A 57671-nucleotide genomic window follows, 5' to 3' on the forward strand; every position below is an offset into this window, starting at 1 on the left:
AGACACCTCCGCCGCGCGGCGGCCCTCACAACGGCCGCCGCAGCGGCCCTGGGCATGCTCGCCGCGCCGCCCGCGATCGGCACCGCCGAGGCCGCGCCGCAGTTCAACTACGCCGAGGCGCTCCAGAAGTCGATGTTCTTCTACGAGGCCCAGCGATCGGGCGCCCTGCCCGCCGACAACCGCGTCTCCTGGCGCGGCGACTCCGCCCTGGAGGACGGCTCCGACGTCGGCCTGGACCTCACCGGCGGCTGGTACGACGCGGGCGACCACGTCAAGTTCGGCCTGCCCATGGCCTTCAGCGCCACCATGCTGGCCTGGGGCGCGGTGGAGAGCCCGGAGGGCTACACCGCCTCGGGGCAGATGCCCTACCTCAAGGACAACCTGCGCTGGGTCAACGACTACTTCATCAAGGCCCACCCCGAGCCCAACGTGTTCTACGCCCAGGTGGGCGACGGCGACGCCGACCACAAGTGGTGGGGCCCTGCCGAGGTCATGCCGATGGAGCGCCCGGCCTACCGGGTGGACGCCTCGTGCCCGGGCAGCGACGTGGCGGGCGAGACGGCGGCGGCCATGGCGGCGTCGTCGCTGGTGTTCGCCGAGGACGACCCGGCCTACGCCGCCACCCTGGTCCGCCACGCCGAACAGCTCTACGACTTCGCCGACACCTACCGGGGCCGCTACTCCGACTGCGTCCCGGCCGGGAACTTCTACCGGTCGTGGTCGGGCTACCAGGACGAACTGGTGTGGGGCGCCTACTGGCTCTACCGCGCCACCGGCGACGACGCCTACCTGGCCAAGGCCGAGGCCGAGTACGACCACCTGTCCACCGAGCAGCAGACCGACACCCGCAGCTACCGCTGGACGGTGGCCTGGGACGACAAGTCCTACGGCGCCTACGCCCTGCTGGCCATGGAGACCGGCGAGCAGCGCTACATCACCGACGCCAACCGGTGGCTGGACTACTGGACCACCGGCGTCAACGGCCGGCGCGTGCCCACCTCGCCCGGCGGCCAGGCCGTCCTCGACACGTGGGGGTCGCTGCGCTACGCCGCCAACACGGCGTTCGTGGCGCTGGTGTACTCCGACTGGCTGGACGACCCGGTGCGCAAGCAGCGGTACCACGACTTCGGCGTGCGGCAGATCGACTACGCGCTCGGCGACAACCCGCGCGACTCCAGCTACGTGGTGGGCTTCGGCCAGAACCCGCCGGTGAACCCGCACCACCGCACGGCCCACGGGTCGTGGCTGGACAACATCCAGAGCCCGCAGGACAACCGGCACGTGCTCTACGGCGCGCTGGTGGGCGGCCCGGACGGCCCGGACGACGCCTACACCGACAACCGGCAGGACTACGTGGCCAACGAGGTCGCCACCGACTACAACGCCGGGTTCTCCAGCGCGCTGGCCGCCCTGGTCGCCGACTACGGCGGCACGCCGCTGGCCGACTTCCCGCAGGCCGAGGAGCCCGACGGGCCGCAGATGTACGTGGAGGCGGCCATCAACCAGTCCAACTCCACCTTCACCGAGATCAAGGCGATGGTGCGCAACAAGTCGGCGTTCCCCGCGCGGATGCTGGACGAGGGGACGTTCCGCTACTGGTTCACCCTGGACCCGGGCGTGGAGCCCGGCGAGGTGCAGGTGTCCAGCGCCTACAACCAGTGCGCGGCGCCCTCCGCCGCCCGGCAGGTCCAGGGCGATCTGTACTACGTGGAGATCGACTGCACCGGGCAGGAGATCTTCCCGGGCGGGCAGTCGCAGTGGCGGCGCGAGGTGCAGTTCCGGATCACCGGCGGCGCCGGGTGGAACCCCGCCAACGACTGGTCCTACCAGGGCATCGGTACCGAACTGGCTCCGGCGGAGAACATCGTGCTCTACGACGCGGGCGAGCCGGTGTGGGGCTCCGCGCCCGAGGGCGCGGAGTGAGCGGAGCCAGCGGTGTGAGAGGAGTGAACGGAGTGAGCCGAGCGGCGTGAGCCGCCGGTGAACGCCGGGTCCGTCCTTCGGGGCGGACCCGGCCACCAGGTCGCCGACCGCGCGGAGCCGCACCGGCGCGCGCCGCCCCAGGTAGGAGCCCTCTTGGCCCGGAGGCCATGACGCCGACCCGCCGCCGGACTAGCGTCCATGCCGACACCCCTGCACCTGGAGGTCACCATGGGCGACCACGGCAATCCCGACAAACCCCAAGACACCCATCCCGGGTCCGACCGCGACGGCCAGAAACCGCCCCGCCACGGCACCGGGGAACCCATCCCCGACCAGGGCGGCGACGGCCAGCGGCCGGGTCAGTGACCGCCCCGCCGCCGGGGCTCGCGCTGGCCCGCCTCCTCGCCGCCAAGGGCGCCGTCCAGGACCCCGCCTGGCACCGCGCCGTCCTCGCCGTGGACCGGCTCGCGTTCATCCCCGACACGGTGTGGGTCCCCGACCCCGACAACCCCGGTTGGGACGTCCCCGTCACCTCCGACGACCCCGACTACCACCGCTGGGCCGCCGACGACTACGCGCTGGTGACCCAAGTGGACGACGGCCACCCCACGGGGTCTGAGGGCCGGGGGCGGGTCCCCTCCTCCAGCATCTCCCAGCCCTCCCTCGTCATGGCGATGCTCCAGGCCATGGACGTCCGCGACGGCGACACCGTGCTGGAGATCGGCACCGGCACCGGCTACAGCACCGCCCTGCTGTGCGAGCGGCTGGGCAACGAGAACGTCGTCTCCGTCGAGGTGGACCCCGGCGTGGCCGAGCGCGCCCGCGCGACCCTGCACGGGTTCGGCTACAAGCCCCGGCTGGTCGTGGGCGACGGCGCCCACCCGCCCGAGGGGGTGTACGACCGGGTGATCGCCACGGTCGCCGCCCGGCGCGTCCCGGGGGCGTGGATCGCCCAGACCCGGCCCGGCGGCACGGTCGTGATCCCGTGGGGGCCGGGGTTCACCTCCGCCGGGCTGCTGCGCCTGGCGGTCGGCGACGGCATGGCGCAGGGCCGGATGATCGCCGACGCCGCGTTCATGTGGCTGCGCGACCAGCGGCGCTCCGCCGACCCCTGGCACACCTTCGTGGACGAGCACGACCCCGCCACCGTGGCCGGGCACACCCGCCTGAACCCGCGCGTGGTGGCCGACCGCGACCCCGGCTGGGGGGTGGTTTTGGGCTGGCGGGTGCCCGGCCTGGCCTACGCCTCGTTCGAGGCCGACCCCGACAACCACGCGGCGGCGGGCGAGGCCACCGTCTACGTCTACGACCGCGACGGCTCCTGGGCGCTGGGCGAGTACGTGCCCGCCGGAGAACCCTACGAGACCCTGCGGGCCGGGCCGCGCGACCTGTGGGCCGAGATCGCCGCCGCCCGTGAGGTGTGGCGCGCGGCCGGGGCGCCCGGCCGCGACCGGCTGGGGCTGACCGTGACGGCTGAGGGGGAGCACACGCTGTGGGTGGACACCCCCGGGCACGTGATCGAACCGGGCCCGCTCGGCGGCGGCTGAGGTCCGCGACCCGCCCCGAGGTAGCCCTCGGTGCCCCGTCGCCTCCACCGCCCTAACGGGTGCTGCGGCGCATCAGCCACAGGAAGAACGGCGCTCCGCACAGCGCGGTGAGGATTCCCACGGGGATCTCCTCGGGCCGGGCCAGGGTGCGGGCCGCCAGGTCGGCCAGGATCATGAAGGACGCGCCGATCAGGACCGCCACCGGCAGGGTGCGCCGGTGGTCGGGACCCACGAGCATGCGGGCGATGTGGGGCGTCATCAGCCCGACGAACCCCACCGGGCCGCTGACCGCCACCAGCACGCCCGTGGCCAGCGAGGTCACCACGAACATGGCGGCGCGGAACCCGTTGACCCCCAGCCCCACCCCGGTGGCGGTCTCCTCGCCCAGGGCGAACACGTTGAGCGCCGGGGTCTGCGCCGCGATGACCAGGGTGCAGACCGCCACGGCCGCCGCCGGTGCGGGCAGGGTGGCCCACGTGGTGCCGCCCAGCCCGCCCAGGGTCCAGCGCTGCACGAGGGTGGCGGCGTGGGGGTCGCCCGAGGTCATGATGGCCAGCGCGGCGGCGGCCGCCAGCACCTCGGCCATGACCACCCCCGAGAGGATGAGCCGCAGCGTGCTGATCCGGCCGCCGGTGCGGGCCAGCACGTAGACCGCGACCAGGGCGGCCAGCGCGCCCACGAACGCGGTGACCGGCAGGGACGCGCCGCCGAACAGGCGCACGCCGAACACCGCGACCACCACCGCGCCCAGGGTCGCGCCCGATGACACCCCCAGCAGCAGCGGGTCGGCCAGCGGGTTGCGCACCAGGGTCTGGAGCACCAGCCCCACCCCGGCCAGGCCCGCGCCCACCAGCGCGGCCAGCAGCACGCGGGGCAGGCGCGCCGTCACGACGATGGCCTCGGTGGCGGGCGGCCAGGTGGGCGTGACCAGGCCGGGCGCCGCCTGGTGGAGGAGGATGCGCCAGGTGTCGGCGGCCGAGACGCCGACCGAGCCGACGCCCACACCCAGCGTCGCGGCGAGGGGCAGCGCGGCCAGCAGCAGCGCCAGCGCCACCGGCAGCGGGACCCGGCCGCGCCGACGGCGGGACGCGGGCGGGCGCTCCCGGCGGTCCGGGCGGTCCTGGGCGCCCGCCGCGTCGGGCGGGGCGGGTGCGGCGCGCGGTGCGGCGCGGGTCTCAGGAGTGTCGTCGGAGGTCTCGGAGGTCTCGGCCATCCCGTCAGAACGCCTCGGGGTGCAACTGCTCGGCGATGCGCGTCACCGCGTCGCCCACCCGGATCCCCACCACGGTGGAGGACAGCGGCAGCTCGGCGAACCGCTCCTCGCGGACGGCGGGCGCGTGGGCCAGGGCGGGCTGCCCCAGCACCGCGCGGCGCTTGTCCTCGACGGTGGTGGAGCCGTAGTCGTAGAACAGGATCGCCTCGGGGTCGCGGGCGGCGGCCTGCTCGATGGAGACGTCGGCGAACACGTCGTCCACGTCGGAGAACACGTTGCGCCCTCCGGCGGAGCGGATCATGTCGTCGGCGATCCCGGCGCCGCCGGAGGTGAAGACGGTGGCGTCGAGGGAGTCCACCACCAGCACGTCCACCGGCTCGACGCCCGCCAGCCGCTCCTCGACCGAGGCGACGTCGGCCTCGATTCCGGCGATCAGCTCCTCGGCGCGCTCCTCCACGCCGAAGACGCGGCCGATGTTGCGGATCTCGGTGCCGACCGTGTCCATGTCCACGTCGGCGGCGCACTGCTCGATGGAGGCGTAGGTGGTCATCCCGGCCGCCTCCAGCGCGTCTCGGCCCCGACCCTCGGCGGGGTCGAAGGCGCTGGCGGCGAACCCGGCGTAGACGAAGTCGGGTTCGGCGGCCAGCAGCGCCTCGTAGGAGGGGTACCGCTCGGCGAGCACGGGAACGGAGTCGTAGGCGTCGCGCAACTCCGGCACGATCGCGTCGTCCAGGAAGGCGGTGCCCACCATGCGGTCGGCCAGGCCCAGGGCGAGCATGATCTCGGCGACGTGCTGGTTCATGGCCACCGCCCGCTGCGGCGGCGCGGTGACGGTGACCTCGCGCCCGCACTCGCGCACGGTCACGGGGTAGCCCTCGGCCGGCGCCGCCTCGGCGGGTCCGCCGCCGGGGGCGCCGCAGGCGGCCAGGGCGAGGACGGTTCCGGCCACGGCGGCCGACCTGGCCACCCGGCCGGGGCGGGCGGGACCTGTGGAGCGGGGGAATCGAGGGGATGGGCGCACGTCTGGTCCTTCCGCGAGGCCGGGCGCGGCCACGGCGCGGCCCGCGGGCGGGGGCTGGGGGCCGCCGGCGCGCTCCGCCTCCGGGGTCCGCGCCCCTGGGTGACGAGTCGCGACGGGTCAGTGTCCTGACTCCCGGATCAGCGCCTGGCCCGGCCTTCCAGCGCACGCGGCGCCGTGGCCGTGAGCGGGTTCGGCTCCCCGGTCACAGTGGCGGGACCGTGCCGGAGTCCCACCGGCTTCCTGTCGTCCCGTCGCCGTCCCAGGCTAGCGAGCGGCCCATGGCGGCGCGGGCGCGGGGCAGGGGGCGGCGCCCGCGCCGCTTGACCTCAAGTTAGGTCGAGGATTTATCGTCCGTTCTGTCGCAGGGAGGCGATAGGAACGGCCGTGCGGCGCCGGACGACGACGGGATGGGTGGAGCCGATGAGCATGGAGGTCAGCGCGTGGACATCGATGTACAACGCGATGCACGCGCAGGAGGACCGGCGGCCGTTCTCCTGGACGACACTGCGCCGCATCGGCCGGTTCGCCCGCCCGCACCGGCGCACGCTGGGCTGGTTCGTGCTGCTGAGCAGCGTGGTGGCGGCGCTGGCGGTGGCCACTCCCCTGCTGGCCGGGCGCATCGTCGACGCGATCGTCCACGGTGAGCCCTTCGACGTGGTCGTGGGCCTGGCCGCGCTGATCGCGGGCATCGCCGTGGCCGAGGCCGGGCTGGGCCTGCTCCAGCGGTGGCTGTCGGCGGGCATCGGCGAGGGCCTGATCCTGGACCTGCGCTCGGCCGTCTACGACCACGTGCAGCGCATGCCGATCGCCTTCTTCACCCGCACCCGCACCGGCGCGCTGGTCAGCCGGCTGAACAACGACGTGATCGGCGCCCAGCGCGCCTTCAGCGACACCCTGTCGGGCGTGGTGGGCAACCTGGTCACCCTTGTGCTGACGCTGGCCGCCATGCTGGCGCTGTCGTGGCAGATCACGCTGATCTCGCTGCTGCTGCTCCCGGTGTTCGTGGTGCCCGCGCGGCGCATGGGCAGCCGCCTGGCGCGGCTGGAGCGCGAGGCGGCGGCGCACAACGCCGCCATGGGCACCCAGATGACCGAGCGGTTCTCGGCGGGCGGGGCCACCCTGGTGAAGCTGTTCGGCCGCCCCGACCGGGAGTCGGCGGAGTTCCGCGCGCGGGCGCGGCGGGTGCGTGACATCGGCGTGCGCACCGCCATGGTGCAGACGGTGTTCATGACCGCGCTGACCCTGGTGTCGGCGCTGGCCCTGGCGCTGGTCTACGGCCTGGGCGGGTTCATGGCGCTGCGCGACCAGTTGGCGGCCGGGGCCGTGGTGTCGCTGGCGATGCTGCTGACCCGGCTGTACGCCCCCCTGACCGAGCTGGCCGGGGCGCGGGTGGAGGTCATGAGCGCGCTGGTGAGCTTCGAGCGGGTCTTCGAGGTGCTGGACCTCCCGCCGATGATCACCGAGCGGCCCGGCGCGCGGGCGGTGCCCGACGGCCCGGTGTCGGTGGAGTTCGACCGGGTGGGGTTCGCCTACCCCGCCGCCGACAAGGTGTCGCTGGCGTCGCTGGAGGAGGTCGCCGTGCTCGACACGCGCGGCGGCGACCAGGTGCTGCACGACATCACCTTCCGCGCCGAACCCGGGCAGACCGTGGCGCTGGTGGGGTCCTCGGGCGCGGGCAAGTCCACCATCGCCTCGCTGCTGCCGCGCCTCTACGACGTCGACACCGGCGCGGTGCGGCTGGCCGGGGTGGACGTCCGCGACCTGACGGCGGAGTCGCTGCGCGGGGTGCTGGGCATGGTGACCCAGGACGGCCACCTCTTCCACGACACCGTGCGGGCCAACCTGCTGCTGGCCCGGCCCGAGGCCGACGACGACGAACTGTGGGAGGCCCTGCGCCGGGCGCGGCTGGACACTTTGGTGGCCGAACTCCCCGACGGCCTGGACACGGTGGTGGGCGAACGCGGCTACCGGTTCTCCGGTGGCGAGCGGCAGCGGCTGACCATCGCGCGGCTGCTGCTGGCCCGCCCCCGGGTGGTCATCCTCGACGAGGCCACCGCGCACCTGGACGCCACCTCCGAGGCGGCGGTGCAGGAGGCGCTGGCCGAGGCGCTGGCGGGCCGCACGGCCGTGGTGATCGCGCACCGGCTGTCCACCGTGCGGGCGGCCGACCAGATCCTGGTGGTCGAGAAGGGCCGGATCGTGGAGCGCGGCACCCACGACGAACTCCTGGCGGCGGGCGGGCGCTACGAACTGCTGTACCGCACCCAGTTCGCCCCGGCCGAGGGCTCCGGCGAGCCGACGGCGGCCCCGGCCGACCGCCCCGTCGAACCGGCGGCGCGCTGAGGCGGGCGGGGGTGTCCGCCGGCGCGGTGCGCACCGGCGGGCGCCCCCGCCTCGCGGGGTCTCAGGCGCCGGTCTCGGGCGTGCCCGCACCGGTGTAGAACGCGGTGGTGCGGTCGGCGGCGGCCTTGGCGGCGGCCTCGTCGGTGCCGGCCTCCACGCTGGCCTGGCGCCAGCGGTCGCTGCTCAGCTCCACGAATCTGCGGCCCTCCTCGGAGGTGCTCCACGCCTCGACCTCGGCGGGGTCCACGGCGGCGCCGGAGGCCAGGTGCTCCGACAGCCCCAGGAGCGCCATGTCCCAGCCCACACCGGTGGCGCCGGGGCCGAACTGCGCCCACAGGTCGTCGTCGATGTGGGCGATGTGCACCAGCTCCACGCGGGTGCCGGTGGGCTCGGCGCCCAGGGTGACCTCGATCCAGCTCACGTTGTCGCCGTACTCCCAGGTGGCGGTGAAGGCGGTGGGCGGGTCGCAGGAGGTGATGGTGCCGCCGGCGTTGCCTTCGAGCTGGTAGTGGCCGCCCTCGCGCAGGTCGCCCGTGACGGGCAGGAACCACCGGGGGATCCGCTCGGGGTTGGTGCAGGCGTCCCAGACGTCCTCCAGCGGGGCGTCGTAGGTCTGGCTGATGGTCGAGACGCGCGCCTCGCCCGCCTCCAGCATGCGCGTGCCCAGTCGGCGGCGCACGGCGCTGATCTGGTGGGTCACGTCGATCACGGTGGTCTCCTCTGCCTCGGATGGGTCCTCAGCCCGGGGCGTCGGGCGCGCCGGGCTCCCCGGCCGCGCCGCCGCCCCGCTCGGCGGGGAGCCGGCGCTCGCGCCGGCCCCGGGCCAGTTCGGTGGCCAGCGCCTCCAGCGGCGGTGTCCAAAAGCGCCGGAAGCGGTCGAGCCACTGGTCGATGTCGCGGAGGGGTGCGGGGTTGACCGCGTAGAGCCGGCGCGCGCCCACGGGGCGCACGGTGGCGAAGCCGCTGTCGCGCAGGACCTTGAGGTGCTGTGAGACGGCGGGCTGGCTGATCCCGAACTCCTCCCGGATGACCGCGCTCACCGCCCCGGAGGTGGCCTCGCCCTCCGCGAGGAGTTCGAGGATCCGGCGGCGGACCGGGTCGCCGAGGACGTCGAACGCGTTCATCGTACGAATGTACAGCCGCGACTAATATAAGCCAAGACTAAAACTCCCAGGTGGATCCGACACACGAGGGGGCTACCCGGACTCGGGCGCGGCACGCGCCGCCCCGTGCGGGGTCCGCCCAACCACGTACTACAGTCTGTCGTATGCGCGGTCTCCCAGCTCCGGCGCCTGCTGCGGCGCCCGAACTCGAACTCCTCTCCCAGCCCCTGTGGGTGTGGCAAATCGCCTTCGCGGTCGTGGGCGTCCTGGTCCTGGCGGGCCTGGCCCGCACCGTGTGGCAGCCCACCACGGCGGCCCTGCGGTGGTGGGGGCTGGGCAACGTCGTGGTCAACGCCGGGATCGCCGTCACCGGTGCCACGGTGCGGGTGACCTCCTCGGGCCTGGGCTGCTCGGAGTGGCCGCGCTGCACCGAGGAGAGCTTCGTCCCGGTGGGCACCGGGCACAGCCCGCTCAACGCCGCGATCGAGTTCGGCAACCGGACGCTGACCTTCCTGGTCCTGGCGGTCGGCGTCATCGTGTTCATCGCCACCCTGCGCAGCCGGCCCCGCCGCCGCGACCTCGTCACGCTGGCCACGATCATCCCGCTGGGCGTGCTGGGCCAGGCCGTGGTCGGCGGCATCACCGTCTGGAGCGACCTGCACCCGGCCTCGGTCGCCGCGCACTTCCTGCTCTCCACGATCGTGGTGGTCCCGTGCGTGGCCTACTACGTGCGCTGCCGCGAGCCGCAGGGGCCGCTGCGCGTCACCGCGCCGCGCTGGGTGCGCCCGCTGGCCACCGCCCTGCTGCCGGTGGGGTTCGCGCTGCTGGTGGCCGGGACCGTGGTCACCGGCACCGGCCCGCACGGCGGCGACCCCGGCGCGCCGCGCTGGGACTTCGACATGGTGACCGTGGCGCGGGTGCACTCGGCGCTGGCGTGGCTGGTGCTGCTGGGCGCGGCCGCGCTGGTGGTGCTGACCCTGCGGCGCGGGCCGCGCGTCCTGCGCACCTCGGCCCTGCTGCTCCTGGTGTCGGTGCTCGCCCAGGGCGCGCTGGGCTACACCCAGTACCTGCTGGGCCTGCCCGAGTGGCTGGTGGTGCTGCACGTCCTGGGCTCGGCCGTGGTGTGGATCGCGATCCTGCGGACCTACTTCGCCACGGCCGAGCGCACGGCGGCTACCAGCCCTGCGGCGGCTGGGGCGGGTACGGCGGCCGCTGCGGCGGGTACGGCGGCTGCCCCCCGCTAGGCGGGGTGCCCGGTCCGGGCTGATGCGGCGGGCGGCCCTGCTGGGCGGCGTCGCGGCGGGCCTGGGCCTGGGCGATGACGTGGGCGAAGTCGGCCCGCTGGAGGAAGCCGGAGTCGGTGGCCTTGGGCGCCCACGCCGGGGCCACCGGCTGCTGCACGTGGCCCAGGAACGCCACGCGGGCGGCGTGCATCAGCGCCAGGAAGCTGTCGCGGCGCTCCTCCCAGTGCGGGCGGGTGACCCCGCGCGCCAGCCGCTGGTGCAGCAGCGCCAGCTCGGTGGCGGCCAACTGGTAGTCGCGCATGGCGTCGCGCCCGCGCTTGCCGGCGTTGCGCTGCGCCCAGGAGCGCGCGCCCCGGCGGCCCGGGATGGAGCTGAGCATGCGGATGTCGGCCGGGGTGACCAGCCCGGTCGGGGTGTAGGGCGGCAGGAACTGCGCGATGGCCGCCACCTGGCGGCGGCGGTCCTGCACGGCCAGCACGATGATCGACAGCAGCACGAAGAACAGCACCACGTAGGCGATGCCGAGCCCCAACCAGCCGAAGACGGTGGAGCCGTTCCACAGGCCGTGCAGGATGACGGCGCCCACCCAGCCCAGGAACGGCGCGAAGAGGCGGCCACCGCCCCGGTTGATGGCGGCGTAGGCCACGCCGATGCCGATCATCGCGGTGTAGAGCGGGTGGCCGAACGGCGCGATGAGCCCGCGCAGCACGAAGGTGAACCCGAGGCCGAACATGCCCTGGTCCAGGAACGAGCTGAGGAAGTAGAGGATGTTCTCGGTGAAGGCGAACCCGGTGGCGACCATGGCGGCGTAGGTCACACCGTCGGTCATGGAGTCGATCTCGTAGCGGCGCCGCCACAGCAGGATGAGCAGCACCATGCCCTTGGCGCTCTCCTCGACCAGGGGCGCGCCCACGGCGGTGGACACGAACTCGCCCAGGTCCGGGCCGAAGGCGGGCACCGCGAGGAGTTCCATGCCGGCGGTGTTGAGGATGAAGGAGACCACGACGGCCACGCCCGCACCCCACAGGAACGCGAACAGCAGCATGGTGCCGGGTTCGGGTTCCAGGCGGTCCAGGAGCAGGATCAGGGGGACCAGGATCGCCACCGGGATGACGGCGGCGAAGAGGCTGAGGAAGAACCCGACGACGCCGGCCACACCGCCGCCCGCCACGCCCGACCACAGCAGGTAGACCAGCATCAGCAGCATGCAGAACACGCTGACGGCGATGCCTATGGTGAGGCCGATGGAGCGGCGACCGGGCTTGCGCCCCTCCAGGATGGCTTTAGCGTCAAGTGCGGGCATGGCCCCAGATCGTAGTGCGTCAACGCCCCCGTCCTAAATCACAGGTACCGCCCGAGCAGGCCGATCACCGGCCGGGACGGGCGTTGCCGCTCCCCCGCGCCCGGCGCGGCCACTACCGGCCACGCGGCCGCCTCCGTCTCATCGGGTGGGAGTGAAAACCCGGTGTCGGTTCGGACGCGCGGTGCCAAGCTGAGCCGATGCGCATGCACGCCGACCAGATCACGGTGGCAGAGCCGACGGCCGCCGCCCTCGTCGCCGCCCAGTTCCCGCAGTGGGCCTCTCTGCCGCTCTCCCCCGTTGTGCCCGGCGGCACGGTGCACACCGTGTACCGGATGGGCGAGCGGTTGGCGCTCCGGTTCCCGCTGACCCCCGGCGATCCCGCCGCTGTCCACCGGCGCCTGGCGGCCGAGGCCGCGGCCGCGCGGGAGATCGCCGGGCACAGCCCGGTGGCCACGCCCCGGCCGGTGGCGATCGGCGGGCCCGGCGAGGGGTACCCCCTGCCGTGGGCGGTGTGGACGTGGCTGCCCGGGACACCGGCCGACCAGGTCGCCGGCATCGGGGAAAGCACCGCCCTGGCCCTGGACGTCGCCGACCTCATCCGGCGCCTGCGGGCCATGGACGTCCGCGGCCGCGTGTTCGCCGGGTCCGGTCGCGGCGGCCGCCTGGCCGACCACGACGCCTGGGTGCGCACCTGCCTGGAGCGCAGCGAGGGGCTGGTGGAGGTCGCGGCCCTGCGGCGCCTCTGGGAGCGGATGCGGGACCTGCCCCGGGGGCCGCGGCCCGACGTGATGAGCCACACCGACCTGATACCGGGCAACCTCCTGGTGCGCCAAGGGCGCCTCACCGGACTGCTCGACGTGGGCGGGCTGGGACCGGCCGACCCCGCTCTCGACCTCGTGAGCGCCTGGCACCTGCTGGAGAAGCGGCCGCGGGACCTTGTGCGCGAGGCGCTGGACTGCGACGGCGCGGAGTGGGAGCGGGGCCGCGCCTGGGCCTTCGAGCAGGCGATCGGCCTGGTCTGGTACTACCTGCACAGCAACCCGCCCATAAGCCGCATGGGGCTGCGGACGCTGCGGCGTATCACCGAGGACGCGGAGTCCGCGGCCTAGCGCGGCCGCGCGTCGGGTGCCTCCACCACCGGAAAGCGGTCGGCGGCCCCCAGGGGCCACCGACCGCTTGCGCCTGTCCCGCCGGCCGCTCTAGGCCAGCACGCCCGCCAGCAGCGGGTCGACCGTGACCGCGCAGAACAGCAGGGCCAGGTAGGCGTTGGACAGGTGGAAGAACCCCATGGTGCGCAACTGGGTGCCCGTGGCGCCGGCGCGGACCCGGGCCAGCAGGCGGTGGGCCTGGACCAGCAGCACGCCGCCCAGCACCGCCGCCACCACCGGGTAGAGCAGGGTGGTGCCGGCCACCGGCCACAGCAGCAGCGAAGTGGCGACCGTGGCCCAACTGTAGAGGACGCACTCCAGCAGCACGCGGCGCTCGCCGGCCACCACGGGCAGCATGGGCACCTTGGCGGCGGCGTAGTCCTCGCGGTAGCGCATGGCCAGCGCCCAGGTGTGCGGCGGGGTCCAGAAGAACACCACGAGGAACAGCACGAACGGCGCCCAGTCGAGCCGGTTGGTGACCGCGCTCCAGCCGATGAGCACCGGCATGCAGCCGGCGATCCCGCCCCAGACCACGTTCTGGGCGGTGCGCCGCTTGAGCAGCAGGGTGTAGACGAAGATGTAGAAGAGGATCGCGAACAGCGACAGCGCCGCCGACAGCAGGTTCACCAGCAGGGCGAACCCGACCGTGGAGCCCACCGCCAGGACCAGCCCGTAGACGATGGTGCCGCGCGGGGTCACCTGCGCCATGGCCACCGGGCGGCGGCGGGTGCGCCGCATCTCCTGGTCGATGTCGCGGTCGATGTAGCAGTTGATCGCGTTGGCGCTGGCCGCCGACATCGTGCCGAAGACCAGGGTGGCCACCGCCGTCCACAGCGGGGGCACGCCCTGGGCGGCCACGAACATCACCGGGATGGTGGTGATCAGCAGCAACTCGATGACGCGCGGCTTGGACAGCGCCACGTAGGCGCGCACGTGCGCGCCGAAGGCGGAGCGCCGGGTGCGGGGACCGGCGCCGGGTTCGGGGGTCTCGGGCGCGGGGCTGCCGGCCCCGCCGCCGGAGGCCGCGCGGTTCGCGAGGGCCATCAGCGCCGCCGCGCGTTCGGCTCGGCGCCGGGCGCCGAGGAATCGGGGGTCATCCGCACTCCGGACACTGACACGCGCAACCTCAAAAGGAACTCAGGGGTGTTCTGCTCGCCGTCGCGGGGTCCGCATTCCGGCGCCACGCCGGATCCCGCGACAACCCCGTCAACGACATACTGTAGTACTTGCCCGCGAGCGGGCTTGACCGGGGCGGTTTCGGCACCGCGCGGCCCGCTGACCCCCGGCGACGCGGGGCGCGGCGGGGGCCGGCGCCCGGCCGGGCGCGGCGCGGGGCACGCTGGCAGGGTCGCACACCCCGCTCCCGCGCGCACGCCCGCCACGCCCCCGCTCCCCCCGCCGCTCCTCGGCGCCGCCGGGGCCGACCTGGCCGCCCGGTGCGCGCCCGCGCCGTGAGCGGCGGCGATCCGGAGGCGCGGCGGGCCGCGGCGCGAGGGCTGTGTGAGACGTGTCGAACATCCCTGGGTCGGCATTGGGACGATAGGCTCGCAGATGGTCGAACCTGTCGTGTTCGGCGGGCGACGGGGCCGGGTTCGGGCCCGCGTCCGGGCGTCGGCCGAGCGGCTCGGCGGCCACCGTGCGGCGGTAGTCCCCGTGGACGGCTGCCTTCGGCAGGCACGCGACCTCGGACAACTCATTACATTCGCGACCCGGCCGAAACTATCGGCCGGGAGTCGCCGGATGCCCGAAAGGAGCCCTGAGCCCGCGTGAAAAGCGACACCTCCCAAGCCCTTGAGTGGTCGGATCTCGACCGGCGTGCGGTCGACACGGTGCGCGCCCTCGCGATGGACGCGGTTGAGGAGGCGGGTTCAGGTCACCCCGGCACCGCGATGAGCCTGGCGCCGGCGGCCTACCTGCTGTTCCAGAAGATCATGCGGCACGACCCCTCCGAGCCCGCCTGGGTGGGCCGCGACCGGTTCGTGCTGTCGTGCGGCCACTCCAGCCTCACCCTCTATATCCAGCTCTACCTCGCCGGGTACGGCCTGACGCTCGACGACCTCAAGCGGCTGCGGCAGTGGGACAGCCTCACCCCCGGCCACCCCGAGGTGCACCACACCCCCGGGGTCGAGACCACCACCGGTCCGCTGGGCCAGGGCATCGGCAACGCGGTGGGCATGGCCATGGCCGCCCGCCGCGAGCGCGGCCTGTTCGACCCGGAGTCGGCGCCCGGCGAGAGCCCGTTCGACCACTTCGTCTACGCGATCTGCTCCGACGGCGACGTGCAGGAGGGCATCAGCCACGAGGCCAGCGCCCTGGCCGGCACCCAGAAGCTCGGCAACCTGGTGCTGATCTACGACGACAACCACATCTCCATCGAGGACGACACCCAGATCGCGTTCTCCGAGGACGTCGCCGCCCGCTACCGCGCCTACGGCTGGCACGTGCAGGAGGTCGACTGGACCGCCGGCGGGTCCTACTCCGAGGACGTCGAGGAGCTGCACCGCGCCGTGCTGGCGGCCCAGGCCGAGACCGAGCGGCCGTCGTTCATCCGGCTGCGCACGATCATCGGGTGGCCCTCGCCCAACAAGCAGAACACCGGCGCGATCCACGGCGCGGCCATGGGCGCCGAGGAGGTCGCGGCCACCAAGGAGGCCATGGGCCTGGACCCGGCCCACTCCTTCGAGGTGGCCGAGGACGTGATCGAGCACACCCGCGGCGCGGTGGAGCGCGGCCGCAGCGCCCGCTCCGCGTGGGAGCGGGAGTTCGCCGCCTGGCGCGAGAACGCCGGCGAGCGCGCCGAACTGTTCGACCGGCTGCACTCCGGGCGGCTCCCCCAGGACTGGGAGAAGTCGCTGCCGGTGTTCGAGGCCAGCGCCAAGGGCATGGCCACCCGCAAGGCCAGCGGCGAGGTGCTGAGCGCGATCGCGCCGGTGCTGCCCGAGCTGTGGGGCGGGTCGGCCGACCTGGCGGGCTCCAACAACACCACGCCCAAGGGCGAGCCGTCGTTCATCCCCGAGGAGTACTCCACCAAGGCGTTCTCGGGCAACCGGTTCGGCCGGGTGCTGCACTTCGGGATCCGCGAGCACGGCATGGGCGCGATCCTCAACGGGATGGCGCTGCACGGCCCCACCCGCCCCTACGGCGGCACGTTCCTGGTGTTCAGCGACTACATGCGCCCGGCGGTGCGGCTGGCCGCGCTCATGGGCCTGCCCGTGACCTATGTGTGGACCCACGACTCCATCGGCCTGGGCGAGGACGGCCCCACCCACCAGCCGGTGGAGCACCTGTGGTCGCTGCGCGCGATCCCGGGCCTGGACGTGGTGCGCCCCGCCGACGCCAACGAGACGGCGGTGGCCTGGCGGACGATCCTGCGCCAGCGGGAGCGCCCGGCGGCGCTGGCGCTGACCCGGCAGAACGTGCCCACGCTGGACCGCACCGAGCTGGCCTCGGCCGACAACACCGCCAAGGGCGGCTACATCCTGGCCGAGGCGGGCAACGGCCAGCCCCAGGCGCTGATCATCGCGACCGGCAGCGAGGTGGCGATCGCCCTGGAGGCGCGCGCCCGCCTGGAGGAGTCGGGCACCCCCACCCGGGTGGTGTCGATGCCCAGCGTGGAGTGGTTCCGCGCGCAGGACTCCGCCTACCGCAACAGCGTGCTGCCCTCGGCGGTGCGCGCGCGGGTGTCGGTGGAGGCCGGTGTGGCGCTGGGCTGGCACGAGTTCATCGGCGAGGCCGGCGTGGCGGTCGGCCTGGAGCACTTCGGCGCGTCGGCGCCCTACACCACCCTCTACGAGCAGTTCGGGCTGACGCCGGACCGGGTAGTCGCGGCGGTGCACGCCAGCCTCGCCAAGCTCGGCGGCGAGCAGGGTTCGACCACCGGGAATTGATCGGGTTCGGGGGGCCTTTCGAGGGTGAGGAACCTTAGGGAGGGCCCCCCGCCGCGCCGGGGCGGGCGCGCGCAGCGCCCGTCCGGGCCGCGGCCGGGAGCCACAGCGACGAGGAAGAGCGAGGTCATGACGAATCCGTTGCAGACACTGTCCGGCGAGGGCGTCGCCGTCTGGCTGGACGACATCAGCCGGGAGCGGCTGCGCTCGGGCAACCTCAAGAAGCTGATCGACGAACGCAGCGTGGTGGGGGTGACCTCCAACCCGACGATCTTCGACAAGGCCCTCAAGGAGGGCGACGCCTACGACGACCAACTGCGCGACCTCGCGGTGCGCGGGGTGTCGGTCGACGAGGCCGTGCGGGCGATCACCGCCTACGACATCCGCTGGGCGGCCGACGTCCTGCGCGACACCTACGAGGCCACCGGCCGGCTCGACGGCCGGGTGTCGCTGGAGGTCGACCCGCGGCTGGCCCGCGACACCGAGCGCACCGCCGCCGAGGCGCGCGCCCTGTGGTGGCTGGTGGACCGGCCCAACCTGTTCATCAAGATCCCCGCCACCGCCGAGGGCCTGCCGGCGATCACCCAGGCGCTGTCGGAGGGGATCAACGTGAACGTCACGCTGATCTTCTCGCTGGAGCGCTACCGGGGTGTCATGGACGCGTTTCTGTCGGGTCTGGAGAAGGCGCGCGAGAACGGCCTGGACGTCTCGCAGATCCAGTCGGTGGCGTCGTTCTTCGTCAGCCGGGTGGACACCGAGATCGACAAGCGGCTGGAGAAGATCGGCACCGACGAGGCCGCGGAGCTGCGCGGTCGCGCCGCGATCGCCAACGCCCGCCTGGCCTACCAGGCGTATGAGGAGGTGTTCTCCTCGGAGCGGTGGAAGGCCCTGGCCGCGGCCGGCGCCGCGCCGCAGCGCCCCCTGTGGGCGTCGACCGGGGTGAAGGACCCCTCCTACGACGACACCCGCTATGTGACCCAACTGGTGGCGCCTGGCACGGTCAACACCATGCCCGAGGCGACCCTGGAGGCCACCGCCGACCACGCCGAGATCACCGGCGACACCGTGCGCGGCACCTACGCCCAGGCGCAGGCCGACCTGGACGCGCTGGCGGCGCTGGGGATCGACTACGAGGACGTGGTCAAGGCCCTGGAGGACGAAGGCGTGGACAAGTTCGCGAAGTCCTGGGAAGGGCTGCTGGCGCGCGTGACCGAGCAGCTCAACCGGCAGGTCTGAGCGGCCCCGCGCCCGGCGGGCGCCGGAGCGCCTCGCGCGGCGGGGCGGGCCGGCGCGCCGGGCGGAGCCCCCGGGCGGGCGCCCGCGCGCGCCCGCCGGGGCCGCCGGGTTCTCCCGGGCGACCGGGACCTCCCGGGATGCCGGGACCATCCGGGGCACCGGATCCCGGGATATCGGGACCTCCCGGGGTACGAAATCCCGGGGTGCAAGGAGAAGTGGCGGGGTGAAGACAGGGGCGACCGAGCGCCGCCGGCCCGGCCCCGCAGGACAGCGGCGCGCGCCCACCCGCCGCCACGGCGGACAGCCACAACACCGACACGGGAGTCGACGTTGAAAGAACCGGTGATGCCGGGAGCGATTCCGAACCCGTTGCGCAGCGAACTGGACCGCCGGCTGCCCCGCATCGCAGGCCCCAGTGTGCTCGTTCTGTTCGGAGTCACGGGCGATCTCGCCCGCAAGAAGCTGCTCCCCGCGATCTATGACCTGGCCAACCGCGGGCTGCTGCCACCGGGTTTCGGCCTGGTGGGGTTCGCCCGCCGCGACTGGGAGGACCAGGACTTCGCGGCCCAGGCGCACGAGGCGGTGCGCGAGCACGCGCGCACGCCGTTCCGCGAGGACGTGTGGCGCCAGCTCAGCGAGGGCGTGCGGTTCGTCTCGGGTGAGCTGAACGACGACGCGGCGTTCGACGAGCTGGCGCGCACGGTGCGCGCCCTGGACGCCGACCGCGGCACCGGCGGCAACTACGCGTTCTACCTGTCGCTGCCGCCCAAGCTGTTCCCGACCGTGGTCAAGCAGCTCAAGCGGTCGAACCTGGCGGAGTCGGAGGACGGCGCCTGGCGGCGGGTGATCATCGAGAAGCCGTTCGGCCACGACCTGGAGAGCGCCCGCGAGCTGAACGCGGTGGTGGACGACGTGTTCCCGCCGCAGTCGGTGTTCCGGATCGACCACTACCTGGGCAAGGAGACGGTCCAGAACATCATGGCGCTGCGGTTCGCCAACACGCTCTTCGAGCCGCTGTGGAACCGCAACTACGTCGACCACGTGCAGATCACCATGGCCGAGGACATCGGCGTGGGCGGCCGGGCGGGCTACTACGACGGGATCGGCGCCGCCCGCGACGTGATCCAGAACCACCTGCTGCAACTGCTGGCGCTGGTGGCCATGGAGGAGCCGGTGACGTTCAGCGCCGACAGCATCCGCACCGAGAAGCAGAAGGTGCTGGAGGCGGTGGAGCTGCCCGAGGACCTGGCCACCGGCACGGCGCGCGGGCAGTACGCCGCCGGCTGGCAGGGCGGGATGTATGTGCCGGGCTACCTGGAGGAGGAGGGGATCCCCGCCAACTCCATCACCGAGACCTACGCCGCGCTGAAACTGGGGGTGAACAGCCGCCGGTGGGCGGGGGTGCCGTTCTACCTGCGCACGGGCAAGCGCCTGGGCCGCCGGGTGACCGAGGTGGCGCTGGTGTTCCAGCGGGCGCCCCACCAGGTGTTCAGCTCGGTGGACGTGGAGGACCTGGGGCAGAACTCGCTGGTGCTGCGGATCCAGCCCGACGAGGGTGTGACGCTGCGGTTCGGGTCGAAGGTGCCCGGGGCGTCGATGGAGGTCCGCGACGTCACCATGGACTTCGCCTACGGGCAGTCGTTCACTGAGGCCAGCCCCGAAGCCTACGAGCGGCTGATCCTGGACGTGCTGATCGGCGACCCGCCGCTGTTCCCCCGCCAGGAGGAGGTGGAGCTGTCGTGGCAGATCCTGGACCCGATCGAGGAGTACTGGGCCAAGGAGGGCCGCCCCGAGCAGTACGAGGCGGGCACGTGGGGTCCGCAGTCGGGCCACGAGCTGCTGGCCCGCGACGGCCGCCAGTGGCGGCGCCCATGACCGCCCGGCGCGCGCTGGCGGGCGCGCGCCCGGCTGCCGGGGGCGAGGCCGGGGCCGGCCGCCCGCGCGCAGCGGGTGCCGGGACCGGCGGGGGTGGCAGGGGCGGCGGAGGAGTCCGGTGTCCATGGACCCACCGTGGCACCCGGGCGGCGCGCCCCGCCAACGCACTTCGCGGGCCTGTGGAAAACCGGCCCGGCCCTGCCCGTCAGACGTCCTTCGGGAGGCGACACCCATGACGCTGTACCTGCCGCGCACCACGACCTCGCAGATCTCCGAGGCGCTGACCGCCGAGCGGCACAGCGTCGGCGGCGGTGCGCTCAACATGGTCCTCACCCTGATCGTGGTGACCGACGAGGCCGACCACTACGACGCGGTGCGCGCCGCCACCGAGGCCGGCCGCGAGCACCCCTCGCGCATCCTCGCGCTGATCCGGCGCGACCCCGACGCCGAGCCCGCCATCGACGCCGAGATCCGCCGCCCCGGCACCGCCGGACCGGGCGAGGCGCTGCTGCTGCGCCTCTACGGCCCGCTGGGCGACCACCCCGGCTCGGTCGTCACCCCGCTGCTGGTGCCCGACGCCCCGGTGGTGGCGTGGTGGCCGGGCATCGGCCCGGCCAACCCCAGCGCCGACCCCGTGGGCCGGCTGGCGCACCGCCGCATCACCGACGCGCTGCGCGCCGCCGACCCCGTGGCCGACCTGCTCAACCGCATCCGCAACTACCAGCCCGGCGACACCGACCTCACCTGGACCCGGCTCACCCCCTGGCGGTCGCTGCTGGCCAGCACCATGGACCAGCCCTGCGGGTGGGTCAACGGCGCCGAGGTCACCGCCGAGCCGCGCTATCCCAGCGCCGACCTGCTCGTGGCCTGGCTGGCCGACCAACTGGAGGTGCGGGTGGAGCGCACCACCTCCAACGGCCCGGGTATCACCGGGGCACGCCTGGTGACCGAGCAGGGCGACATCAACCTCCAGCGCTACGACGGCCGCGTGGCGACCCTGACCCGGCCCAACCAGCCCGACCAGACGGTGGCGCTGGCCCGCCGCCGCCCGGCCGAGGCGCTGGCCGAGGAGCTGCGCCGCCTCGACGCCGACGAGATCTACGAGCGCACGGCCAAGTTCATGGCGGCCATGCTCGACCGCACCGAGGAGCCCGTGTGAGCCGCCCCGGCGCGATCGTCCACCCCGACTCCTCGCTGCTGGCCAAGGCCACGGCGGCGCGCATCGTGACGCGGCTGGTCGACGCCCAGACCGCGCAGGGCTCGGCCTCGATCGTGCTCACCGGCGGCGGCATCGGCATCGCCGTGCTGACCGAGCTGGCCGCCGCCCCGGCGCGCGACGCGGTGGACTGGCGGCGGCTGGACGTGTGGTGGGGCGACGAGCGGTTTCTGCCCACGGGCGACCCCGAGCGCAACGAGACCCAGGCGCGGGCGGCGCTGCTGGACCACGTCGGGGTGGACCCGGACCGGGTTCACCCGATGCCCGCGCCCGACGGCCCCGACGGGGACGACCCCGAGCGGGCGGCCGAGCGCTACGCGGCCGGACTGGCGCGCGCGGCGCGGCACGAGGACCACTCCCCCGTGCCCGCGTTCGACGTGTGCATGCTGGGGATCGGCCCCGACTCCCATGTGGCGTCGCTGTTCCCCGAGCAGCCCGCGCTGTATGAGGAGGAGCGCCCGGTGGTGGCCGTGCGCGGCGCGCCCAAGCCCCCGCCCACCCGGATCTCGCTGACGTTCCCGGCGATCCGCTCGGCCCGGGAGGTGTGGGTGATCGCCTCGGGCGAGGGCAAGGCCGACGCCGTGCGGCTGGCCCTCAGCGGCGCGGGCCCCACCCAGGTCCCTGCGGCGGGGGCGTGGGGCCGCTCGCGCACCCTGTTCCTGCTCGACCGCGCGGCGGCCTCCCGCCTGCCCGAGGAACTGGCCCCGCACGGGGTGATGTGACGCGGAGGAGCAGCCGAAGCGTAGCGGCGCGACGGCACAGCGGCCGGGACCCCATGTTCACGGGGTGCCCGGCCGCTTCGCGTGGTCACCGCCGGGACCAAGCGAACCGAACGGACTGTGGAGACCAAAGAGGTTAAACGCGGCTGTGCCAGAAGCACCGCTCCTCGTCCTCCGCGACCCCCGCGCGGCCCTTCCTCCGCCCCTCCTCGATGGCGAGGTCCAGCAGGCCCGGGAAGCGCCGGTCGAGTTCGGCTCGGCGGAGGTCGTTGCGGCGGCGCGTGCCCTCGTCCCACTGGCGCAGCAGGCCGGCCTCGCGCAGGACGCGGAAGTGGCGGCTGGCCGCCGACTTGCCCACGGGCAGGGCGAAGCGTCCGCACGGCAGGCCGGGGTGGTCGGCCAGGGTGGCGACGATGCCGAGGCGCACGGGATCGCTCAGCGCCGCCATGACGCGGGCGAACTCCAACTCGCGCTCCTCGGGGTGGTCGAGCGGGGTCGAGGTGCGGCTGGGCATCCCTCGATTATGGCACCGCCCTATGGCGCGCGCCATGTTCACATCCTCACGAACATGGAGTAGCTTCGCCTCCAGACGGCAGCGGAGCTACGACCGATGTGAGGATGCCGATGAGCCAGCAGCAGACGCCCCCGCAGACCGACCCGGCCGCCCTCAAGGAGCGGATCGGCCCCTACGGGGTGTGGCTGGGGTCCACCCTCTTCGCCGCGCCCGCCGCCACCCTGCGGCGCGCGGCGGCCGAGATCGAGGACCTGGGCCTGGGCGCCCTGTGGTTCGGCGGCGACTACCCCGGCGGCACCGAGGCGCTGTCGAAGGCGGCGGTGCTGCTGTCGGCCACCCGGCGCCTCACCGTGGCCACCGGGATCGCCAGCATCTGGTCGCGCGACGCCATCCTCGCCACCACGGCCGCCGACACCCTGGCCGACGCCTGGCCCGACCGGTTCGTGCTCGGCCTGGGCGTCAGCCACGCGCCCCTGGTGGCCGCGCGGGGCCGCACCTACGCCAAGCCGCTGACCGCCGTGCGCGAGTACCTCGACGCCATGGACGCCGCCGCCTCCTACGCCGCCCCGCTGCACGCGCCCGTGCCCCGGGTGCTGGCCGCCCTGCGGCCCCGCATGCTGGAACTGGCCCGCGACCGCGCCCAGGGCGCCCACCCCTACTTCACCACCCCCGAGCACACCGCCAAGGCGCGCGCGGTGCTCGGCCCCGACCCGCTGCTGGCGCCCGAGCAGGCGGTCGTGCTCACCACCGACCCCGCGCACGCCCGCACGCGCGGCCGCGAGTACACCGCCATCTACCTGTCGCTGCCCAACTACGTCAACAACCTGCGCGAACTCGGCTGGAGCGACGCCGACCTCACCGCCGAGAACGGCACCGGCAGCGACGCCCTGGTCGACGCCCTGGTGGCCTGGGGCGACGCCGCCGCCGTCGCCGAGCGGGTGAACGCCCACCGCGCGGCCGGCGCCGACCACGTCAGCGTGCAGCCGCTGGCGCCCACCGTCGAGGAGCAGACCGCCCAGTTGCGCGAACTGGCCCCGCTGCTGCGCGCCTGACCTCCCCGCCCGCGCCAAGCGGCGCCCGCACCCCCGAGCCCATGAGGGGGTGCGGGCGCCGCCGCTGTGGTGCGACCCGCCGAGGGGCGGGCCTCACTCGTCGCCGGTGGCCTCCTCCACCTCCGACATCCACTGCTCGGCGGCCTCCTCGGGGCCGATCTCGCCGAACATCAGGTCCTCGTTGACGCGCTTGGTGATGTCCACGACCTCACCCGCGCCGATGGGCGGCGGCGGGACCGCGCCGGCGACGTCGGGCTCGATCTCGTCCAGGAAGTCGGCGCCCAACTGGTCGGCCTCGGGGAGCTGGTCGCGGATCTGCTCGCGGACCTCGGTGTTGGCCGGCAGGCCGCGGTCGGCCAGGATCAGCTCGGCCGCCTCGGGGTCGTTGAGCAGGTAGTCCACGAACATGGCCGCCTCCTCGGGGTGCTCGGTCTCCGCGGAGATGGAGTAGAACATCGCCGGCTTGAAGAACGTCCCGGCCTGCTCGGACTCCGCCTCGCCGGGGAACCGCAGCAGCTCCAGGTCGCGCCCGGCGGTCTCGGCCATGGCGCCGAGCTGGTTGGTCCAGAACGCCGCCATGGCGCCCTCGTTGGTGGCCAGCACCGACAGGTCGGGGCCGCCCGACTCGTACTCCACGCTCTCGGCCGCGCCGGGCGCGCCGCCCTCCTCGTGCAGGCGCCGCATCAGCTCCCAGTACTCGGTCATGGTGGCGGTGTCGAAGGCCAGGTCGCCGTTCTCGTCGTAGAGCTGCTCGCCGCGCTGGCGGGCGAAGATCTGGAAGCTCTGCTCGTTGAAGGCGGGCGTCTGGCTGCCGACGACCTCGCCGTCGGTGGCCTCGGAGATCTCCACGGCCGTGTCGACGTACTCCTCCCAGGTCCAGGTCTCGTCGTCGGGCATCTCCACGCCCGCCTCCTCGAACGCCTGGGGGTCGGCCATGATCGTGAACGCGTTCACCCCGGTGGGGGCGCCGTGGAGGGCGCCGTCCAGCTCGCCGCCGGGCATGACCAGCTCGTCCAGTTGGGAGGTGTCGAGCTGGTCGGAGACCTCGTTGAGGTCCAGCAGCGCGCCGCGGTCGGCGTACTCGCGCAGGTAGCGCTCCTCCTGGGTGATGATGTCGGGAGCGTCGTTGGCGGCGGTGTTGGTGGCCAGCCGGTCCCAGTAGCTCTCCCAGTCGGTGTACTCGCCCTCGATGCGGATGTTGGGGTGGGCCTGCTCGAAGCGCTCGATGACCTCCTGGGTGGTGGCGTGCCGGTCGTCGGCGCCCCACCAGGAGAACCGCAGCTCCACCACCTCGTCCTCGCCGGAGCCGCCTCCGCAGGCGGTCGCGGCCAGCACCAGCGCGGCGATCCCCGCCGCCGGCCGAAGACCTTTTCGCATGGTCGGGTTCCTTTCGGTCACTTGATTCCGGTGGTCGCGATGCCGCGCACGAGGTAGCGCTGCCCGGCGAGGAAGAAGCCGAAGATCGGGCCGAGCGCGACCGCCGACATCGCGAACAGCGGGCCCCAACTGGTCTGGCTCTGGGAGTCGACGAAGGTCCGCAGCGCGACGGGGACGGTGTACATCTCGGGGTCGGTCAGGAAGATGAGCTGGCTGAAGAAGTCGTTCCAGGTCCAGATGAACGTGAAGATCGCGGTGGTGGCCAGCGCCGGCATGGACAGCGGCAGCACGATCCGCAGGAAGATCCGGGCGTGCCCGCAGCCGTCGATGCGCGCCGCCTCGTCCAGGTCGCGCGGCAGGCCGCGGATGAACTGCACCATCAGGAAGATGAAGAAGGCGTCGGTGGCCAGCAGCTTCGGCACGATCAGCGGGTAGTAGGTGTTGATCCAGTCCAGGTTGGCGAACAGGATGTACTGCGGCACGATCACCACGTGGATCGGCAGCATGATCGTGGTGAGCATGATCCCGAAGAACAGCCGGCGGCCGCGGAACTCCAGGCGGGCGAACGCGTAGGCGGCCATGGAGCAGGCCAGCAGGTTGCCCACGATCGAGCCGGCCACCACCACCAGCGAGTTCCAGATGTAGTGGTGGAAGGGGTACTCCAGCGCGGTCCAGCCCTCGGGGTAGTTCTGCGGGACGAACGTGCGCGGGATGAGGCTGGGGTCGCTGAAGATCTCCGAGGTCGGCTTGAACGAGCTGGAGACCATCCACAGCAGCGGATACAGCATGGCCAGGCCGAACGCGATCAGCGCCGCGTGGGTGAGCAGGCGCCGGCGGCGGCCGAACATGCGGGGGGCGGCGGTGTGCGGCTTAGTCACCATAAAAGACCCAGTACTTGGAGGCGAGGAAGTTCACGGCGGTGAACCCGGCGATGATCGCGAGCAGCAGCCACGCCATGGCCGAGGCGTAGCCCATGTCGAAGTTGCCGAACCCTTCCTGGTACAGGTAGAGCGTGTAGAACATGGTGGCGTCGGAGGGGCCGCCCGTTCCGCCGCTGACGATGAACGCCTGGGTGAAGGTCTGGAAGGCGTTGATCATCTGGAGCACCAGGTTGAAGAAGATGATCGGCGTGAGCAGCGGGACGGTGATGGAGAAGAACCGCCGCACCGGGCCGGCGCCGTCCACGGCGGCGGCCTCGTGGTACATCACGGGGATCTGGCGCAGTCCGGCCAGGAAGATCACCATCGGCGCGCCGAACGTCCAGACGTTGAGGATGACCAGGGTGCCCAGGGCGTAGTCGGGGTGGGAGACCCAGCCCTCGCCCTGGATCCCGAAGAACGCCAGCACCTGGTTGATCAGGCCGTCGGCGCCGAACACCCGGCGCCACAGGATCGCGATGGCCACGCTGCCGCCCAGCAGCGAGGGCAGGTAGTACACCGACCGGTAGAACGCCAGGCCGCGCACACCGCGGTCCAAGACCATGGCCAGCGCCAGGGCGAGCGCCAGTTGCAGCGGCACCGACACGAACACGTAGGTGAACGTGACGCCGAGCGAGGTGTGCAGCCGCTCGTCGCCGACCATGCGGACGTAGTTCTCCAGGCCCACCCACTCCGGGTCGCCGATGAGCGAGTAGTCGGTGAAGGAGTAGTACAGCGAGGCCAGGATCGGGCCGACGGTGATGGCGATGAGGCCGACGAACCAGGGGGCCAGGAACACGTAGGCGGCCAGGCCGTCGCGGCGGCGCAGCCGCGAGACGCGGCGCCGGCGCGGGCGGGGCGGCGGGGGCTCGGCCCCGGGCGGCGCGGTGCGCTCTCGGGTGGCCCCGATCACGCGGCCGGCTCCTCACGGGAGGGGGCGCGCGGTGCGGCCGGGGGTGGGCTGGGGGGTGTGTGCATGGGCTCTACCGTCCTCACGTCTGCCCGGAGGCGGACGAACGCAACGTGGGGTGCGGGGGTCGTGCGGGGCCGGCCGCGAGAGGCGGGTCGCGGTCGCACCGCCAGGTGGTCGAGTCGGGTTCTGGTAAGCGCTATCCACGATCGGATGAACGGTTTTTAACACCGTGGAGATACGCCGTCAATGGAGGGGTGACGCCCGATCGACGGCCGCGCGCGCCGGAATTTCCCGTGGCAGCGGCCCCTTGCTGGGCGGACGTCGAAAATTGCGAAGCGCGGAACCGGTTGGGAAAATCCCGGGCGCCACCCCGGCCGCGCGGGCACCGTGTCCCGATCGTTGCGGAATACCGCTGGCAATCGCTTCCCGGACGTGGTGCCCGCCTCCGCGCCGACACCCCCGGCGGCGGGTCCGCGTCCCTACAGGGCGTACCTGGGCAAACGCCGATTCGACGCGCGTTCGACGGCGGCGCCGGGCACGCACCGGTGGACCCGTCGCGGGAAAGCGTTTACCGTTGGAGTGTGACCGACGCGACCGCACACGCCGACCAGGCCGTTCCCGCCACCGCCCCCCAGCCGCGCCGCTTCGCCGTCGTGGGCACCGGCGCCCGCGCCCGGATGTACACCACCGCCCTCGTCTCCAGCCACACCGCCACCGCGCGCCTTGTGGCCCTGTGCGACACCAACCGCACCCGCATGGCCGTGCACAACGACATCGTGCGCGCGCACGGGCTCGACCCCGTCCCCGAGTACCCCGCCGAGGCGTTCACCGACATGCTGCGCGCCGAACGCGTGCGGGAGGTCGTGGTGTGCACCGTGGACCGCACCCACGCCGACTACATCTGCGCCGCGCTGGAGGCCGGCTGCGACGTGGTCACCGAGAAGCCGATGACCGCCGACGCCGAGGGCTGCCGCCGCGTCCTCGACGCCCAGCGGCGCACCGGCGGCCGGGTCAACGTCGCTTTCAACTACCGGTTCAACCCGGTGCACCGCCGGGTCCGCGAGATCGTCGCCGCCGGCGAGATCGGCGAGGTGGGGTCGGTGCACTTCGAGTGGCTGCTGGACCTGCGCCACGGCGCCGACTACTTCCGCCGCTGGCACCGCGAGAAGGCGAACTCCGGCGGCCTGCTCGTGCACAAGGCCAGCCACCACTTCGACCTGGTCAACTGGTGGATCGGCAGCGCGCCGCGCACCGTGTTCGCCTGGGGCGACCTGTTCTTCTACGGCGAGCACAACGGCCGCCGCCGCGAACTGGCCGCCGACTACGAGCGGGCGCACGGCGCGCCGGCGGCGCAGGAGGACCCCTTCGCGCTGCACATCGCCGACAGCGACGACATGGCCCGGCTCTACCTGGCGGCCGAGCACGAGGACGGCTACCGGCGCGACCAGAACGTGTTCGGCCCCGGGATCACCATCGAGGACGACATGTCGGTGCTGGTGCGCTACGCCTCGGGCGCCACGCTCAGCTACCACCTGGTGGCCTACTCCCCCTGGGAGGGCTACCGGGTGGCGATCACCGGCAGCCGCGGCCGCCTGGAGCTGGACGTCACCGAGAGCCCCCACACCGCCCCCGGGCGCACCGAGGCGGCCCCGGTGCGGGGCATGCCCGCGCCCAAGGAGAACACCACCGCCCGGCTGCTGCTGCGCCGGCACTGGCAGCCGCCCGAGGAGGTCGAGGTGGCGGTGGGCGAGGGCTCCCACGGCGGCGGCGACACCCACCTGCTGGACACCCTGTTCGGCGCCACCGGGCTCCAGCCGCGCCCCACCCACACCGACGGCGCCAACGCGCTGCTGACCGGGCTGGCGGCCAACGAGTCGATGCGCACCGGGCTGCCGGTGGACGTGGCGCGCCTGCTGCGCGGCCGGGACTGAGCCGCGCCCGCCCGCCGCCGGTCCCGCCCCCGGCGGGGGCGGGACCGGTGTCCCGGCGGTGTCCCCGGGTTCGCGATGCCCTCGGCGGGCGCGCGGTGCGCTCTGCTGGTCGCAGAGTCGTCGGGGCGGTCGTGGTGCTATGCCCTCAGCGGGCCGGCACCAGCGCGGGACGGGGCGGAAGTCCCGGCGGCCGGGGTCACGGGCCGCCGGGACGCGGGGGTCAGCCCGTATCGGTGCCGGGCTGCGGCACCTGGGCGTGGGCGGCGAACCGGTCCTGGAGGCCGGGCAGGACCGGGAAGACGGCGAACTCCTCGACGTCCATGACCCGTGTCCAGCTCTCGGGCAGCCGGTGGCGCCACTGGGCCGCCAGCAGCAGCGCCTCGACGCGGGGGACGTCGCTCCAGTCGTCGGGGATGGCCTCGCCGGCGCGGACGCTCTCCTCGCGCTCCCAGGTGAGCAGGGCGTCGCCGAAGGAGTCGAGGAGCTTCTGCACGCCTTCGTCGCCGATGCGGTGCACCCCGGCGCCGGGGTCCAGCGAGCTGGCGCGTTCGGCGGGGTCGATGAGGTAGAGGGCCGGGCTGATGTGCACGCTGCCGAACCCCAGCGCCTTGCCCAGGCCGATCTTGTGGGCGTAGAGGGGGTCGGCGGTGTCGCCCCCGCCGGCGGGGTTGCCCAGGTGCAGGGCGCGCAGCAGCGCGCCGAGTTCGGCGTCGGTGAGGTTGGTGAAGGTGATGCGGCCGTGGAAGGTGAGGCCCTCGCGCATGGGCAGGACGTCGCGGGTGGTGGGGCCGGCGGCCACGCGGTCGGGGTGGAGGTGGGCGTAGCGCTGCGCGGAGGCGGGCAGGGGGTCGTAGCGGTGCAGGTAGACCTTGTAGCCGCCCAGGCGGACGTCGCCTTCGTGTGACCAGGTGACCAGGTCGGGCGAGGTGCCGTAGGTGCGGTCGGAGACCGGCTGGAGCAGGTAGTTGGCGAAGCAACTGCGCTGGGGCGAGAGGAGTTCGACCCGCAGCGGGTGGGCGAACCAGGGGTCGGGGTCGTCGCAGACGGCCGAGCCCACCGAGACCCGCCCGCGCGCGGCCGAGCCGGCGTTGTCGCGCGCCGGGAGGAGGTCGAGGTCGCCGAAGAGGGCGCGGGGGACGTCGGGGGCGCGCCCGGTGCCGCCGCGCGCGCGGCGCGGGGTGAGCAGGGGTTCGGGCACGGCCCGGCTGACGGGGTCGAACTCCCCCACCGCCACCCGGTAGCCGCCGGAGCGGCCGAAGGAGACCACGCGGCCGTCGGCCTCCTGGTACCAGACGGGTTCGGCGCCCGAGCGGGCCAGGCCGCCGTCGACCCGGCGGGCCGCGCGCGGGCGGCCGGAGGCGGTGCCCAGGGCGGCGGCGGGCGCGGCGCGGGGGTGGTTGCGCTCCTGGAACCGGGTGATCTGGTCGGCGGACTCCACCAGGTGCACGAGGTGGTCGGGCACGGGCAGCCGCCGGGCGGGGTCGACGTCCTTGGGGAAGAGGTAGGCGTTCTTGCGCTCGCCCGCCACGCCGGTGAGGACCAGGACGCAGTCGAAGGCGCGGAACCCGATGTGGTCGACGCGCTCCAGGGCGCGGTCGAGGTCGTTGCGCCGCCCGCGCGAGGAGGAGCGGGAGCGCTCGCCCGCCGCGCGGCGCAGGGACTGTTCGGCGCGGGCGCGTTTCTGCTCCCAGCGGTCGCGCAGGCGGTGGCGGGCGGTCTCGCGGTGGCCGAAGGTGACCTCGGTGCCGGGGGGCAGCACGGTCATGGCCCAGAAGCGGGACTCGCCCACGGTGCGGCCGTGGGTGTCGGGGCACAGGGCCACGACGTCGAGGTACTGGAAGGGGCCGTGGAAGTCGGCGGGGACGTAGCCGGAGGGGCCGCCGCCGTCGCCGGACTCGTGCGGGGGGAGTTCGAAGGGCGGCAGCCCGGGGAAGCGGCGGAGGTCGTCGCGGAGGTCGGTGAGGCGGACCTGGAGCGGGCGCTCCACGGGCAGCGGCAGGATCTCCCAGCCGCCGGTGTCGGCGCGGTGGTGCAGGAAGCCGGCCTTGACCGGCACCCCGGGCGGGCTGGAGGGGGCGCCGTGGCGGTGGCGGTACTGCCGGTTGAGGTTGCGCATGACGTGGCGGGCGCGGCGGTCGCTGTGGGAGGCGGCGGGCGCGCGGAAGAACAACTGCGGGGTGTTGACCGGGCCGGTCTCGCCGCCGGTGAGCACGCGCAGGGTGTTGCGGATGAGCCCGCGCAGGGAGGCGCCGGGCAGCGCGGCGCGGCCGTCGATGGTCAAGGAGCGGTCGGGGCGCCCGCCGCCGCGGGTGGCGCCCACGAACGTGGGGCTGAGGGTGCGCACGGCGACGTCGATCCAGCCGGTGTGGGTGCCGGGGACGCGGTGGTCGTGGCCGGCCAGGAGGCGCTCCTGGGGGGTGCCGTCGCGCAGGACGGACTCCTGAAGGCGTTCGGCGGGCATGGGGCGCTCGGGCAGCGGGACCAGGCCGTAGGGTGCCACGGCCTGGTGGTCGCGCACGGGGTCGGGCGGGCCGCAGGGCACGGTGGGGGCGGGGTGGTCGTCGTGGCGGCGCGCCCGGCCCGGGGCGGGCGCCGCCCCGCCGGGGGCGGCGCGGTGGCCGCCGCCGGTGGGGCGGCGGCGCGGCATGGCGGCTGGAGTGGGCCGGTGGGCGCGGCGGGGTGGCTGGTCGCTCACGGTGCCCTCCTGTTCTCCAGGTGGTGGTCCCGGCGGTCGGCCGGGGTGTCCGGGGCGGCGCGGCGCGGCGGGGTGGGCTTGGCCCCCGCGTGGTAGCCGGTCAGTCGGTGGAGGACAACGCCCACCGCCCCCGTGACGGGATCCTCCCCCCAGTACTCTCGGACGCTCAGCCAACTGCCCACCTCAGCGGGCTCGGCCGCGCCCGGTGCGGCGGGCACGATGTCGAAGTCCTGCCAGCTCACGGGGTGGCAGGCGGTGGTGCCGGAGAGTTCGCGGCCGATGCTGAAGGGGATCGCGCCGCCGAGGTCGCGGCTGGCGCGCGGGCCGCTGTGCCAGCCCGCCAGCAGGAACGAGCGGTCGCGGGGGCGCAGCCAGTCGGGCAGGGAGTCGAGGTCGGGGGCGTCGCCGGTGAGCCAGGCGTCCTCGGCGGCCTCGCCGATGTGGATCTGGGCGGAGGGGCTGAACACCCAGGCGCCCAGCAGCCGCCAGGTGTCGGAGAGGTCGGGGGCCGGCGGCGGCGCGGAGAGGTCGGCGGTTTCGGGGTCGGCGCTGGAGAGCCGCCACCGCTGCCGCGGGCAGGCGCCGGTGATGCGGCCGTCGCCGAACTCCGCGAGCAGCCACTGCGGCTCGCCGGGGGCGTGGCGGTCGAGGGCGGCGCAGCGCCGGGCGGGCGCGGCGGCGAAGAGGTCGGCGAGGACGGCGTGCGCGGCGGACCGGCCCAGGGCGGCGGTGCGGGCGCCGCGGGGGTCGGGCGGCGGCGCCGCGGCAGCGGCGGGGACCGTGGTGAGCGGGGTCGGCATCGCTTCGCCTCCTCGGGTGTGGGTGGTGGTGCCGCCGGTGGCGGGCGCCGCGCCCGGGCGGCCCTCACACGGCGCCGGGCGGTCCCGCGCGCATGCGGCGGGGCGGGGCGGGCCGCCCTCCGCGCTCCGGGGCCGGCGCGGCGGGGCCGGAGGGCGGCGGGTGGATCACCGGGCCGCACCATCGGCGTCTGGGCCGGCGGAGGGGCCGGCGGAGACGGCCGCGCGCAGCGCGCTGATCCAGGGGCTTACGGCGGCGCGTTCGGGGCTGCGGGCGTCGTCGATGGCGGCCAGCAGGTCGACGCGGTCGGGTTCGGAGCCGGGCTCGTGGCGGGTCAGCACGGCGCTGGTGACTGTGACGCGGCCGTGGCCGGCGCCGGACCCGCCGCCGATGGCGTCCAGCGGGACGGTGTGGAGTTCGCGGACGATGAGCGCGAGCAGGCCGCGCACGGCGTCGTCGGGCTGGAGGGCGTCGAGGGTGACGGTGGCCTGGCCGCCGGCGTGGACGTCGTCGGTGAGCAGGGTGGAGTCGACGGCGTCGCCGAACAGGGAGTCGATGGTGACGCGGGTGGTGCGCTGGGTGGTGCCGCCGGTGAGTTCGGCGGCCTGGCGCAGCCGGATGCCCGAGGGCGCGGGCGCGGCGCCCGAGCGGGTGTCGCCGCCCCACCAGCGGGAGTGCAGCCGGCGGGCGGGGCTGTCCTCGGGCCACTCTGCCAGGGTGGTGGCGGACTCACCGGAGATGTCGCGGACCAGGCGCCGGCTCAGCCGCTTGAACAGGGCGAACAGGGCGGTGTCGCCGAGCGCGGGGCGCCATTGGACCGCGCCGTCGCCGCCGACGCTGGGGCGGCTCAGGTGGGCGCGGTCGACCTCGCCCAGGGAGCCCAGGCGGGGGGTGTCGCCGACCATGAGCAGGCCCGGGCGCGGGCCGGGGGCGCGCGGCGGCGTGCCGGCGCCGGTGCGCAGGAACGCCTCGGTGGGGCGCTCGGCCAGGCGCAGGGTAAGGGTGAGTTCGTCGCGGTGGCGGCGGTCGGTGGCGAGGTCGGCCAGCGCCGCGGAGTAGTCGCCGCCGATGGCGGCGGCCAGGGCGGGGTCGCGCTGGAGGTGCTCGGGGACCAGGGTGAGCAGGCCGGGGGCCCGGGCGGCGCGCGGGCGGGCGGGGGCGGTGACGGCGCGGTGGGCGCGGTCGCGACGCTGCCGCCAGGTCAGGGCGTACCAGTCGGCCCACCCCTGGGGGGTGCGCAGGTCGTGGCGGCGCAGGTGCCAGGAGTCGCAGCGCACGGCGCCGTAGCCGCGGGCGGTGCGGGCGCCGATGGCCACGCCGGGGGCGAGGTCGGCGCCGTTGAGGCCGTCGGCGGCCAGGGCGGCGAGCGCGAGCAGGCGGCCTTCGTCGGCGGGGTCGGCGACCTGGAGGCGCAGGGTCAGCGTGAAGAGGGTGCCGGCGGGCAGGGTCTCCATGCGCCAGAAGGCGCCGGGCGCGGCGGCGCCGCTGCCGGGATCGACCCGGTTGCCGGCGCGCACGGCGATCCCGGCCTCGGGCGGGAGTTCGGCGTAGGAGTCGTCGATGTCCAGGGCGCTGGGGCCGGCGGCGCCGGGGCCGGCGGGGTCGGTGCCGCGCGCGGCCTCGCCGAACAGCTCGGCCACGGCGTCGGCGCGGTCGGGGCCGAGCCGGGCGGCCAGGTGGTGGCGCAGCAGGCCGGCCTGGGTGCTGGCGCGCAGCCGCGGCACGTGGTCGACGGGGTCGCGGTCGATGGGGGCGATGTCGGCGGCGGTGCGCGCGGAGTCGTCGGCCGAGCCGATGTGGGTGTCGCTGAGCAGCCGCACGCGGGCGGTCAGCTCCCACAGCACCACGGGGTGGCGGTGGGCGCCGGCGGCGAGGTCGTCGAGGTCGGCGAGGCGGGCGCCCGGGTGGGCGCCGGCCCGGGCCGCGCCGGCGGGGGTCACCGGGTGTCCTCGCGCTGGCCGGTGTCGCGGCCGATCCAGGCGGCGGCGGCCAGCCAGTAGCCGATGAGCTGCGCCGACAGCCGGGCGCGGACGTCGGGGCGCTCGCTCCAGGCGCGGGCGGCGGCACCGGGGGCGCCCTCGGCGCCGGGGCGCCAGGTGAGGTCGACGGGGGCCAGGGCGGCGGCGAGGTCGGCGGGGTCGGGGCCGGCGTGGCGCCACCACGCGCGGGGGTCGCCGGCGGCGGAGTCGAGCCACTGCGGCAGCGGGAGTTCGGTGTCGCCGTGGGGCACGGAGGTGGCGGCGAGGTCGGCGCGGGCGGGTTCGGGCAGGGGGGTGTGCGGCGCGGCGCGGTCGGGGTCGCCGGTGACGACCCCGGCCAGGCGGGCGAGCACGGCGCGGGGGTCGGCGCCGGGGTCGGCGGCGACCTCGCGCAGGCGGCCCAGCAGCGGCGCGGGCGGCAGCCGCGCCGAGCGGCGGGCGAGGTCGCGGGCGCGGGCGCGGACGAGGTCGGCGGCGGCGCGGGTGAGCAGGGTGTCCTGGAGCCGGGCGACGGGCGAGCGCGCGGGGTCGGCGGCGGCCTCGGCCGCCACCCACGCGGGGTCGACGCGGACCGGGGAGCCGTCGGCGAGCGCCACCGGCCGGGTCCGGAGTTCCGTCCTCTCCGGACCCGGCGGCTCCACGGCGGCTGGGGGGTGCGGCGGGTGGTCGGTGGTGCGGGCGGTGTCGCCGGTGCCGGGGGTGTCGGTGCGGGCCAGGGGCGCGTGGTCGGCGGGCACGGGGCCGGGCGCGGCCACGGGCAGCAGGACGGCGACGCCGTGGCCGTCGGCGGCGCGGCGGCCCAGCGGGCGGGCCTCGACGGCGCGGATCTGCTCAAGGGTGATGGTCCGCAGCGCCCGCAGCCGGACCACCGAACCGGGCGCGGCGGCCCACTGCTCGGCCATGGGCCCCTGGTAGAGGCGGTGGTAGGCGCCGACGGCCTCCTGCTGGATGTGGGCGCCCACGGGTTCGGCCGCGCCGGGGCCCAGGACGGCGGCCAGCGCGCGGGTGGCGGCGGCGGTGAGCGCGGCGGGCGCGGGGCGGCCCAGGTGGTCGTCCACGAGCGCGGGCGCCAGCAGCAGGAGGTCGCGGAGTTCGCCCGCCGGCCAGTCGCGCCGGCCGGAGTCGATGCGGTCGGGGGTGAGCGGCGCCGCGGCGCCCAGCGCGGCGGTGACGCGGATGCCGCCGCCGTGGGCGCGGGTGCCCCCCGAGCCCAGCGACAGCAGGCCGTCGGCGGCGGCCAGGACGTCGAGGACGCGGGCGGCGAGGTCGGCCAACTCCTCGGCGGAGGCGGCCGACAACTGCCAGCGGGCCTCGAAGACCTGGCCGGGTTCGAGGCTGGTGGTGAGGTAGGGCACGCCGTGGCGCCCGGCGTCCCTGCGGGCCACGCCGAGGTACTGCTCGGTGCGGGTGCGGGGGACGGCGCGGCGGGTGAGGTCGGGGGTGACCAGGCCGCCCAGGGCGCGGTAGGCGGTGCCGGGCGCGGCGGGCGCGGCCAGCAGGTCGGCGAGGAGCGGCGCGGTGTGCCCGGGGGGTGTGTGGACGTGCCAGCAGCGCGGCGCGGGCACGGTGGCGGCGGCGCCGCCGGGGTCCTCCAGCCGGGGGAAGGCCGGCGCGAACCGGATGGCGGTACCGCGCGCGATCCAGGGCTCGACCAGGTCGTCGCGGCCGGCGTGGCGCAGGGCGGCGGCGAGCATGCCGCGCTGGGCGCGCCCGTTGACGACGTGGTCGGTGGTGATGCGCAGGGGGTCGTAGCCCGAGCGGACCACCAGCGACTCGGTGAGCACGTAGCGCAGTGCGAGGTAGGAGTGCACGATCGCGCCGGAGGCACCGGCGGGGCGGCCGGGCTGGAGGTCGGTGATCGTCACACCTCTCCTTCTCGGACACCGCCGCCGGGGGCCAGGCCGGCCCAGGTCAGGGTGGCGGCGTGGGCGGTGTCGGGGTCGGTGTCGGGATCGGCGGCCAGGCGGGCGTCGAGTCGGCCGCGCCCCCGGTTGGCCTTCAGCCCGGCCTGGGTGAACGCGAGGGCGGCGCGCGCCAGGCAGCGGAGTTCGGCGGGGTCGGGGCGGCGGGTCCAGCGCAGGGCGGCGGTGAGGCGCAGGCCGGGGGTGACGACGCGGACGGTGCGCAGCCGGGCTTCGGCGGGGGCGCCGCCGGCGTCGATCTCCACGCCGCTCTCCACGGAGGTGAAGGCGTCGGTGACGGCCCGCACGAGGGCGGCGGCCCCGCCGTCGAGGCCGCGCCGCTGCTCCACCGCCCAGGCGACGGCGGCGCGCACCGCCTGGGGCGGCTGGGCGTGGGAGACGCGCAGGATGCGGCCGGGGCCGTGCTCGCGGGAGGCCCCGAACAGCGCGTGCGCCGCCGGCAGCAGGTCGGGGTCGGCGCGCACCGCCGTGACGGCGGCGTCGCGCAGCCGCGCGGCGATGCGGTGCCGGGGCAGGTAGGGCAGGCCGTGGGAGTCGGTGACGACATCGGCGTCGGCGGCGGTGCCGGCGGCGCTGGCCCCGGCGAAGATCGCCGGCGCCGCGAGGTCGACCACCAGCACCGAGGGCGGTTCAAGCCCCGCGCGCTCCCCCACCCCGCTCACCGGCGCTCCACCCCTTCGGCGCAGCCCACCCGGCCGCGTACACCCGGGCGACGGAGCACGGCCGCCGGGGCCGCCGGGCGCACGGGAAGCCCCGGGAGCGCCGAGGCGCGGACCCACCGGCGCGCGGTGCCGGCGGCGACCCCCGGGTGGCGGGCGGCCGATTGGTGCCGGCGACCGGTGTCCGTCGTGCTCCGCGGCCGCTCGTCACGCGGGGCCGTGGTCGGCCCGCCGGCGAGGGCGCCGCTCGCAGCGCGCTCGGCGCGCGCGGTGGTGCGGGCCGGCGCTCGGCGGGACGGCGGGCGGGGGCTGGGGGTGGGGAGTGGGGTCATGGTCGGGCGGGTTCCTCGCGCGGGGGTGGCGGGCGGTGGGCCAGCGGGACGTCGAGGTGGAGGTCGAGCAGGCCGATCGCGTCGAGCAGGAGGCCGCGGTCGAAGGGCTCGGGCAGCCGGACGGGCAGGCCGATGTCGCGGCGGCGGTCGAGTTCGGGCGCGGGGTCGCGGCCGTCCTGGAGCAGCGGGGCCAGCCGCGACAGCAGCCAGGAGCGCTGCCCCGCCATGGGGGCCGAACGCAGGCTGCCGGGGGCGGCGGGGTCGAGGTAGGCCCGCAGGAACGCGCGGAAGTCGGCCCCGGGCATGGGCAGGGCGGTGCGCCCGGAGCCGGCGCGGTCCTCGTGCAGCCGGGCCACCACCCGGACGGGGTCGTCGAAGACGTGGGACCACGCCACCACGTGGTCGTGCATCCGGTGCTCGGCGGCCTTGCGGTGCTCCTTGGCGGTGTCGCACAGGGCGGCGCAGATGTCGTAGCCCACCGACAGCGGCGCCCCCACCGGCTGCACCGCGATGCCGATCCCGGCCGAGGGCACGCCGGTGGTGCGGCCGGTGGCGCCGAGCCGACGGGTCCAGGGGGGCTCGGCGGCGCGGGCGGCCATGGCGGCGCGGGGGTCGCCGGGCGGGACGAGCGCGGGGTCGGTGTCGAGCCAGTCGAGGGCGAACCGGGTGACGCTCCAGGCCAGGCGGGCGTCGCAGATGACGGTGAGGTCGTCGCCGGCCACGACCACCGGGCGCACCGGCACGTGGACCGCGCCGCGCAGCACGTGCGGGCGCAGCCGGCCGCCCGCGCCGTGGCCGAGGATGGCGGGTTCGCCGGTGTCGGGGTCGGTGGTGACGGCGCCGGCCACGGCCCGGATGACCGCCTGGGCCAGGCCCTCGGTGAGCCGGGCGATGTCGGCGGAGACGGTGCGCATGTGGGCCACGACGTCGGCGCCGGCGGAGTCGAGGGCGGCGTGGTAGCGCTTGAGGAGGTCGCCCAGCCCGTTGAAGTCGAGGTGGATGACCGCCAGGCGGCTGAGGTCGCCGATCTCGCGGCCGAGGTGGTCGACGTCGGTGGGGAGTTCGAGGCGGTCGGCGCCGGGCGGGGGCGCCAGGCCGCGCAGCCAGGTGCGGGTGTTGGAGTCGTGCCACTGGCGGGCGCGCACCCGCGCGGTGACGATGTCGCGGGCGGCGCGTTCGCGGACCGGGCCGCGGTCGCGGGTGTGGTCGAGGAGTTCGGCGGGGCGCCCGGTGATGTCGCAGGCGGCGGTGACGCCCACCCCGAGCGCGGGCAGGTGGCCGGGGGCGGGCACCGCGCGGGCGGCCTGGAGCGCCGAGGGCAGCAGCCGCAGCGCCTCGGCCTGGGTGGCGGGGCCGGATCCGGGGCCGCCGTAGGGCACGTGCGCCACGACCGGGTTGAGCTGGTCGGAGAGGTCGCGCAGGCGGCGGGTGTAGCGGCCGGTGAAGGCGCGGGCGTGGTCGGCGGCGCGGCGGGGGTCGGTGAAGGCGATGTAGAGCGCGCCGCCGGCGTCGCGCAGCACCGCGCACGAGCCGGCCGGGAGGTCGGCCAGCAGCGGCGCCAGGTGCGGCCCGGCGGGGTCGGTGAGGTCGGCCATCAGGGTGGCGCGGCCGATGGCGTCGAGCAGCCGCCGGCCCTCGTAGACGAACCGCTGGATGCCCGCGAGGTCGACACCGACGACCACGCCGGCGGCCGGGCGCGGCCGGGCCGCCGCCGGAGGCGGGGCGGCCTGGGTGGCGGGGCGGGCGGGGGCCATGTGGGGTCTCCTGCGGGGTCAGAGCCGGAGGGCGGACAGGTGGGCGGCCAGGGCGGCGCGGAAGCGCGGTGTCGCGGGGTCCGCGGATACCACTCTCGGACGCCGGGTGTCCTCGTGGGCGGTGATGGTGTCGGCGGGGGGCGCGGTGTCGTCGGCGTCGTGGCCGGTGCCGCGCCACCAGGAGAACCAGTCGATGAGGTCGAGGGCGCGCCGTGGGTCGCCGTCGCCGGGCCGGTGCAGCGCCAGGGTGGTGCCGGCGGTGCCGCAGCGGACGTTGAGCAGGGCGGCCGAGGCGAACACGTCGTGCGCCCAGCCGCCGGCGCCGACGTCCTGCTCCAGGTGGGCCCCGCCGGAGGTGAAGTAGCGCAGCCGGGTGCGGCGCGGCGCGCTGAGGCCCAGGGCGCGGTCGGCCACGGTGAGGACGACGGTGGGGCGCTGCGGCGCGGAGTACTGGGGCAGCGGGGGCGCGCCGGCGGTGACGGTGTCGTCGACCCAGGCGGCGACGTCGTGGCCGGCCGCCAGCGCGCGGATCTGGTCGGCGGCGGCGTCGATGAGGGCGACGTCGATCTGGCGGGCGGCGATGGGGGCGACGGCCTCGGCCAGGGAGCCCGTGAGGAAGCGGTAGCCGCGCAGCAGCAGCCGCCACTCCACGGCGGCCGGGCCGTGGCGGCCCACCGGGCCGTGGGTGCGGCAGTAGACCTCGCGGGTGAGGGGCGAGACGTAGGTGATGCAGCCGCCGCGCTCGTGGGCGGCCAGGGCCAGGCCGGTGCTCATGGCCTTGGTGCCGATGGTGATGTCGGCCACGACGGGGGCGTCGGCGTCGGCGTACTGGTCGATCTTGGCGCGGGCGCGGGCGGCGACGTCGGCCACGTCGGCGGCGTCGACGGCGGCCTCGGCGAACTTCACGCGGTCGGGGTAGCCGTCACGCCGCAGGCGGGCGGCGAGGCGGCGCCGGTTCACGGCGCGGAAGGCGGCGGGGTCCTCGGCGGCGAACAGGGTGCGGCGCACGGCGGAGTCCAGGGCGGACAGCTCTTTCTCGCTCTGCCGGGTGAACAGCAGCACGGCGCGCGCGGGCAGGCAGGCGCGGACGGCGGCGAGGACGGACAGCCGGCTGCCGCCCAGGCCCATGATCAGCAGCGGCCGCCGACCGGGCGGGGCGCCGGCGCCGGGGGGCGGCGCGTGCGGGCCGGTGCGGGCGCCGGCGGCGCCGGGTTGGCCGGGCTGTGCGGCCGGGCCCGGGCCGGCGGCGGTGGGCTCCTCCCCTGCTTCGGGGGCGGGGTCGGCCGGACGCGCCTGCGGAGGACCCGGGTCGGGGCGGGCGCCGCCGGCGGGCGGGGCGGCGCGGGGCGGCTGGGGGCGCTCGGGTGCGGGGCGGTCGGCGGCGGGGGCGCAGCGCGCCGGGCGGGACAGGCCGGGGACGCCGTGGGCGGGGGTGCGGTCGCGGGCGGGGCGGGAGGTGGTGCGGGCGGTCACCGCCGAGGCGCGCGGCGCGGCCTCGGCGGGCAGGGAGCCGCGCGCGGAACGCCCCGGGGCAGGCGGCTCGGCGGCGGACGCGGCTCCTCCGGCGCCGGGGGCGGGCGGTGCGGCCTCAGCGGACAGGGGCGCCGGCGCCTCGGGGAGGGGGGCGGCGGGGCATGCGGCCGGAACCGGCGCGGCGGGGCCGGGGAGGTGGCGGGGGACCGGAGCCGGCGGGGCGGCGGCCGGGCGGGGCGGCGCGGCGGGGAAGAAGCCGTCGATGACGTGCTGGGCGGAGGGGAAGTCGCGGACCAGCTCGTCCAGGCTGCGCACGTGCAGCGGGGCGGTGCTGAGCTGGGGGTCGTAGGCCGCGAGTTGCTCGACCGAGCAGTCGCCGCCGCCGCCCTCGTGGACGAACAGCACCCGCGCGGCGCCGCCGAAGGCGCGCTGGGCCTTGGTCAGGGTCCAGCCCGCGGCGTCGAGGATGTGGGAGGGGTCGCGCTTGACCTCGACGCACAGCACCCGGTGCCGGTAGCGCACGATGAGGTCGAAGTCGCCGATGGAGGCGTGCGGCGCGCGGGGGTCGGGCATGACGCGGTTGCCCAGCACCTCGGCGCCGGGCACGCCGGCGAGCCGGCGGCGGAACAGCGCCAGCACCCGGGCCTCGGCCATGTCGCCGCTGCCGAGGTCGGCGCCGCGCCCGCGCCGCAGCCACTCCTCCTGCGCCGCCGCCTGGTCGCCGGGGCGCAGGTCGACGCCGTGCACCGCCGCCAGGGCCTCGATGGTCAGCGCGCCGCTGTCGATGCCGCCGGGGTGGACCGAGCCGTCGGTGAAGCGCAGGGTCTCGGAGGTGGCGTCGAGGTAGCTGCGCCACCGGTGGCGGTCGGGGAAGCGCTCGACGTGGCGCAGCACCGCGTGGGTGCTCATGACCTTGGTGCCGCCGGTGTAGCACAGCCGCCAGTCGCGCCGGAGGTCGGCCGCGAGCGCGGCGAAGCGCGCCCCGACGGCGTGGAAGTCGAAGGCGTCCTCACCGATGTCGAAGCGGCGGGCGACCTCGATGCCGGGGCACAGCCGGCGGGCCGTGGCGACGATGCGGGCGGCGCGCCGCGCGGTGTCGGTGGTGTGCACCAGCACCAGGCGGCGGGGCGTGAAGGTCAGCGCCGCCAGCAGCGCGGGCGTGGGGCTGGTGCCCGCCAGGACGACCAGGGTGGCGGGGGTGCCGCCGGGGTCGCGGGGGGCGTGGGTGTGCTCCGGTCTCCGCTCCATGGATCCGTTTCGCGCTGTCGCGTGCCGATACGGCACTTCCGGTAGTGATTCCCGCAATCAACCAGAAACCACTCTTTTCACCCCTGTGTCCGAGAGAAGTCATGCGATGGAGGTGATCACCCCTACGAACCACGACCAAGCCACTCATGCAGGCACATCCCCTCGCACATACACGCTAGGCCCCGCACCGGCCCCTGGTGCGGACCGTCCACAGCAGGCGCCTCCGCCGCCTCGGCGGCCGGAAGGAGGAGCGGTGCCACCACGACGGACACGGAACCACGTCGAGCACCCGGACCGCCCCGGTCATCCCCAACCCGCCCCGGCCCCGCCGGGGCACGGCACCGGCGGTCCCGGACGTCGCGGTCCTCGCGGACACACCCGGCAGACGGGATAGACCCACCCACCGCATGTCTCGCGCGTCGATCAGGGAAGTTCTCCCCGCCCCGGCCGACGGGACAGCGACCGCGCAGAGTACGACCTTGGCTTCCTCTTCGTCGTCCATCCCCGGTTGACGGGATAACAACGCCAGTTGTTGATGGGCGCTCCGTCCAGGGTCGTTCCTCCCCGGCAGACGGAATCTTTCCAACATCTGGCTCGCCTGCGATCGTGTTCGCCCAGCCCATATCCGGCAGACGGAATGGCTGCGGCCGAGGCTGTGGCAACACGGGCGGTTCCGGTCCCTGGGCGCTCGCCGCCCCGCGACCGGAACCGCCCGTTGCCGCGTCGCCGGTCGCGGCGCGGGCCGCACCCGCGCGGGCGTGCGCCCGGCGCGCCACCCGGCCCCGCGGCGGGCCGGGTCCACTCATCGGTCCACTCCTCGCGCTCCACACCTCCGCCACCCGCCGCCGTGCCTCCGCGGCCCGCGCACCGGCCGCGCCGGTCCGGCGGCACCGGGTCAGGCGCTGCGCCGGCCCAGGGCCTTGCAGCCCACGATCGTGCCGTCGGAGGAGCGCACCAGGTCGGTCGGCACCAGCAGGTCGGTCCGCTCGGGATGGGCCATGGCCACGGCGGCCGACACGATGTACCAGACCCCGCTCGCCGGCGCGGGCAGCATCGCCCGGCCGTAGTCCTCGGAGAACACGGGGATGCCCCCGATGCGGCCGATCTCGCAGCGGTCGACCGCCACGCGCACCGGCTTGGCCGCCGCCGGACAGCGGACGACGACGCGGTCATTGGAGTCGAAGATCGTCACCTCGTGCGGTGTCAGGTTGACCAGCGGAACACGCATTCTTCCCTCTCACATCCCGAGCCGGCGAGGCGGGCCGAGCGGACCTGCGCACACTGCGGATCCCGCGCCCGGCGGCCGAGGTCAGTCGAACAGCAACCCGTCAAATTCCTGTTCCTGAAACTCCGCGTACGTGGGACGCGGAGGCCGGGGCCGCCGGCGGTCTCGGGCGGGACCCCGTCGCCGCCCGGCTGCCACGTCGTTGCCGGTGGTGAGGGTGTCGACGCGCAGCGCCCCGAATCCCTGCGCGGTGTACTTGCCCACCCCGGTCAGCTCGATGAGTTCCAGTAGCGCCCCGAAGTCGGCCAGGCGCCGACCGTCGGTGCCCCGCGGCAGGGTCAGCCGCAGGCCGCCCTCCCACCCGGGCACGGTGCGCCCGGCCGGACCGGGGTGCTCGGTGGCGCGGATGGGCGCGGATTCGTCGGGGGCGCGGCGCAGCAGCGTGGTGACGTCGTCAATGCGGCGCAGCCAGGGCTCGGCGAGGTCGCGCGGTGCGAAGCGGGCGACGGCGCCCACCGCCCCGCTGCCGCTGAGCTGCCCCGACGCGGTGCGGTGCACCACGCCGAACAGCAGCCGCGGGCCGGGCCACGCCTGGAAGCTGTCCTCTCCGTCGTAGTTGCGGGCCAGGGAGACCACCGGGCTGAGGGTGTGCAGGGCGGCCTCGTGTACGACCCTGCGCGGTTCGGTCAGGATCGCGGTGTAGTCGCGTGCGTGGACGTCGGTGACCGAGAGCGGTTCGAGCAGGTGGTCGCCGACGCGCTGGACCCGGCCGACCAGGTCGGCGGGATCGGTCTCGGGCGGTTCGTCGTCGAGCCAGGTCAGGGACCAGACCCACAGCCGGTCGGCCAGGGGCTGGGGCCAGCCGTTCATGGCCCACTTCTTGGCGGCGCCGTGTTCGGGGCCGGGCTGGGGCCACCAGGTGTTCAACAGGCCGTGACAGTCAACGGCGCGCACGGGCCGGGCGGCGTCGGCGTGGTCGCGCAGGACCAGCGTCCAGCGTCGTGGCATCGTCACTCCCCCTTTTCGCCGATGTGCCTCGGCCGTCGTGGGCGCGTCCGGATCGGGCCGGAGCATCCATTGCTCTCGGACAGGGACATCGGCGCCGTCCGAGAGGTGTCGGCACACGATCGAGCAGGAGGACGGGCCATGGCAGCACGCCGCTCGGCGGACCAGGACGGAGCCCGCTAGCCCATGAGTTGCGCAGACGACCACCCCGACCCGCAGCCCACGAACCGCGGCGCGCCGCGGCCGAGGCCACGCGACTGGCTGGACGCCTACGTCGACTGGCGGGTGTCGCGGCTCGAGGCCGACCTCGCCGAGCCCGCGCCCGGGCGCGGCGCGGCCGACGGCGCCGATCCGGCGGGCGCCCCGGGCGGGCGCGCACCGGCCGAGGACCCCCGCGCGGCGCCCGCGCCGCCGGTGCCCGAGGTCGCGGCCCCCGACCTGGCCGCCCACCTCGCCGAGCTGGCCGAGCGCTACCGCCGCCGCTCGGGGTAGGCGGCGCCGGGTCCCGGCCGCTCCGAGGGGGCGGCGCCGGATCCCGGCCGCCCGGTCGCGGTGAGGCGATCGGCACACCGCGGAGGGTCCGCGGGGCGCCGCCGCCCGGCGGCGCGGTCCGCGGCACCGGCCGCCCATCACTACACAGAACACCGCATCGCGTTCGGCACACACTTGCGTGCCTGCGCTTCTTGACGGTGCGCCGCGTGTGGCCCTAATTTCTTAGGTGACCACGCGCGTCACGAGGGCGGTGCCCCTGCGGCACCAGCCGACGTGGGTGTGTCACCGGGCACAACCGTCCTTCTTCTATGCACTTTCCCGGAGGAGCTGGGGAAGAGCCTCAGCCCCGTGCCACGGGGAGTAGAAGGACCTTGAGCACGCGCTGCCTGTTCACTGACCTTTTCGGTTCGACCGCGTTCCTGCACGCCCTGACCCGCGCCTTCGGCTGCGGCCGCTGCGACACCGGCCAGCACCAGCCCGCGCCCGAGACCCTTCAGACGTGCGACCGCCACGCCGCGCAGTTCGACTCCGCGGTCACGCTGCTGAGCGAGCACTGCCCCTGCCCCAGACACGGCGGGGCCGACGACTCCAAGATCGCCAAGCGCATGGCCGACGTCCACGCGTCGCTGTCCGCGGGCACCTCGGTGTCGGCCCAGGTCCGCCGGCTGGGCTTCGCGCTGCGCGACACCGAGACCGACCGCGCCTTCGCCCGGCTGCGGCTGGTCTTCCCGCAGTGGTCGGGCCGCACCCTGCGCTGCGCGTTCTCCGAGCGCCCGCGCCGCTGGGCCCGCCAGCAGTCGGTCGCCTCGTGGGTGGCGCCCAGCGTGGTCGAGCAGGAGGCCCTGGCCGCGCTGGTGCTGGCCGCCGGGTTCGGCCACCCCGCCGTCGACCTCCCCGACGAGCAGCCCGACGACCCCGAATCCGGCCTGGCGAGCGTGTTCGGGCGGGTCGGCGACCACGGGTTCACCCAGGAGTCCGGCGCGGTCCCGGTCGCCGACCGCGCCGGGCGCGCCGTGGCGGTCGTGCGGGAGCGCCCGCTGGTGTCGGTGCCCACCGCCGAGTACGTGCTGCGCAAGCTGCGCGAACTCGCCGACGGCGTCGACCCCGCCCGCGCCCGCACCGCCGACGAACTCCGCCGCGCGGGGCTGGCCGAGGCCCTGCGCGGCATCGACGCCGAGGCGCTGGCCCGCATGCTCACCGGGGTGCTGCGCCGCCTCGCCGAGCGGCTGCCCGAGCACTTCGACCTGCTGGAGCGGGCGCGCGGCCGGGCGCGCAGCGCCCCCTACCACCCCGTGGCCGACCCCGCGCCGACCGCCCCCGAGCCCCCGGCCGCCCGCTCCCCCGAACTCCCCCGCCCCGAGTCCCTGCCCGAGCCCGAGCAGGCGTGGCTGCGCTGGACCGCCTGGACCCTGGTCACCCAGGCGCGGCGCAGCCCGGTGCACTACGCCACCAACCCGGCGGCCGCGCTCGACCGGTTCCTCGACGCCCACCTGCGGTCCCGCTCCTGGGCCATTCCGGCCGCCTGGGCGGACGCCGTCCACGACGACGACGTCCGCGCCGACCTGCTGGACACCCTGGCGGAACTCGTGACCACGGTGGAGTGAGGGGCCGGTAGGCAGGGAGGCGGGATGGCGGACGCGCGGCGCGGACACCCGCCTCGTTGAGCCGAGGGCCTGTGGGGGTGCGGCCGGGTCGGCCGGGATCGGCCGCACCCCCACAGGCCCTTTCACATGCGCACAGGGGCGCCACTGCGGTAAAAAGCCGTCCATGACTGCATTCGACTGCCCCAAGTGCCCCGGCACCCTCTCCCGCCGCACGCTCGTCGGCGTCACCGTCGACCAGTGCGAGAAGTGCCGCGGCATCTTCCTGGACCGCGGCGAGCTGGAGGAGCTGCTGGAGGCCGAGCACCGCTGGAGCCGCGGCCACGACGCCTCCTACACCGGCGGCCGCCACCAGCGCCGCGACGACGACCCCTTCGACGACGACCACGAGTACCGCGACCCCACCCCCTACTACGGCGAGCGGCGCAAGCGCCAGGCGAGCTTCCTGGACGAGATCTTCGACTGAGGCCCACGCCTGAAGGGCCGTGCCCATCCCCCCGATCGGCGCGGCCCCGCCCGCTGTAGACCGTCTCGGTTCCCATGGCGGACGGCCGAGGCGGCGACGAGGCACCGAGGCGAGATGCGGGTCCGAGGCGGCGCCCATCGGGCAGCAGTGCGGATGGTTGAGGCGCCGACGGGGCAGCGAAGGCGGGTGGGGGCCAGGGTCGCGACCAGCGGTTCTCACAGCGATGGGCTGAGGGCGCGACGATGCCCCGAGGCGAGGCGGGGTCCGAGTCGGCGACCAGCGGCCCTCATGGCGGACGGCCGGGGTGGCGACGGGAGACGAAGGCCGGGGGCGGCGCCCTCCTCCCACGCGGCGATCGCGTGGTCCGGTCCCACCTCCGACTGACCAGGGGTGGCTTCGTTCCGGGGGGCCGATCAAAACTCGCATGTCGACGGTATACAAGACAGCACTTTGCCCCAGCTTGCCCTATTCATCCCCCACAGCGCGACCCCAGTGGCACCCGACACGCCCACACAGACGCCCAATTGGCCACATAGTGAGACACCCAGGGCACCCGCCACGCCTTTTTGTCCGCAACGCCGGTTTCAGTGAGCGATGAACACGCCCTATCCACCGAAACGGCGAACGGCAGACGCATCTCGTGGTGAAAGAGGCCGTTTTCGTCTCATCATGCGAGATGACAGGCGCCACTCGCCCGATTTGTCCGCCCGGCGCCCACCCCGGCCACCGACTCACCAGCCGATCACCGCCCGCCGAGCCGCCCGCCGCCCCGCTGCCCGCTCCACCATCCGCCCCGCGATGCGATGACCGCCGAACCCGGCCACCCGCCGCCGTCGCCGCCCCCGTCGCACACGCCGACCACCCGCCGCGAGGGACGCTGGTCGCCGCCTCCGCCCCGACGGGCCTGGCTTCTCCTCAGCCCCGGGTGGTCGCGGGCTGCTGGGTGACATGCACCTTCTCGGCGCCGATGCGCGCGATGCGCTCGGTTCCCCACCGGCCCAGCGCCTCCAGGGCGGCGTTCAGCGACTTCCCGTGCTCGGTCAGGGAGTACTCCACCTTCGGCGGCACCTGGCGGTACACCTCGCGGTGCACCAGGCCGTCCTCCTCCATCTCGCGGAGGTGCTGGACCAGCATCTTCTCGCTCACACCCGGCAGCCCGCGCCGCAGCTCGGCGAACCGGCGCGTGCCGTGCTCCTCCAGTTCCCACAGGATGAGCGACTTCCACTTCCCGCTGACCACGTCCATCGCCGCGTCGATCCCGCAGAAGTAGGGGCCGCGCCGCTCCGATGCCGCCATTCGTCCTCCCAGCCTCGCCCGCACCAGTCCTGCCGTACTTACCTCAAGGTAAGTACCCCACTTTAAAGTCCGTACTGGTCAACCGTACCGGCAGCCGCGAGGATCATGGCGAACCCCGACAAGCAGGACGGAGCGACACATGCCAACCACGAACGACCTCCAGGTGAGCGCGCTGGGTCTGGGCGAGATGGGACGCGCGCTGGCCGAGGCGCTGGTGAAGGCGGGCCACCCCACAACGGTGTGGAACCGCTCGCCCGGCAGGGCCGACGCCCTCCTCGCGCAGGGCGCGCGGGAGGCGGCCACGGCCGGGGACGCGGTCCGGGCGAGCGGCCTGGTGGTCGTGTGCCTCCTGGACCACCCCTCGGTCCACGAGGTGCTCGACCCGCTGGCGGCGGACCTGGCCGGGCGGACCGTCGTCAACGTGACCACGACGAGCCCCGACCAGGCGCGGGAACTCGCCGCCTGGGCGGCCGAGGCCGGGGCCGCCTACCTGGACGGCGGCATCATGGCCGTGCCGTCGATGATCGGCACTCCCGGGGCGTCGATCCTCTACAGCGGCTCCTCCGCCGTCTTCGAGGAGCACCGCGCCCTGCTGGACCTGTGGGGCACCAGCACCTACCACGGCGCGGACGCCGGGCTGGCGTCGCTCTACGACCTGGCGCTGCTGGCCGGGATGTACGTCATGTTCGCCGGGTTCGCGCACGGCGCCGCCATGGTGGCCCCGTCCGGGATGAAGGCGCGCGAGTTCGCCGCCATGGCCGCGCCGTGGCAGGCGGCCATGACCGCCGCCTTCGACGGCCTCGGCGAGGTCATCGACGGCGGCGACTACACCGTGCCGGGCCAGCAGAGCCTGCTGTTCTCCGATCTGGGCGACATGGTGGACGCCAGCGCCGCCCAGGGCATCAGCACCGAGGTCGTGGCCATGGTGCAGAACCTGATCCGGCGCCAGATCGACGCGGGCCACGGGGAGGAGGGCTTCGCCCGCATCTACGAGAGCATCCGCAACCCGGCCGCCCGGGCGTAACCGCCGCCCCGGCCCGGGCCGCCCCGGCGGCCGACCGGGCGCATGCGGCTCCCCCTCCCTTCGGGGGCGGCCCGCCACCGGCGGGCCGCCCCCGCCCCCCGGCCGCTCGGCGTACGGCTCGGCGCGCGACCGGCAACGCGCGTGATCACCACCGATGCCGCGCTCCGCTAGGCTCTGGTGCGTCCGCCGTGTCGGGTGGGAAGTTCGCGAAGCCCCGATCCCGACGTTCGTACACGTGTATGATTCGGTAGGAACCCGCACCCACTACCGAAGGGACGCACCGCCGTGGTCACTGAGGTCTTCACGCGCAAGTACTGCGATCCGCACGCCCTCCGCGAGGAGAAGGTCGAGGCGACCGACGTCATCCAGTTCGCCTGGGAGGGCACGGTCCGCGAGGTCGACGCCTGCGACGAGTGCCGCAAGGAGCACGAGACCCGCTACGAGCCGCTGGTCGACTACTCCCGGCCCGTGAAGAAGCGCCGCGCCACCACCAAGAAGGCCGACACCGCCGACGCCAAGGCCGCCTCCGACAGCGGCGACGCCGAGGGCTCCGACGAGTCCTGACCGGCGCTCCCGGCGTCCCCAGCGCGCCGCCCGGACCGCGTCGGCGCCCGCGTCCCGCGCCCCCGGGCGGGACGTCCACGGCGTGAGCCGCGCGAGCGGCGCGAACGGCGTAAGCGGGGGAGACCAGCGCCCCATTTCACCAGTCTCCCCCGCCGCCTTTCAGGAGGGCTCTTGCGGGCTCTTCGGGCTCTTCCGGCGCTTCAAGCGCATCTCAGGTAGGCGGCGTCAGGTGCCGGCGGCACCCGGCTCGGTCATCAGCCCCGCCAGCCGGCCCATGCGCCGGGCGGGCAGCGCGCCCGCCACCGGCAGGCGGGCCTGCACCACGCCGTCGCGCGGCGGGCCGACCGTGGCGCCCATGCGGCGCATGATCCGCTGCATCTGGGCGTTGCCGGCCACGGTCTCGGCGCGGACCTCGGCCAGCCCCCAGTCGGCGGCGACAGCGGTGAGCGCGCGGGTCAGCGCCGTGCCCACGCCCTTGTTCTGCCACTCGTCCTCGACCAGGAACGCGATCTCGCCGACCCCGGGGTCCAGCGTGTACATCAGGTGCGCCAGCGCCACCGGGTCGCCGCCCCCGACGGGGTGGGCGGCAAGGGTGAGGCCGAGTTCGGGGTCGCAGAACACCCCGAGCATGCGCGGCGTCAACTGGCGGACGCTGGAGAAGTAGCGCCGCCGCGTGGTCTCCCCCGAGCAGCGGCGGTGCAGCCGCTGGATCGCCTCGGCGTCGGCCGCGCCGACCTGGCGCACGTCCAGTTCGACCCCGTGCCCGGTGACCAGGCGCCCACCGGTGGGCGCCGGGCCGGTGGGCGGCAGCACCGAGCGCACCAGGGCGTCGGCGCGGGCGGTCTCGGTCCAGGTGAACGGCTGGTCGGGGCGGCGCAGCCGCACCCCGCGCAGCGGCCCCACCGGCACCACCAGGGTGGTCTCGGGCTCCTCCAGGAACTCCGGGGCCGAGCGCGTGAGGTTGGTCCAGCGGGCGTCCTCGGCCTGGAGCAGCTCCCCCAGCGCCTCGGGCAGCCGGTTGGGCGCGCTGCGCAGCCGGGCGGTGAGCAGCAGGGCCTTGGTGACGTCGTCGCCGACCTCGCGCGGCTGGGCGGGGACCGCCGTGACGGAGTCGCTGTCGCTCACGCTGCGCCGCGCGACCTCGCGCAGCAGCGTGTAGTGCTCTCCGGGGACGTCGACGACGAACTCGTCCACCACCCCGGCGGCGTCGGCGTGGATGGACAGCCCCACGATGTTGCCGCCCTGGGCCGCCATGGCGTCGACCAGTCCGGCCAACTGCCCGGGCCGGTCCTCCACCACGGTGCGGATCCGCCACAAAGCCATTGCGCCCCCTTGTCGCTGGAGCACGTCCCCCGGGAGGCGCCGTTGCCTCCCGGGGGTGCGCGCCGACTCCCTTCCAGGATGGGAGGGGTACATTTCGGGCGTGCTACGCGGACGTTAGGTCCTGCCGACACCCCGCCCCGCCGCCGCGCGCCCCAACCCGCATCCCCCTGTGCCCCCGCTGTGCCCCCTCCTCAGGGCCGCCCCGACACGAGTCCCCCGTCCTTCCACACCGCCGCGACCAGGGGCACACCGGGCCGGTAGGCGAGGTAGACGGGGTTGGGCGCGGCCAGCAGCACCAGGTCGGCGCGGGCGCCGACGCCCAGGTGCCCCACGTCGGTGCGGCGCAGCGCGCGGGCGCCGCCCGCCGTGGCCGCCCACAGCGCCTCGGCCGGCGTCATGCGCATCTCGCGGACCGCCAGCGCCACGCAGAACGCCATGCTCGTGGTGAAGCAGGTGCCGGGGTTGCAGTCGCCGGCCAGCGCCACCACCGCGCCTGCGTCCAGCAGGGCGCGGACGTCGGGGTAGGGCTGGCGGGTCGAGAAGTCCACGCCGGGCAGCAGGGTGGCCACCGTTCCGGGCCCGTCCGACGCGGCGTCGGCGAGCGCGGCCACGTCCTCGCGGGTGAGGTGGGTGCAGTGGTCCACCGACGCCGCGCCCTCCTCCACCGCCACGCGCACCCCGGGGCCGGGGCCGAGCTGGTTGCCGTGCACCCGCACGCCCAGGCCCCGGGCGCGGCCGGCCCGCAGCACGGCGCGCGCCTGGTCGGCGTCGAACGCGCCGCGCTCGCAGAACACGTCGATCCAGCGGGCGTGCGGCGCGCACGCCGCGAGCATGGGGCCGGTGACCAGGTCGACGTAGCCGGCCGGGTCCTCGGCGTACTCCGCCGGAACCACGTGGGCGCCCAGGAACGTGGTCTCCTCGGTCAGGGCGGCGGCCACCCGCAGGCAGCGCTCCTCGTCGGCGACGCTGAGCCCGTAGCCCGACTTCACCTCCAGGGTGGTGGTGCCCTGCGCCCGCGCCTCCGCCAGCAGGGCGGCGGCGGTGGCGGCCAGTTCGGCGTCGGCGGCCGCGCGGACGGCCGCCACGGTGGTGCGGATCCCGCCCGCCTCGTAGGGGCGGCCGCTCATGCGGGCCTCGAACTCGCGGCTGCGGTCGCCGGCGAAGACGATGTGGGAGTGGCTGTCGACGAAGCCGGGCATGACGCACCGCCCGGCCGCGTCGACGCGGGTGTCGGCGGCGGGCGCCCGGGTGCGCGGCCCCGCCCAGGCCACCCGGCCGTCCTCGACCACCAGGGCGGCGTCGGCGATCTCGCCCAGCGCGCCGTCGCCCAGGCCGGGGTCGTTGGTGACCAGGGTGCCGATGCCGTCCACCAGGAGCGAGCCCGCGGCGGGCTCGCCCGGCGCGGTCGGCGAGCCGGAGGCGCCGGAGCCGGTCGGGTGTGCGGTCATGGGCGTTGCGGCGCCGGGCCGCCCGCGCGGGCGCCGGGCGCCTGCCTCCCTTCCCAGGACGGGCCGGCGGGCGCCGGCGCGGTGCTCACGCCGCGGCCTCGCGGATCGCGGCGTCCAGGCGGGCGGCGGCGTCGGGGATCAGCGTGTGCACGCCGTCGCGCACGATCCAGCGGCCGTCGGCCATGACGTGGCGCACGTCGGCGGCCGTCGCGGCGAAGACGGCGGCGTCGGCGGCGCGGGCGGGGTCGAACCCGGCCAGCCGCACCCCGTCCAGGCCCAGCACGACCAGGTCGGCGCGGGCGCCCGGGGCGATCCGCCCGGCCTCGGCGCCGCCCTCCCCCGCCGCCGCGCTCTCTCCTGCGGTGCCGCCCCAGCCCAGGGCGGCGTGCCCGTGGGCGTGCAGGGCGGTGAGCAGGTCGGCCGCCGCCAGGGTGCCGCGGCGGCCGGTGCGCAGCCGCTCGTGCATCTCGGCGCCGCGCGCCTCCTCGAACAGGTCGATCGAGGAGTGGCCGTCGCTGCCCAGGGCGAGGTCGGTGCCGCGCAGCGCGGCCAGGTCGCACAGCCCGTCGGCGAGGTCGCGCTCGGTGGTGGGGCACAGGCACACCCGCGCGGCGGCCTCGCGCACCAGGGCGGCGTCCTCGGGGGTGAGGTGGGTGGCGTGCACGAGGGTGGGGCGCAGCCGCTCCAGGAATCCGGTGTCGGCCAGGAGCCGGGCGGGGGTCACGCCGTGGGCGGCGCGGCAGGCGGCGTTCTCGGCGGGCTGTTCGGAGAGGTGGACGTGCACCGCCGGCCAGCGCGCCTGGGCGCCGATCTCGGTGATGCGGGCGATCTGGTCGCGCGGGACCGCCCGCACCGAGTGGACGGCCGCGCCGACGCGGGCGTGGCCGCCGGCGGGGGCGAACGCGGCCACCCGCGCGGCCCAGGTGTCGGCGTCGGTGTCGCCGAAGCGGATCTGGGGGCCGCGCAGCGGGGTGTGCCCGGCCGCGCCGTCCAGCCCGCCGGCCAGGTAGCAGGTGTCCAGCAGGGTGATGCGTATCCCGGCGTCGGCGGCGGCCGCCACCAGCGCCTGCCCCATGGCGTTGGGGTCGGCGTAGCGCCGCCCGGCGGGGTCGTGGTGCAGGTAGTGGAACTCCCCGACGCAGGTGACGCCGGCCAGGGCCATCTCGGCGTAGACCGCGCGGGCCAGCCGGTGGTAGGAGTCGGGGTCCAGCCGCGCGGCCATCCGGTACATGGCCTCGCGCCAGGTCCAGAAGCTGCCGCCGGCCTCGCCCGTGCGCCCGCGCAGCGCCCGGTGGAAGGCGTGGGAGTGGGCGTTGGCCAGGCCGGGCAGGACCAGGCCCTCCAGCCGCTCGGCGTCGGGCGGCGGGGCGGCGGCGGTGGACACGGCGGTGATCACCCCGCCGGCGGTCTCGACCAGCAGGCCCGGCACCGCGGCGCCGCCCGGGCGGGCATCGGGCAGCGCCCACGCGCACCAGTGGCGGGCGGGCCGCGCGGGCGCGCTCACGCCGGCTCCGCCGGGGCGGCCTCGGCGAGTTCGGCCAGGACGTCGGCCAGCGCGGCGACCCCGGCGTGGCGGTCGGCGGGCTCCACGTACTCGTCGGGGGCGTGGGAGAGCCCGGTGGGGTTGCGCACGAACAGCATCGCGGTGGGCACCGCGCTCGCCAGCACGGCGGCGTCGTGCCCGGCCCCGGTGGGCAGCACCGGCGCCGGGCCGGCCTCCCCTCCCGCCAGCACCGCGATGCGGTCGCGCAGGGCGCGGTCGAAGTGCACCACCGGCGAGTTGGACTCCAGGTAGGTGGCCAGCATGACCCCGTGGTCGGCGGCGCTGCGCCGGGCGGCCGCGTCGACGTGGGCGACCACGGCGCGCAGCGCGGCCTCCGAGGGCGCCCGCGCGTCCAGCCAGGCGCGCACCCGCGAGGGGATGGCGTTGGTGCCGTTGGGCGCCACCTGCACCTTGCCGATGGTGGCCAGGGCGTCGTTGGCGTGGGCGGCGGCGCGGGCGGCCAGCACGGTCTCGGCGAAGGGCAGCACGGGGTCGTTGCGGTCGGCCAGCCGGGTGGTGCCGGCGTGGTCGGCCTGGCCGGTGAAGTCCAGCCGCCAGCGCCCGTGCGGCCACACCGCCGAGGCCACGCCCACGGGCGACTCGGTGCGGGCCAGCGCCCGGCCCTGCTCCACGTGCAGCTCCACGAACACCCCGACCAGGCCGAGCAGGTCGGGGTCGGCGCCGATGCGCTCGGGGTCCAGCCCGGCACCGGCCATGGCCGCCGCCCAGGTGGTGCCCTCGGCGTCGGTCAGGCCGGCGGCCCGCTCGGGGGTGATGGCGCCGGTCAGCAGCCGGGTGCCCAGGCACGGCACCCCGAACCGGGCACCCTCCTCCTCCACGAACACGGTGACGGCCAGGGGCCGGCGCGGGCGCAGGCCGCGCCGGCGCAGCTCCTCCACCGCCGCCAGGGCGCTGACCACGCCCAGCGGGCCGTCGTAGGCGCCGCCGTCGGGCACGGAGTCCAGGTGGGAGCCGGTGACCACGGCCTCGGCTCCGGGTCCGCCCCACCACGCCCACAGGTTGCCGTTGCGGTCGGTGCGGACGTCCAGACCGCGGGCGCGGGCGGCCTCGGTGAACCACGCGCGCACCTCGGTGTCGGCCGGCCCCCAGGAGAACCTGCGGTAGCCCCCGGTGGTGCGGTGGCGCCCCAGCGGGGCCAGCCCCTCCCACAGCCGGTCGAAGACCTCGCTCATCTGCCGCGCCCCCTCGTGGTGGGTGGTGACCCGCGGCGGTGCCGCGGGCGGTGGCCGCGCGTGCGGCCGGCCGGGCTAGCCGGCGGCGTGGCCGCCGCCGCCCATGGGCAGGTGGATGCCGTGGCGGTGGGCGACCTCCTCGGCCTGGGCGTACCCCGCGTCGGCGTGCCGGATGACACCGGTGGCCGGGTCGTTTGCCAGCACCCGCTCCAGTTTGGCCGCCGCCAGCGGGGTGCCGTCGGCGACGCTGACCTGCCCGGCGTGCAGCGACCGGCCCATGCCGACCCCGCCGCCGTGGTGGACGGACACCCACGAGGCGCCCGAGGCGGTGTTGACCAGGGCGTTGAGCAGCGGCCAGTCAGCGATGGCGTCGGAGCCGTCGCGCATCGCCTCGGTCTCGCGGTAGGGCGAGGCGACCGACCCGGTGTCGAGGTGGTCGCGGCCGATGGCCAGCGGCGCGCTGATCTCGCCGGCGGCCACCAGGTCGTTGAACCGCTGCCCGGCCGCCGCGCGCTCGCCCTGGCCCAGCCAGCAGATGCGGGCGGGCAGCCCCTGGAACGCCACCCGTTCGCGGGCCATGGTGATCCACCGGGTCAGGTGGGCGTTGTCGGGGAACAGCTCCAGCACCGCCCGGTCGGTGCGGGCGATGTCGGCGGGGTCGCCCGACAGCGCCGCCCACCGGAACGGCCCCTTGCCCTCGCAGAACAGCGGGCGGATGTAGGCGGGCACGAACCCGGGGAAGTCGAACGCCCGGTCGTAGCCGGCCGCCCGCGCCTCGCCGCGGATGGAGTTGCCGTAGTCGAACACCTCGGCGCCGGCGTCGGCGAACCCGACCATGGCGGCCACGTGGGCGGCCATGGACTCCCGGGCGCGCCGGGCGAACTCCTCGGGGCGGGCGGCGGCGTAGTCGGCCCAGTCGGCGACGTCCACGCCGCTGGGCAGGTAGGCCAGCGGGTCGTGGGCGGAGGTCTGGTCGGTGACGATGTCGACGGGCGCGCCGCGCCGCAGCAGTTCGGGCAGCACGTCGGCGGCGTTGCCCAGCACCCCGACGGACAGGGGGCGGCGCTCGTCGCGGGCGCGCTCGGCCAGCGCCAGCGCCTCGTCGAGGCTTTCGGCGCGGGTGTCGAGGTAGCGGTGGGCGATGCGGCGCTCGATCCGCGAGGGGTCGCACTCCACCACGATCGCCACGCCGTCGTTCATGGTGACGGCCAGCGGCTGGGCGCCGCCCATGCCGCCCAGCCCGGCGGTGAGGGTGATGGTGCCGGCCAGGGTGCCGCCGAACCGCTTGGCGGCCACGGCGCCGAAGGTCTCGTAGGTGCCCTGGAGGATCCCCTGGGTGCCGATGTAGATCCAGGACCCGGCGGTCATCTGCCCGTACATGGTCAGCCCCAGCGCCTCCAGGCGGCGGAACTCCGGCCAGGTCGCCCAGTCGCCGACGAGGTTGGCGTTGGCGATGAGCACGCGCGGCGCCCACTCGTGGGTGCGCAGCACGCCCACCGGCCGCCCCGACTGCACCAGCAGGGTCTCGTCGTCGGCCAGCTCGCGCAGTTCGCGGGTGATGGCGTCGAAGCTGGCCCAGTCGCGGGCGGCGCGGCCGCTGCCGCCGTAGACGACGAGCTGGTCGGGGTGCTCGGCCACCTCGGGGTCGAGGTTGTTGTGCAGCATGCGCAGGGCGGCCTCCTGGGCCCAGCCCTTGGCGGTGCGGGCGGTGCCGCGGGGCGCGCGCACGGCGCGCGCCCCCGGTGGCGTGGTCATGGCGGCTCCTTGTGGCGGGTCAGCGCAGCGGGGTGACGGTCCGGGCGGCCGCGGTGACGGCGCCTTCGGCGATGAGGTCGGCGGCGGCGGAGATCTCGGGGGCGAGGTGGCGGTCGGGGCCGGGTCCGGGCACGCGCTCGCGCACGGCGGCGCGCACGGCGGCGGTGGCGGGCGCCGGGGAGAGGGGGGCGCGCAGGTCCAGGGCGCGGGCGGCGGTGAGCAGCTCCACGGCCAGCACCGAGCGCAGGCCCGCCAGGGCGCGGCGCAGCTTGCGCGCGGCCGACCACCCCAGCGACACGTGGTCCTCCTGCATGGCGGAGCTGGGGATGGAGTCGACGCTGGCGGGGGCGGCCAGCCGCTTCAGCTCGGCGACGATCCCCGCCTGGGTGTACTGGGCGATCATGTGGCCGGAGTCCACGCCGGGGTCGTCGGCGAGGAAGGCGGGCAGGAGGTGGGAGCGGGCGACGTCGAGCATGCGGTCGGTGCGGCGCTCGGCGATGGAGGCGAGGTCGGCCACGGCGATGGCCAGGAAGTCCAGCACGTAGCCCACGGGCGCGCCGTGGAAGTTGCCGTTGGACTCCACCCGGCCGTCCTCCAGCACCACCGGGTTGTCGATGACGGCGGCGAGTTCGCGCTCGGCCACGGCGCGGGCGTGGTCCAGGGTGTCGCGGGCGGCGCCGGCGACCTGGGGCGCGCAGCGCAGCGAGTAGGCGTCCTGCACGCGGGTGCAGTCGGGGCCGCGGTGGGAGGCCACGATCGGGGAGCCGGCCAGCAGCGCCCGCATGTTGGCCGCCGCGGCGGCCTGGCCGGGGTGGGGGCGCAGCGCCTGGAGGTCGGCGGCGAAGACCCGGTCGGTGCCCAGCAGCGCCTCCACGCTCATGGCGGCGGTGATGTCGGCGACCCGCAGCAGCTCGGCCAGGTCCTCCAGCGCCAGCAGCAGCATGCCGAGCATGCCGTCGGTGCCGTTGATGAGCGCCAGCCCCTCCTTGGCGGCGAGCCGGACCGGCGCCAGCCCGGCGGCCGCCAGCGCGTCGGCTGCCGGCCGCAGCTCCCCGGCGGCGTCGCGCACCGGCCCCTCACCGGTGAGGGCCAGCGCCACGTGCGCCAGCGGCGCGAGGTCGCCGGAGCAGCCGAGGCTGCCGTACTCGTGGACCACGGGGGTGATGTGGGCGTTGAGCAGCCCGGCCAGGGCATCGGCGGTGCCCGGCCGCACCCCGGTGGCGCCGCTGGCCAGGGTGCGCAGCCGCAGCGCCATCAGCGCCCGCACCACCTCGCGCTCCACCTCCTCGCCGGCGCCGGCGGCGTGGGAGCGGATGAGCGAGGTCTGGAGGCGGGCGCGCAACTCGGGGGCGATGTGGCGGGTGGCCAGCGCGCCGAAGCCGGTGCTGACACCGTAG

The 57671-nt window shown here is 75.5% G+C and carries 43 protein-coding genes, 1 pseudogene and 1 riboswitch (1 of these 45 running past the window's edge); of the genes and pseudogenes, 18 read left to right on the top strand and 26 right to left on the bottom strand.

The window, feature by feature from the left end; all coding sequences use genetic code 11:
* Nucleotides 1–54: 54 nt before the first annotated feature.
* The 3 genes and pseudogenes from LG943_RS18705 to LG943_RS18715 all read left to right on the top strand — a co-directional run.
* Nucleotides 55–1920: pseudogene (locus LG943_RS18705) on the top strand (glycoside hydrolase family 9 protein); the annotation flags it as partial.
* A 201-nt stretch (nt 1921–2121) separates the two neighbouring features.
* Nucleotides 2122–2289 (top strand): hypothetical protein, encoded by a 168-nt coding sequence (locus tag LG943_RS18710; RefSeq protein WP_270073611.1) that lies wholly within the window; start codon nt 2122–2124, stop codon nt 2287–2289.
* Entirely contained in the window at nt 2286–3470 is a 1185-nt protein-coding gene (locus LG943_RS18715) for an rRNA adenine N-6-methyltransferase family protein (RefSeq protein ID WP_270073612.1), read from the top strand. The genes LG943_RS18710 and LG943_RS18715 overlap by 4 nt, the downstream gene beginning before the upstream one ends.
* 52 nt (nt 3471–3522) lie before the next feature.
* Here LG943_RS18715 and LG943_RS18720 read toward each other — a convergent pair whose 3' ends face one another.
* Together LG943_RS18720 and LG943_RS18725 are read right to left on the bottom strand one after the other, a co-directional pair.
* Nucleotides 3523–4683 carry a FecCD family ABC transporter permease gene (locus LG943_RS18720; RefSeq protein ID WP_270073613.1) on the bottom strand — a complete coding sequence of 387 codons (1161 nt, stop codon included), beginning with the start codon at nt 4681–4683 and terminating at the stop codon, nt 3523–3525.
* 4 nt (nt 4684–4687) lie between these two features.
* Nucleotides 4688–5632 carry an ABC transporter substrate-binding protein gene (locus LG943_RS18725; protein ID WP_270073614.1) on the bottom strand — a complete coding sequence of 315 codons (945 nt, stop codon included), beginning with the start codon at nt 5630–5632 and terminating at the stop codon, nt 4688–4690.
* A 190-nt stretch (nt 5633–5822) separates the two neighbouring features.
* A riboswitch (cobalamin riboswitch) is annotated at nt 5823–5947 on the bottom strand.
* A 177-nt stretch (nt 5948–6124) separates the two neighbouring features.
* On the opposite strand from LG943_RS18725, the gene LG943_RS18730 reads away from it, so the two are divergent.
* Nucleotides 6125–8047 carry an ABC transporter ATP-binding protein gene (locus LG943_RS18730; RefSeq protein ID WP_270073672.1) on the top strand — a complete coding sequence of 641 codons (1923 nt, stop codon included), beginning with the start codon at nt 6125–6127 and terminating at the stop codon, nt 8045–8047.
* Nucleotides 8048–8108: 61 nt separating this feature from the next.
* Here the strand turns inward: LG943_RS18730 and LG943_RS18735 are convergent, their stop codons facing one another.
* The gene (locus tag LG943_RS18735) at nt 8109–8756 is read right to left on the bottom strand and encodes an SRPBCC family protein (RefSeq protein ID WP_270073615.1); all 648 of its coding nucleotides are present in this window, start codon (nt 8754–8756) and stop codon (nt 8109–8111) included.
* Between the two features lie 28 nt (nt 8757–8784).
* A complete protein-coding gene (locus tag LG943_RS18740; RefSeq protein ID WP_270073616.1) occupies nt 8785–9171 on the bottom strand; it encodes an ArsR/SmtB family transcription factor in 387 nt (128 codons plus the stop codon).
* A 143-nt stretch (nt 9172–9314) separates the two neighbouring features.
* Between LG943_RS18740 and LG943_RS18745 the strand changes: the two genes are divergently transcribed.
* The gene (locus LG943_RS18745) at nt 9315–10394 is read left to right on the top strand and encodes a COX15/CtaA family protein (RefSeq protein WP_270073617.1); all 1080 of its coding nucleotides are present in this window, start codon (nt 9315–9317) and stop codon (nt 10392–10394) included.
* Here the strand turns inward: LG943_RS18745 and LG943_RS18750 are convergent.
* Nucleotides 10324–11697, bottom strand: coding sequence for a PrsW family intramembrane metalloprotease (locus tag LG943_RS18750; RefSeq protein ID WP_270073618.1), 1374 nt, complete (start codon nt 11695–11697; stop codon nt 10324–10326). The genes LG943_RS18745 and LG943_RS18750 overlap by 71 nt on opposite strands.
* A 197-nt stretch (nt 11698–11894) precedes the next feature.
* Here LG943_RS18750 and LG943_RS18755 point away from each other — a divergent pair, with 197 nt between their 5' ends.
* Nucleotides 11895–12806: a phosphotransferase gene (locus tag LG943_RS18755; protein ID WP_270073619.1), complete on the top strand. Its 912-nt coding sequence runs from the start codon at nt 11895–11897 to the stop codon at nt 12804–12806.
* 90 nt (nt 12807–12896) lie between these two features.
* Here the strand turns inward: LG943_RS18755 and LG943_RS18760 are convergent, their stop codons facing one another.
* Complete coding sequence (locus tag LG943_RS18760) at nt 12897–13889, bottom strand: heme o synthase (protein WP_270073620.1); 993 nt, start codon at nt 13887–13889, stop codon at nt 12897–12899.
* Nucleotides 13890–14611: 722 nt separating this feature from the next.
* On the opposite strand from LG943_RS18760, the gene tkt reads away from it, so the two are divergent.
* The 5 genes from tkt to pgl all read left to right on the top strand — a co-directional run bounded on the left by tkt (nt 14612) and on the right by pgl (nt 21778).
* Nucleotides 14612–16732: a transketolase gene (gene tkt, locus LG943_RS18765; protein WP_270073621.1), complete on the top strand. Its 2121-nt coding sequence runs from the start codon at nt 14612–14614 to the stop codon at nt 16730–16732.
* 126 nt (nt 16733–16858) lie between these two features.
* Nucleotides 16859–17965 (top strand): transaldolase, encoded by a 1107-nt coding sequence (gene tal / locus LG943_RS18770; protein ID WP_270073622.1) that lies wholly within the window; start codon nt 16859–16861, stop codon nt 17963–17965.
* 345 nt (nt 17966–18310) lie between these two features.
* Nucleotides 18311–19840, top strand: coding sequence for a glucose-6-phosphate dehydrogenase (zwf, locus tag LG943_RS18775; RefSeq protein ID WP_270073623.1), 1530 nt, complete (start codon nt 18311–18313; stop codon nt 19838–19840).
* A gap of 232 nt (nt 19841–20072) precedes the next feature.
* Nucleotides 20073–20999, top strand: coding sequence for a glucose-6-phosphate dehydrogenase assembly protein OpcA (locus tag LG943_RS18780; protein WP_270073624.1), 927 nt, complete (start codon nt 20073–20075; stop codon nt 20997–20999).
* Complete coding sequence (pgl, locus tag LG943_RS18785; protein ID WP_270073625.1) at nt 20996–21778, top strand: 6-phosphogluconolactonase; 783 nt, start codon at nt 20996–20998, stop codon at nt 21776–21778. Before LG943_RS18780 ends, pgl begins: the two co-directional genes overlap by 4 nt.
* 133 nt (nt 21779–21911) lie before the next feature.
* On the opposite strand, the gene LG943_RS18790 is transcribed toward pgl, so the two are convergent.
* Complete coding sequence (locus tag LG943_RS18790; protein ID WP_270073626.1) at nt 21912–22289, bottom strand: ArsR/SmtB family transcription factor; 378 nt, start codon at nt 22287–22289, stop codon at nt 21912–21914.
* 110 nt (nt 22290–22399) lie between these two features.
* Here LG943_RS18790 and LG943_RS18795 point away from each other — a divergent pair, with 110 nt between their 5' ends.
* Nucleotides 22400–23341: a TIGR03620 family F420-dependent LLM class oxidoreductase gene (locus LG943_RS18795; RefSeq protein WP_270073627.1), complete on the top strand. Its 942-nt coding sequence runs from the start codon at nt 22400–22402 to the stop codon at nt 23339–23341.
* Nucleotides 23342–23434: 93 nt separating this feature from the next.
* Here the strand turns inward: LG943_RS18795 and LG943_RS18800 are convergent, their stop codons facing one another.
* The 3 genes from LG943_RS18800 to LG943_RS18810 are packed head-to-tail and all read right to left on the bottom strand — an operon-like array spanning nt 23435 to nt 26545.
* Complete coding sequence (locus LG943_RS18800; protein ID WP_270073628.1) at nt 23435–24718, bottom strand: ABC transporter substrate-binding protein; 1284 nt, start codon at nt 24716–24718, stop codon at nt 23435–23437.
* Nucleotides 24719–24735: 17 nt separating this feature from the next.
* Entirely contained in the window at nt 24736–25599 is an 864-nt protein-coding gene (locus tag LG943_RS18805) for a carbohydrate ABC transporter permease (RefSeq protein WP_270073629.1), read from the bottom strand.
* On the bottom strand, nt 25589–26545 hold the full coding sequence (locus tag LG943_RS18810; protein ID WP_408648615.1) for a carbohydrate ABC transporter permease: 957 nt from the start codon (nt 26543–26545) through the stop codon (nt 25589–25591). Before LG943_RS18810 ends, LG943_RS18805 begins: the two co-directional genes overlap by 11 nt.
* 584 nt (nt 26546–27129) lie before the next feature.
* On the opposite strand from LG943_RS18810, the gene LG943_RS18815 reads away from it, so the two are divergent.
* Nucleotides 27130–28479, top strand: coding sequence for a Gfo/Idh/MocA family oxidoreductase (locus tag LG943_RS18815; RefSeq protein ID WP_270073630.1), 1350 nt, complete (start codon nt 27130–27132; stop codon nt 28477–28479).
* Between the two features lie 220 nt (nt 28480–28699).
* Here LG943_RS18815 and LG943_RS18820 read toward each other — a convergent pair whose 3' ends face one another.
* From LG943_RS18820 to LG943_RS18860, 9 genes are all read right to left on the bottom strand, one after another.
* Nucleotides 28700–31174, bottom strand: a complete 2475-nt coding sequence (locus LG943_RS18820; protein ID WP_270073631.1) for a TIGR03986 family type III CRISPR-associated RAMP protein — start codon at nt 31172–31174, stop codon at nt 28700–28702.
* The gene (locus LG943_RS18825; protein WP_270073632.1) at nt 31171–31974 is read right to left on the bottom strand and encodes a hypothetical protein; all 804 of its coding nucleotides are present in this window, start codon (nt 31972–31974) and stop codon (nt 31171–31173) included. Before LG943_RS18825 ends, LG943_RS18820 begins: the two co-directional genes overlap by 4 nt.
* A gap of 165 nt (nt 31975–32139) precedes the next feature.
* Entirely contained in the window at nt 32140–33912 is a 1773-nt protein-coding gene (locus tag LG943_RS18830) for an RAMP superfamily CRISPR-associated protein (RefSeq protein ID WP_270073633.1), read from the bottom strand.
* Nucleotides 33909–35816 carry a hypothetical protein gene (locus LG943_RS18835; protein WP_270073634.1) on the bottom strand — a complete coding sequence of 636 codons (1908 nt, stop codon included), beginning with the start codon at nt 35814–35816 and terminating at the stop codon, nt 33909–33911. The genes LG943_RS18830 and LG943_RS18835 overlap by 4 nt, the downstream gene beginning before the upstream one ends.
* Nucleotides 35813–36535, bottom strand: a complete 723-nt coding sequence (locus tag LG943_RS18840; RefSeq protein WP_270073635.1) for a hypothetical protein — start codon at nt 36533–36535, stop codon at nt 35813–35815. Before LG943_RS18840 ends, LG943_RS18835 begins: the two co-directional genes overlap by 4 nt.
* Nucleotides 36536–36860: 325 nt before the next feature.
* Nucleotides 36861–38618 carry a hypothetical protein gene (locus LG943_RS18845; protein WP_270073636.1) on the bottom strand — a complete coding sequence of 586 codons (1758 nt, stop codon included), beginning with the start codon at nt 38616–38618 and terminating at the stop codon, nt 36861–36863.
* An 18-nt stretch (nt 38619–38636) separates the two neighbouring features.
* Nucleotides 38637–41339: a hypothetical protein gene (locus LG943_RS18850; RefSeq protein WP_270073637.1), complete on the bottom strand. Its 2703-nt coding sequence runs from the start codon at nt 41337–41339 to the stop codon at nt 38637–38639.
* Between the two features lie 895 nt (nt 41340–42234).
* Nucleotides 42235–42567, bottom strand: coding sequence for a hypothetical protein (locus tag LG943_RS18855; protein ID WP_179769975.1), 333 nt, complete (start codon nt 42565–42567; stop codon nt 42235–42237).
* An 81-nt stretch (nt 42568–42648) separates the two neighbouring features.
* Nucleotides 42649–43572 carry a CRISPR system precrRNA processing endoribonuclease RAMP protein Cas6 gene (locus tag LG943_RS18860; protein ID WP_179769974.1) on the bottom strand — a complete coding sequence of 308 codons (924 nt, stop codon included), beginning with the start codon at nt 43570–43572 and terminating at the stop codon, nt 42649–42651.
* 183 nt (nt 43573–43755) lie between these two features.
* Here LG943_RS18860 and LG943_RS18865 point away from each other — a divergent pair, with 183 nt between their 5' ends.
* From LG943_RS18865 to LG943_RS18875, 3 genes are all read left to right on the top strand, one after another.
* Nucleotides 43756–44061 (top strand): hypothetical protein, encoded by a 306-nt coding sequence (locus LG943_RS18865; protein WP_270073638.1) that lies wholly within the window; start codon nt 43756–43758, stop codon nt 44059–44061.
* Between the two features lie 371 nt (nt 44062–44432).
* Nucleotides 44433–45665, top strand: coding sequence for a hypothetical protein (locus tag LG943_RS18870; RefSeq protein ID WP_270073639.1), 1233 nt, complete (start codon nt 44433–44435; stop codon nt 45663–45665).
* Between the two features lie 163 nt (nt 45666–45828).
* Nucleotides 45829–46128, top strand: coding sequence for a TFIIB-type zinc ribbon-containing protein (locus LG943_RS18875; protein ID WP_270073640.1), 300 nt, complete (start codon nt 45829–45831; stop codon nt 46126–46128).
* A 915-nt stretch (nt 46129–47043) separates the two neighbouring features.
* On the opposite strand, the gene LG943_RS18880 is transcribed toward LG943_RS18875, so the two are convergent.
* A complete protein-coding gene (locus tag LG943_RS18880) occupies nt 47044–47424 on the bottom strand; it encodes a winged helix-turn-helix transcriptional regulator (RefSeq protein WP_270073641.1) in 381 nt (126 codons plus the stop codon).
* Nucleotides 47425–47563: 139 nt separating this feature from the next.
* Here LG943_RS18880 and LG943_RS18885 point away from each other — a divergent pair, with 139 nt between their 5' ends.
* Both LG943_RS18885 and LG943_RS18890 read left to right on the top strand, forming a co-directional pair.
* Complete coding sequence (locus tag LG943_RS18885; RefSeq protein ID WP_270073642.1) at nt 47564–48448, top strand: NAD(P)-dependent oxidoreductase; 885 nt, start codon at nt 47564–47566, stop codon at nt 48446–48448.
* A gap of 285 nt (nt 48449–48733) precedes the next feature.
* Nucleotides 48734–49012: a hypothetical protein gene (locus LG943_RS18890; protein ID WP_270073643.1), complete on the top strand. Its 279-nt coding sequence runs from the start codon at nt 48734–48736 to the stop codon at nt 49010–49012.
* A gap of 225 nt (nt 49013–49237) precedes the next feature.
* Here the strand turns inward: LG943_RS18890 and LG943_RS18895 are convergent, their stop codons facing one another.
* The 6 genes from LG943_RS18895 to hutH all read right to left on the bottom strand — a co-directional run.
* Nucleotides 49238–50335, bottom strand: coding sequence for a GNAT family N-acetyltransferase (locus tag LG943_RS18895; protein WP_270073644.1), 1098 nt, complete (start codon nt 50333–50335; stop codon nt 49238–49240).
* A gap of 191 nt (nt 50336–50526) precedes the next feature.
* On the bottom strand, nt 50527–51783 hold the full coding sequence (hutI, locus tag LG943_RS18900; RefSeq protein ID WP_270073645.1) for an imidazolonepropionase: 1257 nt from the start codon (nt 51781–51783) through the stop codon (nt 50527–50529).
* An 85-nt stretch (nt 51784–51868) separates the two neighbouring features.
* The gene (locus LG943_RS18905) at nt 51869–53287 is read right to left on the bottom strand and encodes a formimidoylglutamate deiminase (RefSeq protein ID WP_408648613.1); all 1419 of its coding nucleotides are present in this window, start codon (nt 53285–53287) and stop codon (nt 51869–51871) included.
* Nucleotides 53284–54519, bottom strand: coding sequence for an allantoate amidohydrolase (locus LG943_RS18910; protein ID WP_270073646.1), 1236 nt, complete (start codon nt 54517–54519; stop codon nt 53284–53286). The genes LG943_RS18905 and LG943_RS18910 overlap by 4 nt, the downstream gene beginning before the upstream one ends.
* Nucleotides 54520–54594: 75 nt before the next feature.
* Nucleotides 54595–56274 carry a urocanate hydratase gene (hutU, locus tag LG943_RS18915; RefSeq protein ID WP_270073647.1) on the bottom strand — a complete coding sequence of 560 codons (1680 nt, stop codon included), beginning with the start codon at nt 56272–56274 and terminating at the stop codon, nt 54595–54597.
* Nucleotides 56275–56293: 19 nt separating this feature from the next.
* Nucleotides 56294–57671, bottom strand: partial view of a histidine ammonia-lyase gene (hutH, locus tag LG943_RS18920; protein WP_270073648.1) — the 3' portion only. 161 nt of this gene lie beyond the right edge of the window; only the last 1378 of its 1539 coding nucleotides appear in the window; its start codon lies off the right edge, out of view — the gene reads right to left on this strand; its stop codon occupies nt 56294–56296.

It is taken from the genome of Streptomonospora mangrovi (assembly GCF_027604915.1).
Classification (GTDB): domain Bacteria; phylum Actinomycetota; class Actinomycetes; order Streptosporangiales; family Streptosporangiaceae; genus Streptomonospora; species Streptomonospora mangrovi.

Bases quoted from the DNA above. Each gene is read 5' to 3' on its own strand.
- LG943_RS18825 (WP_270073632.1), bottom strand. From the start codon at position 31,974: ATGCCGACCCCGCTCACCACGGTCCCCGCCGCTGCCGCGGCGCCGCCG.
- zwf (WP_270073623.1), top strand. From the start codon at position 18,311: ATGCCGGGAGCGATTCCGAACCCGTTGCGCAGCGAACTGGACCGCCGG.
- LG943_RS18895 (WP_270073644.1), bottom strand. From the start codon at position 50,335: ATGGCTTTGTGGCGGATCCGCACCGTGGTGGAGGACCGGCCCGGGCAG.
- LG943_RS18755 (WP_270073619.1), top strand. From the start codon at position 11,895: ATGCGCATGCACGCCGACCAGATCACGGTGGCAGAGCCGACGGCCGCC.
- LG943_RS18730 (WP_270073672.1), top strand. From the start codon at position 6,125: ATGAGCATGGAGGTCAGCGCGTGGACATCGATGTACAACGCGATGCAC.
- LG943_RS18910 (WP_270073646.1), bottom strand. From the start codon at position 54,519: ATGAGCGAGGTCTTCGACCGGCTGTGGGAGGGGCTGGCCCCGCTGGGG.
- LG943_RS18865 (WP_270073638.1), top strand. From the start codon at position 43,756: ATGAGTTGCGCAGACGACCACCCCGACCCGCAGCCCACGAACCGCGGC.
- LG943_RS18790 (WP_270073626.1), bottom strand. From the start codon at position 22,289: ATGCCCAGCCGCACCTCGACCCCGCTCGACCACCCCGAGGAGCGCGAG.
- LG943_RS18800 (WP_270073628.1), bottom strand. From the start codon at position 24,718: ATGCGAAAAGGTCTTCGGCCGGCGGCGGGGATCGCCGCGCTGGTGCTG.
- LG943_RS18795 (WP_270073627.1), top strand. From the start codon at position 22,400: ATGAGCCAGCAGCAGACGCCCCCGCAGACCGACCCGGCCGCCCTCAAG.
- LG943_RS18745 (WP_270073617.1), top strand. From the start codon at position 9,315: ATGCGCGGTCTCCCAGCTCCGGCGCCTGCTGCGGCGCCCGAACTCGAA.
- hutI (WP_270073645.1), bottom strand. From the start codon at position 51,783: ATGACCGCACACCCGACCGGCTCCGGCGCCTCCGGCTCGCCGACCGCG.
- tal (WP_270073622.1), top strand. From the start codon at position 16,859: ATGACGAATCCGTTGCAGACACTGTCCGGCGAGGGCGTCGCCGTCTGG.
- LG943_RS18805 (WP_270073629.1), bottom strand. From the start codon at position 25,599: ATGGTGACTAAGCCGCACACCGCCGCCCCCCGCATGTTCGGCCGCCGC.
- LG943_RS18855 (WP_179769975.1), bottom strand. From the start codon at position 42,567: ATGCGTGTTCCGCTGGTCAACCTGACACCGCACGAGGTGACGATCTTC.
- LG943_RS18885 (WP_270073642.1), top strand. From the start codon at position 47,564: ATGCCAACCACGAACGACCTCCAGGTGAGCGCGCTGGGTCTGGGCGAG.
- LG943_RS18875 (WP_270073640.1), top strand. From the start codon at position 45,829: ATGACTGCATTCGACTGCCCCAAGTGCCCCGGCACCCTCTCCCGCCGC.
- LG943_RS18720 (WP_270073613.1), bottom strand. From the start codon at position 4,683: ATGGCCGAGACCTCCGAGACCTCCGACGACACTCCTGAGACCCGCGCC.
- LG943_RS18845 (WP_270073636.1), bottom strand. From the start codon at position 38,618: ATGGCCCCCGCCCGCCCCGCCACCCAGGCCGCCCCGCCTCCGGCGGCG.
- LG943_RS18750 (WP_270073618.1), bottom strand. From the start codon at position 11,697: ATGCCCGCACTTGACGCTAAAGCCATCCTGGAGGGGCGCAAGCCCGGT.
- LG943_RS18740 (WP_270073616.1), bottom strand. From the start codon at position 9,171: ATGAACGCGTTCGACGTCCTCGGCGACCCGGTCCGCCGCCGGATCCTC.
- hutU (WP_270073647.1), bottom strand. From the start codon at position 56,274: ATGACCACGCCACCGGGGGCGCGCGCCGTGCGCGCGCCCCGCGGCACC.
- LG943_RS18760 (WP_270073620.1), bottom strand. From the start codon at position 13,889: ATGGCCCTCGCGAACCGCGCGGCCTCCGGCGGCGGGGCCGGCAGCCCC.
- LG943_RS18710 (WP_270073611.1), top strand. From the start codon at position 2,122: ATGCCGACACCCCTGCACCTGGAGGTCACCATGGGCGACCACGGCAAT.
- LG943_RS18860 (WP_179769974.1), bottom strand. From the start codon at position 43,572: ATGCCACGACGCTGGACGCTGGTCCTGCGCGACCACGCCGACGCCGCC.
- LG943_RS18780 (WP_270073624.1), top strand. From the start codon at position 20,073: ATGACGCTGTACCTGCCGCGCACCACGACCTCGCAGATCTCCGAGGCG.
- LG943_RS18850 (WP_270073637.1), bottom strand. From the start codon at position 41,339: ATGGAGCGGAGACCGGAGCACACCCACGCCCCCCGCGACCCCGGCGGC.
- LG943_RS18880 (WP_270073641.1), bottom strand. From the start codon at position 47,424: ATGGCGGCATCGGAGCGGCGCGGCCCCTACTTCTGCGGGATCGACGCG.